The organism is Aquabacterium sp. (assembly GCF_049317225.1).
Classification (GTDB): Bacteria; Pseudomonadota; Gammaproteobacteria; order Burkholderiales; family Burkholderiaceae_C; genus Aquabacterium.
In genome coordinates, this window is sequence record NZ_JBMOIR010000020.1 from 1 (window position 1) to 50,843 (window position 50,843).

The following is a 50,843-nucleotide window of genomic DNA, read 5'->3' on the forward strand; positions in this document are numbered from 1 at the left end:
AACTGGAAGCTGCACGGTGGTCGTGCCTTCAATGCCGAACTGATCCAGGGTCTGTTGGCAGCCGATCTGGCTGCCACGGCGCCGCGTGCAGACGTGGCGGTGTGCCCTCCGTTTGTCTACCTGTCCGAAGTCGCGGCTGCCTTGCAGGGTAGTGCGATCGCGGTGGGCTCGCAGGATGTGTCGGTTCAGGCGCAAGGCGCGTTCACCGGCGAGGTGGCTGGTCCGATGATCCGTGAAGTTGGCGGCAAGTACGCCATCGTGGGTCACTCGGAGCGCCGCAGCTATCACGGCGAGTCGGACCAATTGGTCGCTGACAAGGCCAAGGCTGCATTGGCTCATGGTTTGGTCCCCATCGTGTGTGTGGGCGAAACCTTGGCTGAGCGCGAGGCGGGTCAAACCGAGGCTGTGGTCGGTCGCCAACTCCAGGCTGTCATTGACACTTTGGGTGAGCAGTTGCCTCAAATCGTCGTGGCGTATGAGCCCGTTTGGGCCATCGGTACTGGCAAGACCGCTTCACCCGAGCAGGCTCAGGCTGTGCATGCTTGCTTGCGCGCCCAACTCAAGGGTGCGCTGGCTGCTGCAGCCATGGTCCCGCTGCTCTATGGTGGGAGCGTCAAAGCTGACAACGCTGCGCAATTGTTTGCGCAAGCCGACATTGATGGCGGCTTGATTGGTGGCGCCGCATTGAAGGCTGCAGACTTTGCGGCCATTGCCCGCGCGGCTTGAGCCGTGGTCGCGGCATAGAGACTGATTCAGGAGTATTTTTCATGCAACAAGCATTGATGACCGTGGTGCTCTTGGCCCAGGTGTTGTCCGCCCTGGCCATGATCGGCCTGGTTCTGGTGCAGCACGGCAAGGGTGCCGACATGGGGGCCTCGTTTGGTAGCGGCGCTTCCGGTAGTTTGTTCGGCGCAACAGGGAGTGCGAACTTCCTGTCTCGCTCGACGGCCGTCGCCGCCACGATCTTCTTCGTGTCGACGCTGGCTTTGGCCTACTTCGGGACCAACCGCAACCGTGCGGTGGAGCAGTCCAGTGTGCTGGAGCAGGCAGCCAGTGCTACCGCTCCCGCCTCTGCACCGGCTTCCGGCGCTGCGCTGATCCCGACAAAATAAGCTCGCATGCGCTCAAACTTGGGCGCTCGGGTGTAAACCGCTGAAAATTCGGTTTAGAATCCAAGTCTTCGGTGAGCAAGCCTCAAGCAAGCCGAAGCAAACAAACGAGCGAACCCAAAAGGTTCACTTGCCGACGTGGTGAAATTGGTAGACACGCTATCTTGAGGGGGTAGTGGCGAAAGCTGTGCGAGTTCGAGTCTCGCCGTCGGCACCATAAGATTTCAAACGAGTCTTTGTGCAGCCAACATGATCAGCGCTGGTTTTTTCCTTCTTGCTGGTTGTGGCGGATGTGGGGCAAGCCTCTCGGGGGTGCGCCTTGCGGGGCAAAGTACTCAACAGAAGCGCGCTGTGGATGAGGAAGATCGGGCTTGTGCCTGATTCGACACACTCCAGGCGCGCTTTTTCGTTTCTCGTGTGGTCCAATCACGCAACGGTTCAATCTGAAAGTCACGCGACATGATGAACATTGAGCAATATCTCCCCGTCATCCTTTTCATTCTGGTTGGCGTGGGTGTGGGGGTCGCCCCTCAGGCGCTGGGCTTCCTGCTCGGCCCTCGTCGTCCTGACGAGGCAAAGAACTCTCCTTACGAGTGCGGTTTCGAGGCTTTCGAAGACGCGCGCATGAAATTCGACGTGCGCTACTACCTCGTCGCCATCCTTTTCATTCTGTTCGATCTGGAAATCGCCTTTTTGTTCCCTTGGGCTGTCGCGCTCAAGGAGGTCGGGATGGCGGGTTTCGTGGCCGTCATGCTGTTCCTGAGCATTCTGGTCGTGGGCTTTGTCTACGAATGGAAGAAGGGTGCACTGGACTGGGAGTGATCCCTTTCTCAGATAGGCCTGCTTCAGGAATCTTCAAGAGGTAATTCACATGGGTATCGAAGGCGTCTTCAAAGAGGGCTTCATCACCACCTCGGCCGATGCGCTGATCAACTGGTCCAAGACCGGTTCGCTGTGGCCGATGACGTTCGGTCTGGCATGTTGCGCGGTTGAGATGATGCACGCCGGTGCGGCGCGCTATGACATCGATCGCTTCGGCATGTTGTTCCGTCCCAGCCCCCGTCAGTCGGATCTGATGATCGTGGCCGGCACGCTGTGCAACAAGATGGCCCCTGCGCTGCGCAAGGTGTACGACCAGATGGCCGAGCCCCGTTGGGTGCTGTCCATGGGGTCCTGCGCCAATGGCGGTGGCTACTATCACTACAGCTATTCGGTGGTGCGCGGTTGTGACCGCATCGTCCCCGTGGACGTGTATGTGCCGGGCTGCCCTCCGACGGCTGAAGCGCTGCTGTACGGCATCCTTCAGTTGCAGGCGAAGATCCGCCGCGAAAACACGATCGCTCGTTGATCAGGAGCTGTTGCATGAGCCAAAAACTCGCCACCTTGCAAGCCGCCCTGGAAAGCATCCTGGGCGACAAGATCAAGCGTCTGGACAACGTCAAGGGTGAGCTCACCCTGACAGTGTCGGCTGCTGATTACCTCGATATCTGCCGCACCCTGCGCGACCACGCCGACCTGAAGTTCGAGCAACTGATGGACCTGTGTGGCATGGATTACTCCACCTACAAGGATGGCGCCCCGAGCATCTACGCAGAAGGCCCGCGTTTCTGCGTCATCAGCCACTTGCTGTCCGTCAGCAAGAACTGGCGCCTGCGCCTGAAGGTGTTTGCGCTGGACGACGATTTCCCCATCGTGGCTTCGGTCAACGACGTGTGGAACAGCGCCAACTGGTTCGAGCGCGAAGCGTTCGACCTGTACGGCATCATCTTTGATGGTCACAACGACCTGCGTCGCATCCTGACGGACTATGGCTTCATCGGCCACCCCTTCCGCAAGGATTTCCCGACCAATGGTTACGTGGAAATGCGCTACGACGAAGAGCAAAAGCGCGTCATCTATCAGCCTGTCACCGTCGAACTGCGCGAAATCACGCCGCGCATCATCCGCGAAGACAACTACGGTGGTCTCCACTGATGCAGGACGCCTGAACCATGTCTGAAATCAAGAACTACACCCTGAACTTCGGTCCGCAGCATCCTGCCGCGCACGGCGTGCTGCGTCTGATTCTGGAGCTGGATGGCGAAGTCATCCAACGTGCCGACCCCCACATCGGTCTGCTGCACCGCGCCACCGAAAAGCTGGCCGAATCCAAGACCTTCATCCAGTCGCTGCCCTACATGGACCGACTGGATTATGTGTCGATGATGTGCAACGAGCACGCTTACTGTCTGGCCATCGAAAAGATGCTGGGCATTGAAGTGCCGGTTCGTGCGCAATACATCCGCGTGATGTTTGCCGAAATCACCCGTGTGCTGAACCACCTGCTGTGGTTGGGCTGTCACGGGTTCGACTGCGGCGCGATGAACATCCTGATCTACTGCTTCCGTGAGCGCGAAGACCTCTTCGACATGTACGAAGCCGTGTCGGGGGCTCGCATGCACGCGGCTTACTTCCGTCCAGGTGGCGTGTACCGCGACCTGCCGGACACCATGCCGCAGTACAAGGTCAGCAAGATCAAGAACGCCAAGACGATCGCTCGCATGAACGAGAACCGTCAAGGCTCGCTGCTGGACTTCATCGACGATTTCACCCAGCGCTTCCCCAAGCTGGTCGACGAGTACGAAACGCTGTTGACCGAAAACCGCATCTGGAAGCAACGTACCGTGGGCATCGGTGTGGTGTCGCCTGAGCGCGCTCTGCAAATGGGCATGACCGGCGCCATGCTGCGTGGCTCCGGCATCGTGTGGGACCTGCGCAAGCACCAGCCCTACGACGTTTACGACAAGCTGGACTTCGACATTCCCGTCGGTACCAACGGCGACTGCTACGACCGTTACGTCGTGCGCGTGGAAGAGCTGCGTCAGTCCAACCGCATCATCAAGCAGTGCGTGGACTGGTTGCGTGCCAACACGGGTCCGGTCATCACCGACAACCACAAGGTGGCGCCGCCATCTCGTGTCGAGATGAAGACCTCCATGGAACAGTTGATCCACCACTTCAAGCTGTTCACCGAAGGTTTCCACGTTCCCGAAGGCGAAGCCTACGCTGCAGTCGAACACCCCAAGGGTGAGTTCGGCATCTACCTGGCTTCCGACGGTGCCAACAAGCCTTACCGCCTGAAGATCCGTGCCCCTGGTTTCGCCCATTTGGCCGCGCTGGACGAAATGTCCCGTGGCCACATGCTGGCTGACGCCGTGGCCATCATCGGCACGATGGACATCGTGTTCGGTGAAATCGACCGCTAAGTGACCGAGTAATCATGCTGAGCGAACAAACCAAAGCGCGCTTCGACCGCGAACTCGCCAAGTACCCGGCTGACCAGCGTCAGTCGGCGGTGATGGCCTGTCTGTCCATCATCCAGCAAGAGCAGGGCTGGGTCTCTCCCGAGGCCGAGCAAGCCATCGCCGATCACATCGGCATGCCTGCGATTGCGGTCCACGAGGTCACCTCGTTCTACAACATGTACAACCAGAAGCCGGTTGGCAAGTACAAGTTGAACGTGTGCACCAACCTGCCATGCCAGTTGCGTGACGGCCAGAAGGCCCTGCAGCACCTGTGCGACAAGCTGGGTGTGGAAGACGGTGGCACCACGGCCGATGGCCTATTCACCGTGCAGCACTGCGAGTGCCTGGGCGCTTGCGCCGATGCACCTGTGGCCCTGGTCAACGACCGCCAGATGGTCAGCTTTTTGAGCAACGACAAACTCGATGAGTTGGTCGATGCGCTCAAGGCTCAGGCCAAGTGAGGTAAGGACAAAGATGCTGGACCTTTCCAAATTCCAGGCGACGGGCAAGGAAACCGTTTTCCACGGTCGCCACATTTCTCCTCAAATCTACGCTGACCTCGACGGCACCAACTGGCGCCTGAAGGATTACGAAGCGCGTGGTGGCTATGCTGCGCTGCGCAAGATCCTGGGCAAGGATGGCGGCGAAGGCCTGACCCAAGATCAGGTGATCGCGGAAGTGAAGGCTTCGGGTCTGCGCGGTCGTGGTGGTGCGGGTTTCCCGACCGGCCTGAAGTGGAGCTTCATGCCCCGCACGTTCCCGGGTCAGAAGTACCTCGTGTGCAACTCCGACGAAGGCGAACCCGGTACGGCTAAGGACCGCGAGATCCTGCGCTACAACCCGCACATCGTCATCGAGGGCATGATCATTGCGGCCTACGCGATGGGCATCACCGTGGGTTACAACTACATCCACGGCGAAATCTTCGAAGCCTATGAGCGCTTTGAAGCGGCGCTGGAAGAAGCGCGTGCCGCGGGCTTCCTGGGTAACAACATCATGGGCAGCGACTTCAGCTTCCAGCTGCACGCGCACCATGGTTTTGGCGCTTACATCTGTGGTGAAGAAACCGCGCTGCTCGAATCGCTGGAAGGCAAGAAGGGCCAACCCCGCTTCAAGCCGCCGTTCCCTGCCAGCTTCGGTCTGTACGGCAAGCCCACCACCATCAACAACACCGAAACCTTTGCGGCCGTTCCCTGGATCATCCGCAACGGTGGCGAGGCCTTCCTGAACGTGGGCAAGCCCAACAACGGTGGCACCAAGCTGTTCACCATTTCGGGTGACGTTGAGCGTCCTGGCAACTACGAAATCCCCATGGGTACACCTTTCAGCAAGCTGCTGGAACTGGCCGGTGGCGTGCGTGGTGGCAAGAAGCTCAAGGCCGTGATCCCTGGCGGCTCGTCGTCGCCTGTGATCCCCGGTCACATCATGATGGAACTGACCATGGACTACGACTCGATCAGCAAGGCTGGTTCGATGTTGGGTTCCGGCGCGGTCATTGTCATGGACGAAACGCGTTGCATGGTCAAGAGCCTGCAGCGTCTGTCTTACTTCTACATGCACGAGTCTTGCGGCCAATGCACCCCTTGCCGCGAAGGCACGGGCTGGCTGTGGCGCCTGGTCGACCGCATTGAAAACGGCCAAGGCCGTCCGGAAGACATCGCGTTGCTGGACAACGTCGCCGAAAACATCCAGGGTCGCACGATTTGCGCTCTGGGCGACGCGGCTGCCATGCCGGTGCGCGCATTCATCAAGCACTACCGCGATGAATTCGTGCACCACATCGAAAACAAGACCTGCACGGTCCCGGCCTACATCTGAGCGGGAAGCCTCACATGGTTGAAATCGAAATCGACGGACGAAAAGTCCAGGCCCAGGAAGGCAGCATGCTCATCCGTGCTGCGGAAGAGAATGGGACCTTCATTCCGCACTTCTGTTATCACAAGAAGCTGTCGGTGGCTGCCAGCTGCCGCATGTGTCTCGTGGACATCGAGAAGGCGCCCAAACCCATGCCCGCTTGTGCCACGCCCGTGACGCAAGGCATGATCGTTCGCACCAAGAGCGACAAGGCCATCAAGGCGCAAAAGAGCGTGATGGAGTTCTTGCTGCTCAACCACCCGCTGGATTGCCCGATCTGCGACCAAGGCGGTGAGTGCCAGTTGCAAGACTTGGCCGTGGGTTACGGTGGCGACTCGTCGCGTTACACCGAAGAGAAGCGCGTGGTCCTCCCCAAGGATGTCGGTCCGCTGATCTCCATGGAAGAGATGAGCCGTTGCATCCAGTGCACCCGTTGTGTGCGTTTCGGTCAGGAAGTGGCCGGCGTCATGGAACTGGGCATGGTCAACCGCGGTGAGCACGCTCAGATCGAGACCTTTGTGGGTCAATCGGTGGACTCCGAGCTGTCGGGCAACATGATCGACTTGTGCCCGGTCGGTGCGCTGACCAGCAAACCCTTCCGCTACAACGCCCGTACGTGGGAACTGTCTCGTCGCAAGAGCGTCAGCCCCCATGACTCGACCGGTGCCAACCTGATTGTTCAGGTCAAGAACGGCAAGGTGCTGCGTGTGGTGCCGTTTGAAAACGAAGATGTCAACGAGTGCTGGATCGCCGACCGCGATCGTTTCAGCTACGAAGCGCTCAACGGCGATCAACGCGTGACCAAGCCCATGCTGAAGCAGGGCGGTGAGTGGCGCGAAGTCGACTGGACCACGGCCCTGGAATACGTGGCCAATGGTCTGAAGAACATCAAGTCTGAAAGCGGTGCTGCCGCCATCGGTGCACTGGCCACCGAGCACAGCACTGTCGAAGAGCTGTTCTTGCTGGCGCAACTGGTGCGTGGCCTGGGTGGCGACAACGTCGACACCCGTCTGCGTCAGGCTGATTTCAGTCAAGGTGCCGGTGCACGCTGGCTGGGCATGTCCATCGCCGAGCTGTCCAATGTGGACCGCGCGCTGGTGGTCGGCTCCTTCTTGCGCAAGGACCATCCGCTGTTCGCCTCGCGTCTGCGTCAGGCTGCCAAGCGTGGTGCGCAGATCTCCGCTGTGGGCGGCGTGAACGATGACTGGCTGATGTCTGTCGCCAACCGCGTGACCGTGGCGCCAAGTTCCTGGGTTCAAGCCCTGGCTGACATCGCAGCCGCCGTGGCTGCCGAAAAGGGCGTGAGCGCCCCCGCCGCTGGCAACGTGACCGATGCCGCCAAGGCCATTGCCGCTTCGCTGTTGTCGGGTCAAAACGGCGCCGTGTTCCTGGGCAACGCAGCCGTTCAACATCCTCAAGCCGCGTCGCTGCAAGCGCTGGGTCAATGGATTGCCGAGCAAACTGGCGCCAAGCTGGGTTTCTTCGGTGAGTCGGCCAACACGGTGGGTGCCCAACTGGTGGGCGCACAGCCGAAGCAAGGCGGTCTGAACGCAGGGCAAATGCTGGCTGGCAAGGGTCTCAAGGGCCTCGTGCTGCTGGGCGTCGAGCCTGAATTCGACGCGGCCAACCCGTCTGCGGCCATGGCTGCGGTGCTGGGGGCCGACATGGTCGTGTCCCTGTCGGCCTTCAAGACCTCAGCGAACGATTACGCCGACGTGATCTTGCCGATCGCTGCCTTCGCAGAGACCTCCGGTACGTTCGTGAATGCCGAAGGCCGTGTCCAGAGCTTCCACGGCTCGGTCAAGCCTCAAGGCGATGCCCGTCCTGCCTGGAAGGTGCTGCGCGTGCTTGGCACGATGCTGGGCCTGGATGGGTTCGGTTTTGAAACCTCGGAAGAGGTCAAGGCGGCCGCTCTGGGTGATCTGGCCGCACTGCCTGCCAAGTTGAACAACGCCATCAGCGCGTCGGTCAACGTTGTGGGTTCGACCGGTGGTCTGGAACGCCTGGCTGACGTGCCGATTTACAGTGCGGATGCCCTGGTGCGTCGTGCGCCCGCGCTGCAAGCCACGGCCGACGCCAAGGCGCCGGTGGCCTGCTTGCCGCAAGCCTTGTGGGCTGAGTTGGGTCTGAGCGCAGGTGCGCAAGTCAAGGTGTCGCAAGACGGCGCCGAGGCTGTGCTGCCTGCCGTACTGGACGCCAGCTTGCCTGCCAACGTCGTGCGCGTGCCGGCCGGTACCGCTGCCACCGCCACCCTGGGTGCTTCGTTCGGCGCAATCCGCGTCGAAAAGGCCTGAAGGGTAGGGGAGACAACAGATGATTGACACCCTGTACAACGCTGGTGCCGCCAACCTTGGCGCAGCATGGCCCGTGGTCTGGTCTCTGATCAAGATCGTGGCGCTGTTGCTGCCCCTGCTGGGTTGCGTGGCGTATCTGACCCTCTGGGAGCGCAAGGCCATTGGCTGGTCGCAGATCCGTCCAGGTCCTAACCGGACCGGTCCGGCCGGTTTGCTGCAGCCCATCGCTGACGCGGTCAAGCTGATCTTCAAAGAGATCATCATCCCGTCGGCCGCCAACAAGGGCCTGTTCTTCCTGGGCCCCATCATGACCATCATGCCGGCTCTGGCTGCATGGGCGGTGATTCCCTTCGGCCCCGAAGTGGCACTGGCCAATGTGAACGCAGGCTTGCTGTTCCTGATGGCCATCACGTCGCTGGAAGTCTATGGCGTGATCATCGCTGGCTGGGCATCCAACTCGAAGTACGCCTTCCTGGGTGCCATCCGCGCGTCGGCCCAGATGGTGTCCTACGAAATCGCGATGGGTTTCTGCTTCGTGATCGTGCTGATGACGGCTGGTTCCTTGAACATGACCGACATCGTCCTGAGCCAAGGCAAGGGTCAGTTCGCCGCGATGGGCCTGAACTTCCTGTCGTGGAACTGGTTGCCGCTGCTGCCGATCACCGTGGTGTACTTCATCTCCGGTCTGGCTGAAACCAACCGTCACCCCTTCGACGTGGTCGAAGGTGAGTCGGAAATCGTGGCCGGTCACATGATCGAGTACTCCGGTATGGCGTTTGCCATGTTCTTCCTGGCCGAATACGCCAACATGATTCTGGTGTCCACTCTGTGCGCCATCATGTTCTTTGGCGGCTGGCTGCCCCCGGTCGAAGCGCTGAGCTTCATCCCCGGCTGGATCTGGTTGGGCATCAAGGCATTCATCATCGTGACGCTGTTCCTGTGGGTGCGTGCATCGTTCCCCCGCTTCCGTTATGACCAGATCATGCGTCTGGGCTGGAAGATCTTCATCCCGCTGACGCTGGTCTGGCTGATTCTGGTCGGCTGCTGGATGATGTCCCCCTGGAACATCTGGAAATAAGAAGGGGCACCCCACATGACTACGTCCCTCAAGGAATTCATTTCGAGCTTCTTCATGGTGGAACTCTTCAAGGGGATGGCCCTGACAGGCCGTCACTTCTTGAAGCCGCACATCACTGTGCAGTTCCCTGAAGAAAAGACCCCGTTGTCTCCACGCTTCCGTGGTCTGCACGCCCAACGTCGTTATGAAAACGGCGAAGAGCGTTGCATCGCCTGTAAGCTGTGCGAAGCGGTTTGCCCCGCCATGGCGATCACGATTGAAGCCGGCATGCGTGAAGACGGTTCGCGTCGCACCACCCGCTACGACATCGATCTGACCAAGTGCATCTTCTGCGGCTTCTGCGAAGAAAGCTGCCCCGTGGACGCGATCGTGGAAACCCACATCTTCGAATACCACGGTGAGAAGCGCGGCGATCTGTACTTCACCAAGGACATGCTCCTGGCGGTGGGTGATCGCTACGAGAAGGAAATTGCAGCCAACAAGGAGGCGGACGCGAAATACCGCTGACCCGATATGGACACCTTAAGCCTACTTTTCTATACCTTCGCCTTTGTGCTGGTCTACGCGGGCTTCCGCGTGATCACCGCCAAGAGCCCGGTGACCGCTGCATTGCACCTGGTGCTGGCCTTCGCCAGCGCCTCCTGTGTGTGGATGCTGCTGCAAGCTGAGTTCCTCGCCATTTCCCTCGTGCTGGTGTACGTGGGGGCGGTGATGGTGCTCTTCCTGTTCGTGGTGATGATGCTTGACATCAACACCGACTCCCTGCGTCAGGGTTTCTGGAAGCATTTCCCGCTCGCTGGTCTGATCGGCGTCGTGATCGCTCTGGAAATGTCCTTCGTGCTGACCCGAGGCTTCAACCTGCCTGTGGCCAAGCCGATGGCGCCGGACCTGGCCAAGATGGCCAATGCCAAGGCGCTGGGCGTGGAGTTGTTCTCTCACTATCTGTTCCCGGTTCAGGTCGCTGCGGTGATCCTGCTGGTCGGTATGGTGGCCGCGATTGCGCTGACGATGCGCGAGCGCAAGGACTCCAAGCATCAGAAGCCCGCAGAACAGGTGCGCGTGAAGAAGGCTGACCGCCTGCGCGTGGTGAAGGTGGCAGCCCAAGTGGAAGCCCCCGTTGAAGTTGACGCCAACACCCAGGCTGGAGGCCAAGCATGATCTCGATCACACTCGGACATTACCTGTCGCTGGGCGCGATCTTGTTCGCCATGTCGGTCATCGGGATCTTCCTGAACCGCAAGAACCTGATCGTGCTGCTGATGGCCATCGAGCTGATGCTGCTGGCCGTGAACCTGAACTTCGTCGCGTTCTCCCACTACCTGGGTGACATGGACGGCCAGGTCTTCGTTTTCTTCATCCTGACCGTGGCTGCGGCTGAATCCGCGATCGGTCTGGCCATTTTGGTGACGCTGTTCCGCAATCGTCGTTCGATCAACGTCGATGAGCTGGATACGCTCAAGGGCTGATCGGGAGAGATACAAGAATGTCAGAACTTTCTCTCAACTCGCTGCTGGCGGTGCCTCTGGCCCCGCTGGTCGGCTCGATCTGCGCCGGCCTGTTCGGCAAGACGATCGGCCGTCGCGGCGCGCACATGATCACGATCCTGGGCGTGCTGGTGTCCTTCATCATCTCGGTGATGACCCTCAAGGCAGTGACCTTGGATGGCGCGACCTTCAATGCCACGGTTTATGAGTGGATGACGTTGGGTTCGCTGAAGATGGAAGTCGGTTTCATGATCGACGGTCTGTCGGCCATGATGATGTGCGTGGTGACCTTCGTGTCGCTGATGGTGCACATCTACACCATCGGCTACATGGAAGAAGATCCTGGCTACCAGCGCTTCTTCTCGTACATCTCGCTGTTTACCTTCTCGATGCTGATGCTCGTCATGAGCAACAACATGCTGCAGCTGTTTTTCGGCTGGGAAGCTGTGGGCCTGGTGTCGTATCTGCTGATCGGTTTCTGGTTCAAGAAGCCCACAGCCATTTTCGCCAACATGAAGGCCTTCTTGGTCAACCGTGTGGGTGACTTCGGCTTCATCCTGGGCATCGGTTTGCTGCTGGCTTACACCGGTACGCTGAACTACACCGAAGTGTTTGCCAAGCGCGAAGCCCTGGGCGCGATGCTGTTCCCGCAAACCGACTGGCTGCTGATCACCGTGATCTGCGTGTGCCTGTTCATCGGTGCGATGGGTAAGTCGGCTCAGTTCCCGCTGCACGTGTGGCTGCCTGATTCGATGGAAGGTCCGACCCCGATCTCGGCGCTGATTCACGCCGCGACCATGGTGACCGCCGGTATCTTCATGGTCACCCGCATGTCGCCGCTGTTTGAGCTGTCGGACGCTGCGCTGAACTTCATCGTGATCATTGGTTCGATCACGGCGCTGTTCATGGGTTTCCTGGGCATCATCCAGAACGACATCAAGCGCGTGGTGGCTTACTCCACGCTGTCGCAGCTGGGTTACATGACCGTGGCGTTGGGCGTCTCGGCCTACGGCGTCGGCATGTTCCACGTGATGACCCACGCTTTCTTCAAGGCCTTGCTGTTCTTGGGCGCAGGTTCCGTGATCATTGGCATGCACCACGATCAGGACATCCGCAACATGGGTGGTCTGTGGAAGCGCATGCCCATCACCTGGATCACCTTCCTGCTGGCCAACCTGGCCCTGATCGGGACACCGCTGTTCTCGGGCTTCTACTCGAAGGATTCGATCATCGAAGCCGTCGCAGCGAGCGAATTGCCGGCAGCCGGTTTTGCACACTTCGCCGTGCTGGCGGGTGTGTTCGTGACCGCCTTCTACAGTTTCCGCGTTTACTTCCTGGTCTTCCACGGCAAAGAACACTTCCACCACAAGCCGTTCCCGGGTGAACACGATCATCACGACGACGATCACGGTCATGCTCACGAGCCGCACGAGTCGCCTTGGGTGGTGACCCTGCCGCTGGTGCTGCTGGCGATCCCCTCTGTCGCCATTGGCTACTTCACCATCGAGCCGCTGTTGTTCGGCAACTTCCTGGAGTCGGCGGTGTTCATCGACGCAGCCAAGCATCCTGGCATGCATGAGCTGACGCATGAGTTCCATGGCGCATGGGCGATGGCGATGCACGCGTTCGGCACGCTGCCGTTCTGGCTTGCTCTGGGTGGTGTGGCCACGTCCTTCTTGTTCTACATTGTTGCGCCTCAGATCCCGGCCTTCTTTGCCAAGGTGCTGCGTCCGCTGATCGTGGTGGGCGAGAACAAGTACTTCCTCGACTGGATCAACGAGAACATCTTCGCCGCTGGTGCGCGCCTGTTGGGCCGCATCTTCTGGAAGGTGGGTGACGTTGCTCTGATCGATGGCTTGGCTGTGAACGGTTCGGCCAAACTGGTCGGCCTGATCGGCTCGCTGACCCGCCTGTTCCAAACGGGCTACCTCTATCACTACGCACTGGTCATGATCCTGGGGGTGTTCGCCCTCATGACCTGGTTCGTGTTCATGCAGCACTGAGCGCGAGGACCGGTCCATGCAAACAATGTCCAATATCCTCTCTCTGGCCATCTGGATTCCAGTGGCCGTCGGGATCCTGTTGCTGGCCATCGGCCGCCAGGAAAATGCCCGCGTCACCCGTTGGGTGGCCCTGATCGGTTCGATCATCGGCTTCGCGGTCACCATCCCCTTGATCACTGACTTCAATGCCAGTACGGCTGCGATGCAGTTTGTCGAACACGCCCCCTGGATTGAGCGCTTCAATGTGTTCTATCACTTGGGCGTGGACGGCATCTCGATGTGGTTCGTGCCCCTGACAGCCTTCATCACGGTGATCGTGGTGCTGGCAGGTTGGGAAGTCATCGAAGACCGTCCTCACCAGTACTACGGCGCCTTCCTGATCCTGTCGGGTCTGATGATCGGCGTGTTCGCAGCACTGGACGGCATGCTGTTCTACGTGTTCTTCGAAGCCACGCTGATCCCGATGTACATCATCATCGGTATCTGGGGTGGCCCACGTCGCGTGTATGCAGCGTTCAAGTTCTTCCTGTACACGCTGCTCGGCTCGCTGCTGATGCTGATCGCGCTGGTCTACCTGTACTACAAGTCGGGTGGTAGCTTCGACATCATGACCTGGCAAAAACTGCCGCTGCCAGCCACGCCTCAGGCGCTGCTGTTCGGTGCGTTTTTTGCTGCGTTTGCCGTCAAGGTGCCGATGTTCCCGGTGCACACCTGGTTGCCCGACGTGCACGTGGAAGCACCGACGGGTGGTTCTGCCGTGCTGGCCGCAATCATGCTGAAGCTGGGTTGCTATGGCTTCCTGCGTTTCATGCTGCCCATCGTGCCCGATGCGTCGCACGAATTTGCGCCGGTGGTGATCACCTTGTCGCTGATTGGTGTGATCTACATCGGTCTGGTGGCCATGGTTCAGAACGACATGAAGAAACTGGTGGCGTACTCGTCCATCGCGCACATGGGTTTCGTGACCCTGGGCTTCTTCATCTTCAATGAACTGGGTGTGGTCGGTGGTCTGGTTCAGATGATCTCCCACGGTTTCGTGTCGGGCGCCATGTTCCTGAGCATCGGCGTGCTGTACGACCGCGTTCACTCGCGTGAAATCTCGGCCTACGGCGGTGTGGTCAACACCATGCCCAAGTTTGCCGCCTTCGCCTTGCTGTTCTCGATGGCTAACTGCGGCCTGCCGGGTACCGCTGGTTTCGTGGGTGAGTGGATGGTGATCCTGGGCTCGGTGCAGTACAACTTCTGGATCGGTCTGCTGTCTGCAACCGCTCTGATCTTCGGTGCTGCGTACACCCTGTGGATGTACAAGCGCGTGTACTTCGGCGATGTCACCAACGATCACGTTCGTGAACTCACCGACATCAATGCGCGTGAATTCCTGATCCTGGCCGTGCTGGCGGCCGCCGTGCTGTGGATGGGTATCCAGCCCAAGCCTTTCACCGACGTGATGCACGTCTCGGTGACCGAGCTGCTCAAGCACGTGGCACAAAGCAAGTTGAACTGAGGGCCGACACAAGATGACTGATTTGAACTGGCTCGCGGTGACTCCCGAGATCGTCCTGCTGGGCATGGCCTGCGTGGTCGCGCTCGCGGATCTGTTCGTCACCTGTCCCCAACGCAAGCCCACATACTTCCTGGCGATGCTGTCGCTGGCGGCTGTGGCGGGTTTGCATTTCAACGCCTTGGGCGGCACGGAATCCGTGTACGCCATGCAGAAGATGGTCGTGGTCGATCCGCTGGGCCATCTGCTTTCCTTGTGCGCCACGCTGGCCGTGATGGCCACGCTGACGTACTCGCAGGTCTATGCGTCGCACCGTGAAATGCTCAAGGGTGAACTGTTCAGCCTGAGCATGTTCTCGCTGTTCGGTATCTCGGTGATGATCATCGGCAACAACTTCCTGTCCATTTACCTGGGTCTGGAAGCAATGTCGCTGTCGCTGTACGCGCTCGTGTCCCTGCGTCGTGACAACGTGCAAGCCACCGAAGCCGGCATGAAGTACTTCGTGCTGGGTGCTCTGGCTTCCGGTTTCTTGCTGTATGGCTTGTCCATGATGTACGGCGCCACCGGTTCTTTGGACCTGGGTGAGGTGTACAAGGCCACGCTGACCGGTCAGATCAACAAGCAAGTGCTGGCCTTCGGTCTGGTCTTCATCGTGGCGGGTTTGGCGTTCAAGCTGGGTGTGGTGCCGTTCCACATGTGGGTGCCGGACATCTATCAAGGTGCCCCCACCACGGCCACGCTGCTGGTGGCAGGCGCGCCCAAGCTGGCTGCGTTCGCCATCACCATCCGCCTGTTGGTGGAAGGCCTGATCAACACCGCCGTGGACTGGCAGCAAATGCTGCTGATTCTGGCTGTGGCGTCGATGGCGCTGGGTAACTTGGCTGCGATCGCACAGACCAACCTGAAGCGCATGCTGGCGTACTCCGGTATCGCTCAACTGGGTTTCATGCTGCTGGGTTTTGTGCCCACCGTCGTGGCCGGTAGCACAGTCACGGCTGGCAACGGTCTGGGCTCGGCCCTGTTCTACGTCATCACCTACGTGCTGACCACGCTGGGCACCTTCGGTCTGATCATGGTGCTGTCGCGCCCTGGCTTCGAGTCGGAACAGATTTCGGATCTGGCCGGTTTGAACAAGCGCAGCCCGATGCTGGCTGGTGTGATGGCCGTGTTCATGTTCTCGCTGGCCGGTATTCCGCCGACCGTGGGCTTCTACGCCAAGCTGGCCGTGCTGCAAGCGCTGATCACGACCAGCTCGGGTCTGCTGCTGCAGATCTCGATCGTGGCTGTGTTGCTGTCGCTGGTCGCTGCGTTCTACTACTTGCGCGTCATCAAGGTCATGTACTTTGACGAACCGGTGGAGGGCGCTGCACCGATCGAAAGCAGCGGTGCTCGCGTGCTGTTGTCGGTGAACGCACTGGTAGTGCTGGGTCTGGGTTTGCTGCCTGGCGGCCTGATGGCCCTGTGCGCCCGTGTGATCACGCAATCTCTGGCAGGTTGAAAACTATGCTGATGACCTTGGGTCGTCGGGTCGCCGTATGACGGGCCTTGTGCCCGTCTGGGCGATCTACACTGTGCTGTTGGCCGCGTTGATCGCGGCCAATTTGCCATTCATCAACGAGCGACTGTTCGTCGTGGGGCCGGTGCGTGCACCGAAGGCCGTGGCATGGCGCTTGTTGGAATTGCTGGTTTATGCATTGGGCGTGGCCGCAATGGGCTGGGGGCTGGAAACGCACCTGGGTCAGGCCAGCCCGCTGCGCTGGGAATTCGTGGCCGTGTGGTTGTGCGTGATGCTGACCCTGGCGTTCCCAGGTTTTGTGTGGCGCTATCTGCGTCGCCAGTGACCCCTTGCTGAGGCCACCATGTCTGATGCGCCCTTGAGCGACGATCACCTGCGTGAGGACACGCTGTCGTCGGAGCCTGTCTACCAGGGCAAATTTCTGCAGATGCGGTGCGACAGGGTCCGTTTGCCCGATGGCCGGGAGGCCTCGCGGGAATACGTGGTGCACCCCGGGGCAGTGATGGTTGTGGCCATCTTGCCCGATGGGCGTTTGGTGATGGAGCGGCAGTACCGTTACCCCGTGCGTCAAACCATGATCGAGTTTCCAGCAGGCAAGCTGGATCAGGGCGAGGGCGGTTTGGCCTGTGCGCAGCGTGAGTTGCTGGAGGAAACCGGTTACCGCGCCAAGCGTTGGGCCAAGGCGGGCATCATGCACCCGGTGATTGGCTATGCCACCGAGGTGATTGAAGTCTGGTTTGCCGACGACTTGACCTTGGGTGAGCGTCACCTGGACGAGGGTGAGTTTCTGGATGTGTTTGCTGCCACCCAGGATGAGCTGGAAGCCTGGATGCGTGATGGCCAGTTGACCGATGCCAAGACTGTGGTCGGCATGATGTGGCTGCTGCAATGGCGCGCCGGGCGTTGGCCCTTGGACTGGCAAGTCGTTTCCTGATCTGTTGGGTATGTTGGTTGTTGATCTGCATTGCGAACACGCGCATGTGTTCGAAGGCTGGTTTGCTTCGGCAGAAGACTTGGCCTCGCAGCAAGCACGTGGGTTGGTCAGTTGTCCTGTGTGTGGCAGCGTCAACGTCGTGCGCCGGCCTTCTGCGTCGCGCTTGAACGTGTCGGGGTTGAAGGACGAGTCAGAACCGCGTCGTGATGATGCACAAGCCAGTCGCCGTGCGTCGGCACCGATGACCGCACCCGCTTCACAGGTCGACCATGGCGAGCCGAAGTTGGCGTCCGGCGAAGCCACCGAGATGCTGGAGGCCGTGCAGGCGGTGTATCTGCAGGCTGTTCGGGAGGTCCTGGCGCAAACCGAAGATGTGGGCGCCCGCTTTGCGGACGAAGCCCGCAGCATTCACCACGGCGATGCGCCCGTGCGGCCGATTCGCGGGCAGACCACGCCAGAGGAGCGTGAAGCCTTGCAGGATGAAGGCATTGAGGTGCTCAGCCTGCCCGTGCCAGATGCGCTAAAGGGGCCGGTTCAATAATCATTGGATCGCACGTCCCAGCCATGGGGAACTGAGCTTATTGCGGCACGGTGCGACCGGGGTTCAGGATGCCATGAGGGTCCAGAGCCTGTTTGATCGAGCGCATCATGGCCAGTGCGGCAGCGGGTTTGCGTCGCGCCAGCTCTTCGCAGCGCAGCAGGCCGATGCCATGCTCGGCCGAGAGGGTGCCCTGGTAGGCGTCCACCATGTCAAAGACCACGGTGTTCACCTGACGTTCGAACGACAGCAGGGCCTTGCCTTGCGCGTGCGCGGCGGGTGGCTGGACGTTGTAGTGCAGGTTGCCGTCGGCCAGGTGCCCGAAACAGACAATGCGCGCCCCGGGCCACCGTTCGCGCAGCGCAGCCTCGGTGCACTCGACAAAGTCTGCGATGGACGAGGTGGGCACGCCGATGTCATGTTTGACCATCATGCCTTCGGCGCGTTCGGCCAATGGAATGCTTTCGCGTACCCGCCACATGGATTGCTGTTGCGAGCCGTTGGCTGCGATCACCGCGTCGACACATTCGGATTGTTCGTGCGCCTCGGCCAGCAGGCTTTCAAGGCGTGCGCGGGCGTGGTCTTCACTGTCGCTGCTACTGTGTTCGAGCAGCACCGTCCAGGGGGCGCTGGTGTCGCCCAGCATGCGTGCGGCCTCGGGCTCGTGGCGACGCAGCAGGGCCAATGGAAAAGCGGCCATGACCTCGAAAGCAGTGAGGCCGGCATCCAGGTGGCGACGACTGCGCTCCAGCAGGCGGGTGGCCGCCAGCAGGGACTGGCAGTAGATCAGTGCGGTGCAGGTGCCCCGGGGTTTGGGGTAAAGCCGCAAGGTCGCGGCAGTGATGATGCCGAGCGTGCCTTCGCTGCCGATGAGCAGGTCGCGCAGGGCGTAGCCGCTGTTGTCTTTGCGCAAGGCTTTGAGGCCATCCCAGATGTCGCCTTGAGCGGTGATCGCTTCCAGGCCCAGACACAGTTCGCGCGCGGTACCGTAACGCAGCACCTGCGTGCCGCCCGCATTGGTGGCCAGGTTGCCACCAATGGTGCACGTGCCTTCGGAGGCCAGTCGCAGCGGAAAGAGCAGGCCTTCGCGGTCTGCCGCCGCTTGCACGTCGGCCAGTAGGCATCCGGCTTCGACCGTCATGGACAGGTTGGCGGGGTCAACCTGCAGGACACGGTTCATGCGCGTGAGGCTCAGGACAATCTGTTGTCCGCTGTTATCGGGCACGGAGCCACCCACCAGGCTGGTGTTACCCCCTTGCGGCACGATGGTGAGGCCATGTTGCGCGCACAGTGTGACCACATTGGCCACTTCCTGGGCGTTCGCGGGTTTGACGATGGCGAGCGCTTGACCCCGGTAGCGCTTGCGCCAGTCGACCAGATGACGCTCGCAGTTGTTCGCATCGTCTGGGACGAGCACGTGGGGCGTACCCACAAGTTGCCGAAGCGAACTCAGGACGGATGCGTCAGGCACGGTGGTCATGCTGAGGTGTCGTCTGCGGTTTTCTTGGCCTTGGGTGGCAGCACACGCAGACGCAGGCGGATGTACACCGCGCAGGCCGTGAACAGGGCCACGCTCAAGGTGACTTCGATGCCGGCCAGCACCTGAGACAGTCCGGTGTCGCTGGTGGCGCGCACCACGCCCTCGGTGAAGTACAGCCAGACCAGTAGCGACACCCAGCGATAGGTGTAGAGCTTGTGCTTGAGAAAACCGGCGATGGCCAGCGTCAGGGGCAGGGCCTTGAAGGCGAGAGACCCGGTTCCGCCTGGAAGGGGGGCCAGCCACAATTCCCAAGCCACGCTCAGGCCAATCAGGCTGATCAGCAGGGCGATGTTGAGCAGGCGCATGCGCTCGATCAGGGCGCGGCGGGCAGGGGGATGGGGGGCAAACACAGCCTCCAGCGTGTCGGCGGCGGGCTGGGGCGTGGCGGGGGCGGAAGTGGTGGTCTCGTTCATGGCAAAAATCAGGCGACCGATGCCCGGCGTAGTGCCAGGGGACGGCGCATGACTGGCATCATAGCCAGCATGACGTCGAAATGGATTTTTTGGGCGAATGCCCGTCAACGATGGGTCTTGCTGGTGCACACGCTGCAGCAGTGGCCGTGGATGCGCACCTTTGAAACCTTGCGCCAGCGATTTCGGGAAGACAAGCTGGGGCTGACGGCCGGGAGCCTGACGTTCACGACCACGATTGCGCTGGTGCCCCTGTTCACGGTGATGCTGGCTTTGTTCAGTGCGTTTCCGGTGTTTGCGCGTTTCCGCAAGATTCTGGAGCAGCAGGTGATTCAGGGCATGGTGCCCGACATCATCGCCAAGCCGGTGCTGGTGTCCCTGACCAAATTTTCCGCCAAAGCCAGCCAGTTGGGTGGGATGGGGATGGTGGCGCTGGGCGTGACCGCGATGGCATTGATGCTGACCATTGACCACACGCTCAACGGGATCTGGCGAGTCAAGACCGCGCGACCGTTTGCGCAGCGCGTGCTGGTCTATTGGGCTGCGTTGACCCTGGGGCCCTTGTTGGTCGGCGCGAGTTTGTCCATGACCTCGTATGTGCTGTCGGCCTCTCGCGGACTGGTGGATGAGTTGCCAGGAGGCGTCAGTGTCTTGCTGGGCTTGATGGTCTTTTTCCTGCAGACGTTTGGCTTTGCGGCGCTTTACAAATTTGTGCCGAACACGTTTGTGCGCTGGGATCATGCTTGGGGCGGTGCACTGTTTGCTTCATTGGGCCTGGAGTTGGGGCAACGGGTGTTGGCCTTGTACCTGTCGAACGTGCCGGTCTACGCCACGATCTATGGCGCCTTTGCGGCGGTGCCGATCTGTCTGGTCTGGATCTACACGAGTTGGCTGATTGTGTTGATGGGCGCGGTGATCGTGGCTTACACGCCGAGTCTGCTGTCGCAGGTCAAGCGGTGGCCGGACACGCCGGGGCACCGGTTTTCTTTGGCGCTGGCTTTGCTCAAGGCGTTGCAAACGGTTCAACACGCACCAGAGCGTGGCCTGACCGCGGAAGCCTTGGCGCACCAACTGCGTACCGACCCTCTGCAGATTGAGCCTTTGCTGGAGGGCTTGGTCGAGTTGGACTGGATCGGGCAGTTGAACGACGAAGCGTCTCGACACGGTGGGCGGTTTGTATTGTTGTGCGATCCCTTGACGACGTCCGTGGCGCCTTTGGTGGGGAGCGTGCTGTTGAAGCCGGATGGATTCACCCAAGGGTTCTGGAGCCGCGCGGGGCTGGATGACATGACCTTGGCTCAGGCGTTGGCCTGAGTAGGCATAAAAAGCGGTGCGGGATCAGGGTCAATACCCTGTTCACAAGGACGTGTCTCTGTCGCAATGAAGGGGCAGCAGTCAACAAGGTGTCCTGATCTTGCGCAACGTGAGGCGCAGGACGTGGATTTGTCGGACGGATGGGGCTATATTGCGCCCGTAGGGCCTGTTGTCTACGCCCATTTTTCTAGGAGAGCGAGTCATGAAAGTCAGCGACATTCTGCGAGTGAAGGGCGGCACCCTGTTCACCGTTCAACCGGAACAGTCTCTGGCCGATGCGGCTTCCACCATGGCTGAGCATGACATTGGCTCTCTGGTGGTGATGGATCACGGTGACTTGGTTGGCATGCTGACCTTCCGTGAAGTCATCAAGGCCACGGTGCGCAACAGCGGGGTGTTTGGCAGCCTGACCGTGCGCACGGTGATGGACGACCACCCGCTGACTTGCACGCCTGACACCGAACTGGATGAGGTGCGTCGCATGATGCTGAGCCGTCACGCGCGCTACATGCCGGTCATGACGCAAAAGACCCTGATGGGCGTGATCTCGTTCTACGACGTGGCCAAGGCCGTGGTGGACGGACAGGATTTCGAGAACCGCATGCTCAAGGCTTACATCCGCGACTGGCCCGTCACCGAAGACGGGGCCGGCAAGGAGCCGCAGGCCCTGCTGTGATGCGGCTGGGTGACTGAGCGTCGCGTGAGCGCCCGGTGATGCCGGGCGTTTTCATTTCTGTTGCTGTGGTTCCCGGCCTGATGGGGGACAATAGCGGTTTTCCTGTTGCATAACTCGGTTGGCGCTCTATGGCTGGCAGCACCTTTGGTCTTTTGTTCACGGTCACAAACTTTGGCGAATCGCACGGTCCGGCGATTGGCTGCGTGATCGATGGTTGCCCTCCGGGCATGACCTTGTCCGAGGCGGACATTCAGCCCGATCTGGATCGCCGTCGTCCGGGTACTTCGCGTCATGTGACGCAGCGTAACGAGCCCGATGCCGTCGAGATCCTGAGCGGCGTGTATGAAGGCAAGACAACGGGTGCGCCGATTGCGCTGCTGATTCGCAATACCGATCAGCGCTCGAAGGACTACGGCAACATCCTGCAGACTTTCCGTCCCGGTCATGCCGACTACACCTACTGGCACAAGTACGGCATCCGCGACCCGCGTGGTGGTGGCCGTTCGTCAGCCCGTCTGACGGCTCCGATGGTGGCCGCCGGTGCCGTGGCCAAGAAGTGGCTGCGTGAGCAGTTCGGCACCGAGATTCGTGCCTGCATGACCCAGTTGGGTGAGGTGCCCATTGCCTTCGAAGGCTGGGACCATGTGCCCAACAACCCGTTCTTTGCGCCCAACGAAAGCCAGATCGAGCAGTTGGAGTCCTACATGGACGAGTTGCGCAAGGATGGCGATTCGTGTGGGGCCAAGCTGATCGTGGAAGCCAGCGGCATGCCAGTGGGTTTGGGCGAGCCGCTGTTTGACAAGCTGGATGCCGACATCGCGTACGCCATGATGGGCATCAACGCCGTCAAGGGTGTGGAGATTGGTGCCGGTTTCGAGAGCGTGAGCCAGCGCGGTACCGTGCATGGCGATGAGTTGTATCCAGATGGCTTTGCCTCGAACCATTCGGGGGGGGTGTTGGGTGGCATGTCGACCGGGCAAGACCTGCGCGTGGCCATTGCGATCAAGCCGACCAGCTCAATCCGTACGCCCCGTCAGTCGATTGACCTGCACGGTCAGCCAGCCACGGTCGAGACTTTTGGTCGCCACGACCCATGCGTGGGCATTCGCGCCACCCCGATCGCAGAGGCGATGCTGGCGCTGGTGCTGATTGACCACGCCTTGCGCCACCGCGCCCAGTGCGGGAACGTGGTGGTGGACACGCCAAAGATTGCGGCCCATCGGCCTTGAAACAAGAAAGGGACCTCACGGTCCCTTTTTCATTGGGTGGCTCAGGCTTGCAGTTCACTGGCGTGTTCGGGGCGTTCGATCAATTCGATCTTGTAGCCATCCGGATCGGTGATGAAGGCGATGACGGTGGTGCCGCCCTTGATGGGGCCGGCCTCGCGGCTGATGCTGCCGCCCAGGGTGGCCGTTTTGGCACGCACAGCTTCGCAGACCGCTGCCGCGTTGTCGACGCCCAAGGCGATGTGGCCGTAGGCCGTGCCCAGTTCGTAACGGTCGACGCCGTAGTTGTAGGTCAACTCGATTTCAGCGTGCTCTGGGTTGCGACCGTAGCCCAGGAAAGCCAGGGTGTATTGCTGCTCAGGCCGGTCGGTGGTGCGCAGCAGAGTCATGCCCAGAGCCTGGGTGTAGAAGTCGATGGAGCGCTGCAGGTTGCCAACGCGCAGCATGGTGTGCAGAAGACGCATGGTGTGAAGAGGTCAGGGGTGTGAAGGCTTGGCAGTCTGCCACCGAGCGGCATTTGACTGCAGGGCAGGGTTATCGAAGCGTGAGCGAGGCCAGGTCCACATCGAGCCAACCGCGCACACTGTTGAGCAAGGCCAGCCCTTCTGCGCGCGACAGGTCACTGAGGTACAGCACCCGCTCTTGCAGGACGCCTTCGTCCAGCAGGGTAGCGCGCATCACACCTGGCAGCAGGCCGCATGACACGGGCGGGGTGTACCAGATGCCGTCGAGCTTCAGGGCTATGTTGCCGATCGTGAACTCGGTGAGTTCGCGCTGAGCGTTGTACAAGAGGGTGTCAAAACAGCCCAGTGGCGGTTTGAATGCCGCATAGGCTTCGCGACGCGTGGTCTTGTGCCAGATGAAGGCATCTGCCGGGGGCATGGCTTGTGGTGCCAGCGCTACCCGGACAGGCTGTTGGGTGGTCGGTAACGGTGCGGCCTCGAGTTGGACATTCCGTTGGTCGTCCACCAACAGGCGCACCTTGTAGACGCCTGTGGCGTGGGCTCGAGCGGCGTCTTGCAAGGCCGCATGGATGCGTTGCACCAGATCCTGACACTGTGCCTCATCCGACGCGAAGTGGAAGTGGCGTGCGGCGTTCAGCACGCGGGCCAAGTGACGAGGTTGGCGCAGGATGACGCCGTCTTCCAAGCGCAGGGACTCGAGCAATTGGAACGGCTGGCTGGCGCGCACCAGAAAGGCCTTTTTGGCCTCCCACTCTCGGGCCTCACCCGGGCCGGTGGCGTCGAGGGTGATGCCACTGCCGATGCCGCAATGGGCGCGCCAGGGGGCGGGGGGCGGCAGGGTGTCGACCGTGATGGTCCGGATGGGGACGTTGAAGGTCACATGACCGCCTGGCTGCATGAGGCCCACGGCACCGCAATAGACGCCACGCGCGCTGCGTTCGAGTCGGGCGATGTGGTGCATGGCCTGGCGTTTGGGGGCGCCAGTGACCGAGCCACAGGGGAAGAGGGCGGCAAACAATTCGCTCAGTTGAACACCGGGACGGCTGTCTGCGGTGATGGTGGAGGTCATTTGCCAGACTGTGGGCAAGGCCATGAGCTCAAACAAGGCAGGGACCTTGACGCTGCCCGTGACCGCGACACGCGACAGGTCGTTGCGCAACAGGTCGACGATCATCAGGTTTTCTGCCCGTTCTTTGGCACTGCTGTGCAGGTGCTCGGCGGCGGTCTGGTCGCTGGTGGCATCATGGCCGCGTGGTGCGGTGCCTTTCATGGGGCTGGTCGTGATGTGTTGACCATCCCAATCGAAAAACAGTTCGGGTGACACGCTCAAGACGGTGCCGGGGGCGCGACTGGCAGCGCGGGCATCAAGCATGAGTGCGTAGCTTTGAGGCTGACTGCGGCGCAAGGCCATGAACCAAGGCCACAAAGCGGCTGGGGGGCCTTCGAAGGGGCTGCGTTGCTGCCCGGTCAGGTTGATTTGGTATACCTCGCCGGCACGGATCAACTCGCGGATTTGCTCCACCTTGTGCTCGATGGTGACCTGATCCAGATCGCCTTGCCAAGGCCCCACTTGCCAGGGGGCTGCAGGCAGGTCGTGGCTGATGGCTTGACCATCCCATGGCTCGGCATGGTCGAATACTGCCCACACGGCATAGGGCTGACCCGGCGGCAGCGCCTTGACGGGCAGGTGCGGGTTCAGGCCAGGGGCTGCCTCGTAGGCAACCCAACCCACACACCATTGCCCCTGTTGGGCCAGTTGGTGGGCGGCATCCAGCAAGCCCGCGACCTGACTGGGGTCGTGGGCGACCAGCCATCGTGCCGGGCGGTCGAATCGCCAGCGCCGGCGTGCCTCGCTTGGATGTCCAGGTGGCGCCGGAAAGTCCACCAGCGCCGTGGGCAGATGGGGATCCTGATCAAGCACGACGTTGAGGTGTCAAAGTGCTGAACACCAGGATGCCACCCGCCACGGCAAACAGGGCCAAGGACCAGAACTCGAACGGCACGCCCAGGATGCTCACCGCCGCATCGGCGCAACTGGCGCGGACCTCAAACCATTCGGGCCAACGGGTGTCGAGACCGAAGAACCCGATCACCTGGTCGGCAAAGGTCATGGCGCACGAATTGGTTTTGGCGGCCACGAAGTGCTGCCACAACGCGGCGCAAATTCCCCCAGCGCTGAGCACCGCACCGACCCCGGACAGGACCCGACGCGCCAAGTCCACGGGCAGGGCTGCACCGATCAAGGACAGGACCGTCAACAAAATGAAAATGATGCGCTGGAGGATGCACCACGGGCACGGCTCCATGCCGAACTTGTGTTGAGCCAAGAGCGCGAGGCCGACGGACGCCCCGCACACGAGGCCCAGTACCAGCAACAGGGTGCGGGGGGCAAGCTGGCGCATGGTGTCAGGCAACTTCAGCAATCAGCTCGATTTCCACGCATGCCCCCAGAGGGATCTGGGCGACGCCAAAGGCGCTGCGTGCATGCACGCCCTTTTCACCAAACACCTCGCCCAGCAACTCGGAGCATCCGTTGGTGACCAGGTGGTGCTCGGTGAATTCGGTGGTGCTGTTGACCAGGCTCATCACCTTGACGATGCGGACCACTTTGTCGAGGCCGCCAGCAGCCACTGCCAGGGTGCCCATCAGGTCGATGGCAACGGCGCGGGCGGCTTGCTTGCCCTCTTCTGTTGTCATGTTCTGTCCGAGCTTGCCAACCCACACAGCACCGTCTTTCTTGGCAATGTGACCAGACAGGAAGATGGTGTTGCCTGTTCGCGCAAACGGCACATAAGAGGCAGCAGGAACGGCAACGGGCGGCAGGGTGATGCCGAGGTCTTTCAGGCGTTGTTCGATGGACATGGCGATGTGGAAACCTCAAATCAGGGTAAGACCGGATCGTACACCGTGACCGGTAGCACGACTGTGTGAGCGGGCCTCTTCAGTTTTTCATCTCGGGTCCGAAAACACCGATATCGCTGAGGAATAAGTCATGAAAAAAACAGTGACGATCGCAAGTCGGTTGTGGATCCCGCCTGTCGTGATTGCGGCGACAACGGTGGTGGTTGGGGTGACGGCGGCAGCCGTCATGGATTCGGTCGACAAAGCCTCTGCGCAGGCCTTGTCGGCGCAGCAGCAGAAGCTGGAGTTGGCCTACACCTGGGCGGGGCTGACCGAGGCCAATGCCGTGCGCACGATGGCTGGGCTGCAGACGGTCGATGCCGATTTGGAAGCCAAGCTCAAGCCCGACCTGGAGAAGACGTCCGCGCGCATCTCGGAGTTGCAAAAGCAACTGGAAACGCAGTCGACGACACCGCCGGAAAAAGAGCTTCTGGACAAGGTGGCAACGGCCCGCAAGACCTATATTGGCTTGCGAAACGATGCCAAAAAGCTGAAGACCGATGGACAACTCGATGCGGCCCAACAGGCATTGACCACGCAGGTGGTGCCGGCCGTCAAGAGCTATCTGGATGCTCAGCGCGAGTTCGTTCAATTTCAGACGCATCACACAGAGGAAGTGCGTGACGGTGCGCTGAGTTCTGGCAAGCGCGTCGTGATGTGGCTGATTGGTGCCATGGCGACCCTGGGCGTGTTGTTGCTGATCAGTACCCGCGCACTGTCCCAGGCAGTTTTGAAGCCGCTGAAGGAATTGGGCATCGCCACGGAGCAAGTGGGCGCGGGCGATCTGACCGCCAACATTCATGTCGTCCATGGCGACGAAATTGGTGAAATGGCCAGTTCCTTGCAGCACATGCGTGATTCGCTGCACCAGATCGTGGGGCGTGTTCGCCAGACAGCAGACAGCATTGCAACCGCATCCAGCGAAATTGCCAGCGGGAATGCCGATCTGTCGCGTCGAACCGAGCAACAGGCCGCCGCATTGCAACAAACCGCCGCATCCATGCAGCAGATGACCGATGTGGTGCAGCAAAACGCCAGCAATGCCCAGCAGGCGACTCAGTTGGCCGGTCAGGCCGCACAGGTCGCCAACCAAGGTGGCGAGGTCGTTGGCCGTGTGATCACGACCATGGATGACATCACGGCCAGCAGCCGCAAGATTTCGGACATCATTGGCGTGATTGACGGCATCGCCTTCCAGACCAACATCCTTGCGCTCAATGCGGCGGTGGAGGCTGCACGTGCGGGTGAACAAGGTCGAGGCTTTGCTGTCGTGGCGGGCGAGGTGCGGTCGTTGGCGCAACGCAGTGCCAACTCCGCACGTGAGATCAAGAGCCTGATTGCAGATTCGGTCAGCAAGGTGGAGGCTGGTAGCCAACTGGTGAACGAGGCGGGCACAACCATGGCCGAGATCGTGCGTCAGGTGAACCACGTAACCCAATTGATTTCTGAGATCAACACCTCGACGGTCGAGCAGTCGGGCGGTATCCGTCAGGTGAACCAGGCCGTGACATCTCTGGATAACGGTACGCAGCAAAACGCAGCCTTGGTGGAAGAGTCTGCTGCAGCTGCCGAGAGTTTGCGCCTGCAGGCCAACGAATTGATGAAGATGGTGTCGGTCTTCAACTTGGGCGGCCCAGGTCATGCACAGCAGGTGCAGGACCGTGTGCAGAGTCTGGGGCAGACGCAGCAGCCGGCCTTGTCACACGCTGGCTCGTCCATCACCCCTCGGGGCGAAGGCAGATTGATGCTGCGCTGATGACAATGTGAGCCATTCAAGGCGCGACAGACGCCGGATGGCTGCCGAGCTGGTGAGGCTCGGCTTCCCGCGGGGAGGCGGGGCACATTGCAACGTGATGTTTTGTCGGGCTGGCCCGGATGGCTGGTGCTGTGTGTCGGCTGGTTGTTGGGCGTGAGCCTGCAACTGGCCGAATCTGTTTTGTGGGCACCCTCGGCCTACCTGGCAGGACTGGGTGGGGCGACCGTCCTGCAGGGCTGTGTGGGCTGGATGGCGTGGGCCGGGCGGCTGGCGGTGCCTTGGCGGGTGATGGGGTCGGCCTTGGCCCTGTGCCTGACGGGATGGGGCAGCACGGGTTATCGGGCGTGTCAGCAGCAGGCCATAACGTGGCACGGTGGGGTGCAAGACCTTGCGCTGACGGTGCGAACCGAAGGCCTGCCGCAGCCCATGGCCGGTGGCAATGTGCGCTTTGAAGCCCGGGTATTGGAAGCACGAGCGCTGGATACGCCGACCACGTTGCCATGGAGGTCGGGCGCACTTGTGAGCCTGATAGCCGATGCCGCTTCGGGCTTGGGCGAGGTGACCGCTGGGCAAACCTGGTCGCTGCACGCGCGCTTGCATGCCCCCGATGGCTTGGTGAACCCTGGTGGGCACCATGCCATGCGCTACCTGTTTGAGCAGGGCATTGGGGCGGTGGGCTCGGTTCGTGCCAAAGCGATGCGACCCGTGATGGTGTCGCCGGCATCCAGTGTGTGGCAGGGGGGCATCGACCGGTTTCGGCAGCGGGTGAGGGCGGCCCTGATGCAGGCCGTGCCGGATGCGCAAGCCGCCGGAGTGTTGGCTGGGCTGGCCGTGGGGGATCAGTCGGCCATGGATCGCGCTGACTGGGATGTGTTTCAGCGCACCGGTGTGTCACACGTCGTGAGCGTCAGCGGGACCCATGTGGTCATGTTGGGCTGGCTGGTGGCCGTTTGTGTGCGTCGCGTGTGGTCACGCAGCGCACGCCTGGTGCACCGGTGGCCCGCACCGCAGGTCGCGGCCTGGCTGTCGGTCGTGGTGTCGGCGCTGTATGCCCTCGTGGCGGGGTGGGGGGTACCCGCTCAGCGCACGGTGTGGATGATGGCTGCGACCGTTGCCCTGAAAACGTCGGGGCGAAGGTGGCCTTGGGGGCTGGTGCTGTGTGGGGCTGCCGTGCTGGTCACCGTGTGGGACCCGTGGGCGTTGTTGCAGCCGGGGTTCTGGCTGTCGTTTGTGGCTGTGGGTGTGCTGATGAGTGATGGCGCGCAAGCGCCGACGGATGGGCGTTGGCCGCAGCAGGTTTGGCAGGGCGCCCGCACGCAGTGGCGTGTCTCCCTGGCGCTGACCCCGCTGGCGCTGGTGTGTTTTCAGCAGGCGTCCATGGTGGGGCTGTTTGCCAATTTGGTGGCGATTCCGGTGTTCACCTCGGTGATCACGCCCTTGGCGCTGTTGGGCGTGGTGGCCCATGGCGTGTGGGGCTTGGGGGCGTGGATGACCCACCTAACGATGGTGACCTTGTCATGGATGGCTGCGGTGCCTGGGGCTGTGTGGTCTACCCCCGAATTGCCCTTTGCGTGCCAGGTCGCGGCTGTGTTGATGGGGGCGCTGCAGTTCACCGCCATGCCCTTGGTTTGGCGCTGCATGACTTGGTCTTGGTTCCTTCCGCTGCTGTACCTGCCGCGCGGGTGGTTGTTGGTGCCCCCGCCCGCGCTGGGACAGGTGTCGGTCGTGGCCGCCGACGTGGGGCAGGGCACGGCCGTGCTGGTGCGAACGGCGCGACACAGCCTGTTGTTCGATGCGGGTGGGCGCTTGCCTTCCGGCGTGGACATGGGACAGCGTGTGGTGGTGCCTTTGTTGCGGGCGCTGGATGTGACCCAGTTGGATGAATTGCTGATCAGCCACGAAGACACGGATCACGTGGGCGGGGCCCTGTCGGTGTTGCAAAGCGTGTCCATCGTGCGTCTGCGAAGTTCCTTGGCACCGGATCATGAGGTGCGGGCATGGCATGCCCCCAAGCGTCTGCCCAAACCGCACACCCGCTGCGAGGCCGGGCAGAGCTGGATCTGGGATGGTGTGCGCTTTGATGTGTTGCATCCGCATGCCGATGATTACGCCCGGCGCAGCCAACTGGCGCCGAATGCCTTGTCATGCGTGCTGCGCGTGTCCACGCTCGCAGCGCCGCAGCGCAGTTTGTTAATTGCGGGCGATGTGGAAGCCCGCCAGGAGGCCGCGCTGATTGACCGACAACGGGCGGGGACGCCGGCCACCAACCTGGCCAGCACGATTTTGGTGGCACCCCATCACGGCAGCGACACATCGTCGACGATGGCGTTTCTGCAGGCCGTGGCGCCCCAGCAGGTGGTGGTGCAAGCCGGTGCACGCAACCGTTACGGGCACCCGTCACCCGAGGTGGTCAAACGGTACCAGCAACTGGGGATGAGCTGGGTGGCCACCCCGCAATGTGGCGCCTGGGTGTGGCACAGCCAGATGCCGGGCGCAGGCGACTGCTGGCGACAGCACCATGCGCACTATTGGGTGACGCAGCCTTCCCAAGGTTCGCCCTAGCGGGCTGGGCGCCTCAGTCCGACGTGTTCAGGCGCGAAGCCAGCACCTTGTCGATGCGCTTGCCATCCATGTCCACCACTTCAAAGCGCCAACCTTCCCACTCGATGGCATCGGTGGTTTTGGGCAGGCGACCCAGCAGCAGCATCACCATGCCGGCCAGGGTGTTGTAGCGGCCACGGTCTTCGTCGGGCAGCACCTTCAATTCCAGCCGGTCTTTGAGTTCGTGTGTAGGGATCAGGCCGTCAATCAGCCACGAGCCGTCGTCGCGTTGAATGGTCCAGGCGTCGTCCGCTTCCAAAGGCGTGAACTCGCCGGTGATGGCTTCCAGCACGTCACGCAGGGTGATCACACCTTGGACTTCACCGTATTCATCGACCACGAACACCATCTGGGTGTCCGAGCCACGGAAGTGCTCCAGCAACTCCATGCCCGACAGGGTTTCGGGCACAAACACTGCAGGCAGCAAACCCTCGTTGAGGTCGCTGTTTTGGTTCTGCGTGAGTTGATGCAGCAAGTTCTGGGCCGTGGCCACACCGACCACGTCGTCCAGCCCGCCGCGGCAGACCGGGTAGCGGGAGTAGCCGTGCTCGGCAATGGTGGCGAGGTTTTCGCTCATCGGGACTTCGATGTCCAGCCAGGCGATGTCACTGCGCGGGATCATCATCGAGCCAATCTGCCGCTCATCCAGGCGGAACACGTTGCGCACCATCTGGTGCTCGTGTGCCTCGATCACGCCGGCGTCCAGACCTTCTTCCAGCTGGGCGGCGATTTCTTCTTCGGTCACGCTGCGGCCACCGTTGTCCCGGATGCCCAGCAGCTTGAGGATGGCCTCGGTGGACGCTGCCAGAAACGCGACGAAAGGGCGCGTCAGCGTGGACAGAAATCGCATGGGCTTGGCAACCATGCGCGCCACGGGTTCGGGGTACATCTGGCCCACACGCTTGGGCACCAGTTCACCAAAAATGATGGACACGAAGGTGATGATGACCACGACCAAGCCGGTGGCGGTGACTTCTGCCACCTTTTCCGTCAAGGGGAAGGTTTCGAGCAGCCAGGTCTCCAGCGGGGGCGAGAAGGCCGCCTCACCGACGATACCGTTGAGCAAACCGATCGACGTGATGCCGATTTGCACGGTCGAGAGAAATTGAGTCGGGTTGTCGTGCAGGTTCATGGCCGCCTGGGCCCCTGCGTCGCCGGTCTCGGCCATCACTTGGAGACGCGCTTTGCGGGTGGCCGCCAGCGCCATTTCGGACATGGCGAACAGGCCGTTGAGCAAAATCAGGAAAATCAGTAGAGCTAAGTCCATATCAGGCGCCGATCCGCGTCGGGCCAACAATCACGACGTGCGAAGCGTAGCAGAATCCATTCCATGATTTACCTTGTTGGAGATTTGCAGGGGTGTTGCCAGCCGTTGGAGCGCCTGCTGCAGACGATTGATTTTTCACCGTCACGCGACCAGCTGTATTTGCTGGGGGATTTGGTCAACCGTGGTCCGGATTCCTTGGGGGTGCTGCGGCGGTTGCGTGGCCTGGAAGGGGCCGCGACCTGCCTGCTGGGCAACCACGACCTGCACCTGCTGGCGGTGGCGCATGGCGTGCGCAAGCCGCACCGCAGCGACACGCTGGACGGCATCTTGCTGGCGGATGACCGCGATGACTGGTTGAACTGGCTTCGACAGCAGCGCTTGGCGGTGCATGCGCACGGTTGGCTGATGGTGCATGCCGGGGTGGTGCCCCAGTGGGATGCGGCTCAGACGGTGGCCCTGGCCGGTGAAGTGGAGACCATGTTGCGTGGCCCTGAGTTGGGGAGTTTTTTGCAAACCATGTACGGCAACGAGCCGGCACGCTGGCGGGACGATCTGCAGGGGGTGGATCGCTGGCGCTGTGTCGTCAACAGCCTGACCCGCCTGCGTTTTTGCTCAGAAGACGGGACGATGGACTTTCTGACCAAAGATGGCGCCGATGGTGCACCTTCGGGCTTCATGCCCTGGTTTGACGTGCCGGGACGCCGAACGGTGGGTACACCCATTGCGTTTGGCCACTGGTCAACCCTGGGTCTGATCAACCGCGATGACCTGCTGGCGCTGGACACAGGTTGCATCTGGGGCGGCAAATTGACGGCGGTGCGTGTCGATGGCGCCACGCGTGAGCTGATTCAACTGGATTGCCCTCAAGCGCAGAAGCCGGGACAGCATTGACTGGCACTACAATGCAAAGCTTCAGGGTGTGTGGCCGAGCGGTTTAAGGCACCGGTCTTGAAAACCGGCGAACGTTTGCGCGTTCCGTGAGTTCGAATCTCACCGCACCCGCCAATCTAAGTTGTTGATTTGTAAGTATTTCATTGCAAATCAACAACTTGCAAGCTTCAACTGTGACAGTTGGCTGTGACATTTTGGTATCTTCAGCACATGAAGGACAAGATGGCAAAGCCCATAGGATTGGCCCCCAGAGGGCAATCGAAACAGTTGCGTATTTGCATCCCCAAAGACCTTTGGGATGCCTACGGTGGTCGCAAAGACATCCGTATCAGCCTTGGCAAGCTCAGTGAACCGCCCCGGATTTCGAGGAGGCTCAACACTCTGAGAGGATTGAGCCATGAGCAAGTCGAACAAGTTTTCGCCCGAGGTGCGTGAGCGCGCGGTGAGGATGGTGCAGGAGCACCGAGGGGAGTACCCGTCGCTGTGGGCGGCCATCGAGTCCATTGCGCCCAAGATTGGCTGCGTGCCACAGACGTTGAACGAATGGGTCAAGCGCGCCGAGGTCGATGCCGGCGTGCGAGTCGGCGTGACGACCAGCGAGGCACAGCGTGTGAAGGAGCTTGAACGCGAGGTGCGTGAGCTGCGCAAGGCCAACGAGATTCTGAAGTTGGCCAGCGCGTTTTTCGCCCAGGCGGAGCTCGACCGCCGCATCAAGTCCTGAAGTGCTTCGTCGACCAGCATCGCCAACAGTTCGGGGTCGAGTCGATCTGTCGCGTCTTGCAGATCGCCCCGTCGGCGTACTGGCGCCATGCGGCTCGCCAGCGCAACCCGGCGCTGTGCTCGCGTCGCGCGCAGCGCGATGCGAATCTGGTGCCGCAGGTACAGCGTGTGTGGCAGGCCAACATGCAGGTCTACGGCGCTGACAAGGTCTGGCGCCAGCTCAACCGAGAAGGCATAGTGGTGGCGCGCTGCACCGTCGAGCGGTTGATGCGTCAGCAGCAACTGCAGGGCGTGCGCCGCGGCAAGGCGGTACGCACCACGGTTCCCGACCCCAAGGCCCCATGCCCACTGGACCGAGTCAATCGGCAATTCCGTGCCGAGCGGCCTAACCAACTCTGGGTCTCAGACTTCACCGATGTCTCGACCTGGCAGGGCTGGGTCTACGTGGCGTTCGTGGTCGACGTGTTCAGTCGGCGCATCGTGGGCTGGCGCCAGAGCAGCTCGATGCACACCGAGTTCGTGCTCGACGCGCTGGAGCAGGCGCTGTATGACCGCAAACCGTCCGACGATGGTAGCCTGACGCACCACTCCGACAGGGGGGGCGCAATACTTGTCCATTCGCTACAGCGAGCGCCTGGCCGAGGCCGGCATTGAGCCGTCAGTGGGCTCCAAGGGCGACAGCTACGACAACGCCTTGGCCGAGACCATCAACGGGCTCTACAAGGCCGAGGTCATTCACCGGCGCGGGCCGTGGAAGACCAAGCAGGCGGTGGAACTGGCGACGCTGGAATGGGTGGCTTGGTTCAACCACCATCGATTGATGGAGCCGCTGGGCTACGTCCCACCCGTCGAGTTCGAGGCCAATTACCATAGACAACGCGCTGGTCAGGCCGCGACCGTCTGACTTAAACCAACGGGCCTCCGCGATTGCCGGGGCGGTTCAGTTCGGTGTGTCCAGGCTGGATGACCTCAGCGACTGTCGGGCTGTGCTTGTGATTTGTGTGGCTGTTGTCAAACGCGCGGTACTTGTTTGAATTCTTGCTCTAGGTGAGCTCAATGTTTCGGTAAGGTGCTGCTAGTTTCTGCCGTTGTTAGTTTAGTTATATAATTTTATATTGGGTGGGCTCTTCTTTATGTGTGGGCCAAAATGGAGTTTGGTCTAATAATTTAATTGGGGTCGTCGTGAGGAATGTTGTAAAAGCGCCTGAAAACAGAATAACGCAGGGCACGGTTTTTTATGGTGCAAGATCGCCTTATGGCGATCAGGCTTGTTATGGTGTGGGTATTACGGCCCGTTGTGATACTGCCAGAGAATTCAAGGCGGCTACATTTACCTTTCTCCCGATTGTCAGCGTGAAAGACTGGTTGTTACACGAGGCTCTTCCCAAAGTCGCGGCCGATTTGTTGAGTTCCGTAAAGGGGGCTTTAAAAGCGAAGCTGATGGAGAAGGATGGTACTGATGTCGTTTTGACGGCATTTGGTGTTGAGGCGGCCTTTGAAAAACTTGGTGTTTCGGAAAAAGCTATTAAAAGTGCGCGACAGACCTACGATGATGCGATGGCTGCGATGGCTTTGAAATCCGATGATTTGACGGATCTGCCTAAAAGTGTAAAGAAGGCTCTGCATGCAGATTTTGTGAAGCTAACGAAGGGCACTTTGCAGGATTTCTTCTTTCTTGACCAAATTGAAGCGTTCCCCTTGGAGGGGCAAACTTTAGGCTATGTCGTACTTCTGCGAGACGTGAGGTCAATAGATCGAAAACTGGCGCTCACGATGCTTGGCGGCATGGATCGAAGTAAGCTGCTAGCTTGCGTTGGACAAGACGACTCAAGTGGGCACCTATTTGTGGGGGATGATGATTTGGCTCTTCCAGTTAGCGAGATAGTGTCTCCATATGTGGAGAAGTTGCTGCAAAATTTCTCAATGCTATTTGGGCGAATTGGGACTAAGGATGTTCCCGAGTCATGTTCGCAGGCTGTGTTTGATTTTCTGGAGGTTTGATGTCATATTTCTTGATTGATAAAGCGGCATGCGAGGCATTTGTTAGGGATCGTTTTTATCAGAATGTTGGCTTCGCTCCTGGACGTTCACTTGTGAATCTTTTCCGGGGTGCCTCAGTTGTGCTTCCTGATGTTTTGCAGGTTCGATGTAAAAGTGGTGTCATTTTGACTCCGACTGCATCTGTTGCGACCGCAGAGCAAGATGCGTTGGTCTTGGATATGCAGTCTTTGACGTTGGTTAACGATTGCGGTGACGCAGAACTTTTGTTGGCTCTGCAAAAGATTATGAGATTCTGCGTTAAGTACTGGGACGGTCTTGCGCTTAGTAGCGGCGAAAGGATTTTGAAAGGTTCTACTAAGGCGCTCGTCTTTCCATTTCCCTATGTGGCGAATAGGATGGGATATAGAGTTACTGTAGAGCGTGAGCCGAATGCCAAGAGGTTGTCTAAGAGAACTACTGCGAGATACCTTCTAGCATACAAGAGCGGCACGTCTGAAGGTGATGGTGCTAGCGAAGAGGCGGGTTTGACAGTGTTTAGGGCTGCGCATGATGAATATGTGGCCTATCTGCATTCGAGGAGGTCAAATAATTCTGTAGATACAGTTGCTCGCCCGAGCATATCCTCGTTGGGTGTTACCACACTGACAGCCGATATGGGGAGTTTGCCGCCGGAGCAGGGTTTTGATCGCTGGGCTAAGTTACTGACAGACGACCAGCGAAGGTTCGTCGAATCGGATTGGACTATTCCTCACCGGTTGCAGGGCCCTGCTGGAACTGGGAAGACTTTGTGTTTGGTTCTGAAAGCGATCGGCGTATTGAAGAAAGCGGAGCTCCTCGGGGTTTCCCATAGTGCAATATTCATTGCGCCTAGTGAAGAGGTGGCTGAGCTCATAAAGAATAGAATCTCAGGAAACGGCGGGTCTGACTATCTTGTTGAGTTATCTGAGGGTTATGTCGAAAAGAAGAATAAAATATCTGTGGTTACGCTGCAGAGGTTGTGTGCGGATTTGCTGAATTATGAGATCGACGAGTCTGAGTTCTTGGATAGGGATTCGGTTGAATCCAAGAATGTTCAGTTGTTGTATCTGGATCAGATAGCTGAGCAAATTAAGAGCAAGGAACTTGCCTCGGTGAGGTCATTTCTTACTCCTGAATTTTATTCGTTCCTTGATGCTGAGGATGGGTGGGTTTTGGCGCAGTTGTTTCAGCATGAGATTAGTTCGGTAATCAAGGGGCGTGCAAATGGCGGCCTTGAAGCTTACAAGGCTATTCCGCCCTCTTCATATGGATTGCCCGTCCGGGGAGAGAGGGATAAGGAGTATGTGTTTAGAAAATTTCAAGAGTATCAGGGGAAATTGGAGGCCGCTAACCAGTACGATGTGGATGACGTGGTGATATCGGCTATTGGGCAGTTGGATACACCTATTTGGCGTCGCAGGCGTCAACAGTTGGGTTACGACTCAATATACGTGGATGAGGTGCATTTGTTTAATTTAAATGAAATTTCGGTTTTGCACTATCTCACCAGAGGTGGGGGTGCCGTGCCAATTTCATATAGTATTGATCGTAGTCAGGCGGTAGGGGATATTGGTTGGGGGGATGGTGACTTACGTGCGGCTATCGGCGAGGATGGCGGGGTGGTTGAGAGTAACAAGGTCTCGGCTGTCTTTCGTAGTTCGCCTGATATCGTGGAGTTGGCCTTCTTTGTCACGGCGTCCGGTGCTAGCTTGTTTACTAGCTTCGAGAACCCAATTGAGTTCTCTGGCGAGACCTTCACGGCCGAAGACGAAAAGAAGTGTGCAAAGCCTTGTGTGAACTACGTCGAATCAGATGAGCTCCTGTCTGCAGTCATCTATCGCCGGGCGGATGAGGTTGCCAAGTCACTTAATGCATCGAGAGATAATGTGTTGGTGGTCATTTTTGATGACCAGTTGTTGGCTAACGTGCGGGAGGAATGGCGAGTTGCTAACAAAGTCTTCAAAGTCTTGACTCGACGCGGTGATTTTGCAACTATCAGTTCAGCAAATAAAGCGGGTTGTTTGGTGTTGAGTCCTCCTGATCTGGTTGGTGGGTTGGAGTTTCAGGCTGTTATTCTTGTTGGTTGTGATAAGGGGCGCTTGCCTCCTGCGGCGGGTCAATCTGATTATTCTCGTGCCTATCTTAATTATAGGGCTCACAATAATCTATATGTTGCCATTACTCGTGCCAAATATAGGTTGGAGTTTATTGTTAATAAAAATAGAGGTATTTCGGATATCCTTTCTGGCGCTGTAAGCCGGGGGTTGCTTGAGTCTTGTGACGCATAGCTAATGGTTTGTGAGGTTTCTTTGAGTAGATCTTTCTTTGGTTGTCGTCATTGCTAAGCGTAGTGTCGGCTGGTTGTTCTCTGGATAATCTGCAAGGGCACTGGTTTTGCACTTGGAGCCTCCTGTTGATAACCCTATGTCATTTTTGATGTGCTTAGTACTTGATTCCAATAGGGTGGTGAGCACATCAATTATGCAGGCAAGTGTATAGGCACCATCCCTGGCAGTGCCCTTGAGGGCGATCTCCTAACTCTGCAGTTGTTCCATCAAGTAAAACTCCACTCTGGTAAGTCGCGAACTAGATGCCTGAGCGCCCGCCGCCTGACGGTCGCAGTACTAGCTTGGGAGGGGTATGGGGGGGGCTGAGGTCGCCAGTCTGGTTTGAGGAGGGCACAGATTTTCCGCTAAATATTTTGTTCTTTGGAGGCTAACTCCTCTGGCTGTTTGTCATGTATCAGTCGAAGGCTTTGTGCACCCAATAGCCCAAGCTGCTTCCTCCGATCGCCTATTCACGGACTTGTTTGAGGCGTAAACCTGACTGCTACGACTCACTACAGTGTCTGCTCTTGGGGACGACTTCCGCGTGAGTGTGGTGAGCGGTTGTACCGATGACCATTCGTGTCCCTGCTAACTTCTGCAACACGGTGAAATCAATGCGGGCCGCATGATGGACGTTAGTGAACGACCTTTCAAGTCCGGCACCGAGGTCTTCTTGGATGCGAGAGCGTTGACGGCAGACGTAGCATTAAAATAGTCAACTTGGTTGTGACAGACAAGTGTGACAGTTGAAAGCGTTCTGTTGCTGTAAGTCATTGATTTGCAATGACTGTTTTGTCGTTTGTGGAGAGTTCGAATCTCACCGCACCCGCCAAACAAGAAGCCCAAGTGATTGATTCACTTGGGCTTTTTTGTTTTTGGCTTTCGTTGGTCTTGTTTGACGCTCAGATGAGAGCCTTGCGCAACGCTGGCGTAGAGACATCATCAATGTGCCGGAATGCGGGCGCAATCTTCTCGATTTCGGCTGCAGGGACGCCGAAGCTCTCGAAATACACCCGCCACTCGCGGACGATGCGCCAAATGTCGGCAATCAGCTCGCAGGCTTTGGCGCGCGACAGCGTGAACATCTCGTGTGCATCCAACGCATTGTCGAGCGTGGCCAGGCGGCCTTGCGGGCCGACGTCCAGATGCAAGTAGCGTTCTGTTGCCAAGCTGGGTCTTGGAAGCACGTCATAGAGCGGGCTCAACCGCCAGCCGACCAGGCGTGGTTCGTAGACGAAGCCGTGGTTGCGCAGATGGTCGTCATCGTTGGTGACCAGGATGTTGTAGATCATGCGTTTGAATAGCTCTGCGTTGTCCGCTCGGATGACGCTGGGATGGCAGTACCTGCGTATGGCTTGTGCGAGGTCGGTGTACGCCTTTGTTCGCGACTCGGTTTCATCGCACCCCACAAGGGTTAGGCCACTGACGAAACCGAGCCGGTGCTCTGCTTTGCCTCGACCCGGTTGCGTCGCCAGCAGGTTGATGGTTGCATCGAGTGTCGCACCTGGCTCAGCCCAGTACCTGTCGAAACGGCGGATGAGCATGACCTTGCGTTCATCCAGTGTGCGTACCTCCACCGGCGGCACGGTCAGTCCTGCTGCAGCGGCCAAACGCAGTGCCGCACACTCGATGGACGGGATGTCGAAGCCATCTTTCCGGCTTGAGAACTTGGCCAACCACAGCACGCCATGCTCGTCACGGACCGAAGCTTTGGGGCGTGCGCCGCCCAGCGCCGTGCCATCAATGAAGATGGCTTCAAGATGGGTCGGTATTGGCAGACCGTCTTCGATGCGCTCGGCCGCATCCATCAGGTATTCCAGCGAGTGGGGCGCACTTTGGCCGGGCGTTGGCCCATCTTGAATGGTCGGACGGATATCGAGTGCGCCGACGCGGTCACTGCCTGCGTGGAGCAGGTAGTGCGACTCGGGGAGGGAGTTGGCCGGAACTTTGAGCTTGGCCTCGATGACGCGTCGACCCCATGCGTCAGGCGCAGCATCTCGAATGCCGCCGAAAAGAGGCAGCCCATTGGCTGGCAGCAGCCGTTTGCCCAACACTTGGGCGCGGTCCTGCAGGCTCAGACTCACTGGGTCCACCTCCAGTGCATCCGGGCGGCGGGCATAGTTCAAGCCGTAAGCAAAGTTGGAGGCGAGGACGCTGGGGCCTTCTTCGGTCATCTGGAGCTGACCGCATGGCGCCCAGTCCTGCCCAAGGTGAGCGAAGACCATCAGCGTGGTTTCTGTTGCCATGCGTGTCCCCTCAGAAGTCCAGCGCTTTGAGCTCTGCTGATGTCAGGTCGCGTACACGCTGGGTTTGCTCTCGCGCGGCCAGCGCACGCAAGGCGGGGTCTTTCTCCAAGAGTAGGTCAAGCAGTGTGCTGCCCGGGGCAATCGCATCCAAGTAACGGAGGACCTGGCCGATGGCCAAGCCGGGGTCGCCTTTTTCCAAGCGATAAGCCGTGTTGCGGGACAGACCGGCTCGCAAGGCAGCGTCGGTTTGCTTGACTTTACGAGCAACGCGCAGGCGAGCCAGCAGCGCCCCGATGCGGGTGCACTCATCCAGTTGCTTGGCGGAGAGCGTGGCGGATTGACTGACTTTCATGCTCGTTAAATCATTGATTCAGGCCTCAAGGCTCGATTTAACGAACATCTTATATGAGTCGTCAGTTGAGGTGTGAGCTCGTTAAATCGAGCTTAGTCTATTTTGCGCTCGATTTAACGAGCCTTGTCTCTGGCGTGCTGGCATCCTTGCCATGGCGTCACAACAAGCAGTGCGGGCGTTCACGTTTGGCTCTTCTCACGATTGGCCACCCTATGGCTTATTTTTCGCCGATAGGCCAAGTTATGCCTTAGCAGCCACTCGCTGTTGGCTGGGGGGCGCCTAGTGTCGGCGGACAGCTTATGGCTTAACCGCCGGTCACGTTATCGGTAACGGCACAGCCGTTGTCGTTTCTTGCTCAGCGTGATGATGACCCGATCAGCTGTGCAACTCAAAGGTTGAGATGGCGGACAGCAGTTCGTCGGCTTGACCTTTCAGGCTGACCGAGGCGGCGGCCATCTCTTCCACCAGTGCGGCGTTTTGCTGGGTGCTGCGGTCCATGTCGGTGACCGTGGTGTTCACCAAGTTGACGCCCTGGGCCTGCTCACTGCTGGCCGAGCTGATTTCGCCGACGATTTGCGTGACGCGCTCGATGCTGTCCACCACGTTGTTCATGGTCTTGCCTGCTTGATCGACCAAGGCGCTGCCGGCTTCAACACGCTCGACGCTGTCGTTGATGAGCGTCTTCACGGCGCGGGCGGCTTCTGCAGCGCGGCCGGCCAGGCTGCGAACCTCACCTGCCACGACGGCAAAGCCGCGACCTTGTTCGCCTGCACGTGCCGCTTCGACCGCGGCGTTCAGGGCCAGGATGTTGGTCTGGAAGGCAATGCCGTCAATGGTGCCGATGATGTCGCCGATCCGGCGCGAGGCGTCGTGGATGTCGCGCATGGTGCTGACCACTTGAGACATCACATCGCCGCCTTGCTTGGCCACGCTGGAGGCGGTCATGGCCAACTGGTTGGCCTCACGAGCGCTGTCGGCGTTTTGTCGAACGGTCTGGCTCAACTCTTCCATGGACGATGCCGTTTGCTGCAAGGCGCTGGCCTGCTGTTCGGTGCGTGCGGACAGGTCCTGGTTGCCTTGGGCAATTTCCTTGCTGGCAATGGCCACGCCATCGGCGTTGCGGTGCACCTGTGCAAAGACCTCGCGCACCTTGTCCATGAACTGGTTGAAGCCCATGCCGATGAGGGACAACTCGTCGCTGCCATCGTCGCGCAATCGCACATTCAAGTTGGCATCTGCACCAGCCAGGTGCGACATGGTTTCGCTCAACGCTTTCAGCGGTTGCATCATGCGCCGCACCATGCCGACCATGATCAGTGCGGCAAAGGCACAAGCCACCACCGCTGCAATGCCTGCCACCCACATGGATTGATGCGCGGTGGCCAGGGCCGCCGAGACTGGGTAGGACACGCGAATGCTCCAGGGGGCGACCCCGGCAGAAACGACCACCGGCTGGAACTGATGGATCCAGCCGTCGCCGTCTTCATAGCGGTAGGGCTCACCCTTGGCGATGTGGACCAGTGCCTCCGGTGTCAGGTCATCTGCCTTTTTGGCAAGGCGCTGTGACTCGTGCACGGCCACGTAAAGCCCGCCGTTGGACAACAACGCGACGCGGCTACCTGGCAAGGGCTCCATGCGGCCTACGCGCTCCGAAAGCGACTGCAAGGGCAGATCAGACCCGGCCATGCCAACAAATTTGCCATCCACCATGATGGGTGACGAAATGGTGGCCATCAGAACATCCTTGCCGGCCACGGGATAGATATAGGGCTCGATCAGTGCGTCCTTCTGGGTCTTGCGCGGGATATCGTACCAATCGTTGGCGCCGGCTTTCTCGTAGTCGATCAAGGGCTCGACTGCGATCTGGCCGCTGCCCCGGTTCCAGTACGCGATGTAGCGCCCGGTGTCGTCATAGGCCGGTGTCTTCTTGACGTAGTCGGCATCTTTGCCGTCCAACGCATTGGGCTCCCAAATGGAGTAGGTGCCAATGAACTCAGGGTGCAAGGTCAGAACCTGGCGTGCCATGGCGTCCAACTGATCACGGGTTGGGGGAACGCCCGAGGCCTTCATACCACGCATGGTGTCAGACAAAGTCTTGACCGCACTGAAGCTGCGCCCCATCTCGGTGGCGACGTCGCCCGCAGCATCTCGCGCAGCCAACTCGGCGCTCTGCTCAGCCTGCTCCGCAGCCGATGCGGCTGTGCGCCAGCCGAGTACGGCGCTGGTCGCAACCACGCACAGCACGCACAAGGATGTCGCCGCGATACTGAGCTTGGCTGTGAGAGACAAGCCCCCCAACACGCCACGTGAGTCGGCGCTGTGCGAGCGCAGCGGTTGCTGGTGCAACGGGGGCGGGGTGAGCGTGGGGCGCTTGGGTTCAGGCGTGTATTGCGTGGGCGCAAGCTGCGCCGTTGGCCGACGGACGGCAACGGGCTGAGAGGTGCGCGATGGCAAGGCTGGCAGATGGTTCATGCCGTGGCTCCAACTTAACAATTGCTTGTCAGGAAAGCATGCCTCATGCCTGTATGGCGTCGCCTTACGCGTGCCGGCTGGGCAAAATGCACGCTTTGTGCTTACTCGTGTCGAGCGGGCTTCACGCTCTTGACTTGCCAGTCGTCTGGTTCGTGCCGCCCACGCGTGTACAGCCATCCGTCAATTTTGGATGTGCCCAGTTGAGTGCCACTCCACACGATGGAGGAGGCAGGACGTCGGATGTCGAACGGGCCTTTCCAAGTCGACACGCATTCTCGATTGGGAACGACGAAACCCGTTTGCATGACGATCTGTCCCGCGGCCGGATGCCCCGACGGGGGGGCGCCCGATGAGCCGCTTGGCAACATGTGCGAGGGCAGTTGCACGCCGATTTCGTTGCGAAGCTGGACGTCCCGGCTTTCACCTGGCTGCAGGCTGATCTTCTCGACGGTGAGTGTTTGCTTGGCGTTCTCTTTGCGGGGGCGTATGTCGCATTCCAGATCGAACGTCACGGTCGCACCGCTGTGGTTGACGATGTGGATGCCTTGGTTCTTGCCCGCGCTGTCTATCCACTTCGTGATGCTGAGGTTTTGTACCCGCTTGAAGCTGGCCCTGGACTGAAGGGCGGCAATGGCCACGGTCGCAATGACCACGATGGCGATCCCTGCTTTTTGGATGGACATGGTGTGCGAGACTCAGTCAGTTGGATTGCGCTCAAACCGGACTCTGCAGTGCCTTCAGGCACTCATCCGCATGGCTGGCCACCAAACCGTGGCTGGCCCCTTCAATCTCCCACATGCGGTTGTGCGGCAGCAGGCGATGGAGGTGGTTCAGGATGGCGTGGGCCACCTGATTGGAGCGTGTGCCGCACACCAACCGCGTGGGGACTTGCAGCGACCGCAAATCGGCCTCGGTGTATTGCGGTGCGGTGCAGGTATCCCAATGGCGCAAGTTGTTCTTCACCATGGTGCCCATCAGCGTTTGGATGTGACTGGGCAGGCTGGCGAAGTCATTGGCGCCGCCCCAAAAGTCGATGACCTGGCCGCACACGTCTGGCACACCCAAGGCAGCGTCGTGGCGATAGCGCCTGACAAACGCATCAACCTCGGCTTGCATGGGTGGGTCGTTCACGACATCCAGTACCCAGGTGGCCACGGGTTCAAATAGCGTGAGCTCGGAAAGGGGCAAGTTGCCTCGGAGTGCTTGTGCCAACGCCACCACTCCGCCGTACGAATGGCCCACCAGATGAATGGGCTCATCGCCAACCAACTCGCGCACCACCGCCTCAATCAAGTTCAACTCTGGTGCGAGGGAGGGCGCATCAAAATCGTCCGGGTCGGGCATGCCACCGTGGCCAGGCAACTTGAGAGCGATGCAGCGGTGCGTGGCGGCCAGGCGCTCCATCATCTTTTTCCATGTGGACGTGGTGGCAAATGAGCCGTGCACAAACACGATGGGGCTGCCGGAGCCTTGCTCAACAACGTAGGGGCGGATGTCCATGGGGGGCTGATTCAGTTGGGGCACACCGTTTCACCGGTGGATTGGCGGGTGAAGCAGAGGTCCTTCTTGGCGGGCTGGTCTGTCCGCTTTTTGAAGTCCACGTCAGCAGACTTTTTGCGGCGCTCTTTCTCAAATGCCTCCATGGTCTGCTTTTGCTTTTCGCGGCACTCAGCCTGTGCGCTGGGCGTAGGGAACTTGCTGCAGCTTTGTTCGTTGTGATAAAGAGGGGGAACTGCCAGAGCGCTGCCGCTGGCAAGGGCCGCTAACAACCAAGCAGATGGACGCATGCGCATGTGTGTGGACCTCAATTCAGATACTGCGGCTCTTGCGGGCCGATGTTTTCCCAAGTGGTCTGTGGGCGAGATTTTTCAAACTCGTTCAAGCCGGTCGTGATCTTGCGCTTGCCCGTCAGGTAATTCGTGCTGGTGATGCTTTTTTCACCACTGTTGCGCATGAACGATGACTCATCTTCCCCAATCAATCGCAGGCCCGAGCCGTCAAAGCGGTAGGTGTAGGACGTGGTGGTCACGCTCCAGCCACCACAACTCAGCCACTCGGTGAGCTGCAATCTCAGCGTGCCCTTGTTGATGGTCAGGTCGCTCAACGGGTCAGCCAGGCAGGGGGAGACCTCGGTGTTTTCGGGGGGCACGAGCGAATCGCTCTCGGCCACTCGCTTGAACAGACCTTGCTCACCCAACAGCACGATCAGCTTGCGCGGGTTGGTGTTCAGCTGCTCGCTGCCCATGCGGTCGTTTTTCTTGATGTTGGCGGGGTCGGTGTCTTCAAAGATCACGGCGGCGTCTTTGATGCCGTCGCCGTTCAAGTCGCCCGAGGCCTGTTTGATGAGGCGCCAGCCTTTGGGGGCCCACGCCTTCAGGGGGCGCAGATCGTCATCGGCCCAAGCGTTGACGCAGGCGAGGGTGCACAGCAAGGTGACAAGCCATGGCTTCATTGAAGCAATCTCCGTTCGGTCATTTCGCGCCATCGTACCAATCGGCGAAGGGGCGCTCCCATGCGGTCAAATCGTACTTCTGCCCGTCGTAGTGAAGGGTGCGCGTAAACGAGCGTGTGGTGCGAGGCAGGATGTATGGGGTCATGTCCTCGCCCTTGGCCGGGTTGATCAGGGCCAGGATCAAGCGCTTGGCTGGGGCATGCGTGTCAGCAGCCACATGCGGCTTCGCGGCCCGTCAGCTGCGCGGCTTTGCGAAGGAACTTGCCTTCACCGGCTTGAGACGACAGGTACAGCCGCTCGTCGAAACCACAGTTGTCGTCCGGGATGCTGAGCAGCAGGTCGGCTTTGCCATCGCCATCCAGATCGCCCACCCAGTGGATGATGGGCGTGGTGTCGCCGCCGTAATGGCTTTCCAGTTCGGTGCTGAACAGGAATTGCTTGGTTTGCCCGTCGCTGACGTGATACCGCTTCCAGCCATCCGGGGTTTGAACCCACGAGAGGGTCAAGGGCTGAGCGCCCCACGGCATCGCCCACTTGCCAAGCTTTTTGAGCTTTTGCCACTGAAGCGCTTCGCTGGGGTTGGCTTTGGCCTGATACCAGGTGAGCACCTTGCCGGCCTTCAGCGAAGTGTTGGGCAAGAGCGCCAAGGGGGCATCGTTGATGGTGAGGACGTCCAGTTCTTCGTCTTCATCCAAGACATTCTTGGCGCTGGACGATGTGATGTGGACGAGCGCAGGCTTGAGTTCGCAGGCCTGGTCATCGCAATACAGGCCCAACCAGTTGGCATGGCGCGGGAAGGTGCCTTGCCCGTATTGGCGGGACTGTTCAATCACCATCCGGGGGAGGGCGCTGCCAGCGGTCTGTGCCCACAGCGGTGTCGACAACACCGTCAATGCCAGTCCGAGCAGGGGAAGAAGAGGGCGACACATATGAGGAGCCAGGGAGTTGCTGCCTGCCAGCTAGCTTAACCGGTGGTGACGCGCTCAGTCGCTATTTGGCCCAAGGACTGGTACACCACTGCTGCTCACAGGGGGTACCATCTTGATCGCCATCCATCTCTGTGCCGGGGCAATGGTTGATGAACCACTTGGCTTCGGCGCAAGAGGTCATTTGCGAGCAAAGGCGGCGACCGTCGCAACGGCGACCCGTCAACCCATCTGACGTAACGTCGGCTTTGCTCAAAGGATGCGCAGCTTGATGCGCCAATTCATTGCGACGCTGACGGTCTTGCCAAGACTTGAAGGTGAAGCCAACCAAGCCAAGTGCCAACACGATTACCAAGATGGTGCCCATCCACGAATGGTTTGATCGGGCCTTGTTGATCTGAGGGCGTTGGGGCGGTGCATTGCCAATCGCCCTGCGGGTGATGTTGATGGCCTGTGGCCGTCCGTCCTTGCCTTGCCCCAATTCATAGGAGAGGCTTTCGCCCACCGTGGGACGAGATCCATCGCGCGCAAAAGCGCTGATGTGGACAAAGAGTTCGCGCCCACCGTCGCGCGGGGCAATGAACCCAAAGCCCTTGTCGTCGTTCCAGGAACGCAGAATTCCCTCAAAGCGCATGGCCGTGCCTGATTTGATTTGTCATGGATGGATGCTGCTGCCGCTGTGCATCAAACGTTCAACTTGAAGCCCAAGTCCATCTCTGAGGCGGGTATGCCGCCACGGAAGCCCCAGTTATCCAGCGGTGGTTCATGCAAGACGATGAACACCTCGTCGCGCGGGATGCCCAAGGGCTCCAGGCGATCGACGATGGCCTGGTAGAGCGCACGTTTGGCATCCAGTGACCGACCGGGGAACATGCAGATTTCGACCACGGTGTAGTTGTCTGACTTGCCGGGCGGTGCCGCGAAATGCTCAGGCTTGTGCTCGATGTAGCGGATTTGGCGATCGTGTTCGGGAACTTTGAGCGCCTCACGCTGGGCCAAGTAGATCGCGTCGATGATGGCTTGGACTTGCTCGGGCGGCCGACTTTTGCGAACCTCGATTTTGGCCAATGGCATGACCTCTCCCTATTGTGTGTTCCAGCGGGACTATTTAGCTATCCAAAGTATGAATTAAGCTCGTTAGGCTAGCTAGTCTGCTGGGGCGTATTCTGGCTATTTTGGTATCCACTTGCGCCTCCTCTTGTTGAATTCCACGGGGGTAAATGGTGAAAAGTTTCTTGATAACCGATCAAAAGCTCTAGCTCATCGAACCCTAGGCTGAATCCGCTTTTTATAAGATCCATCTTGCAGTCAGCAATGGAAAACCCTGACTCAAGAATCGAGGTGGTCAAACATCCTCCTATAGGGTGCTCATGTGCACAGTCATTCTGTGCGTGGTTGTTTTGCATGTAAAACTGCTCAGATTTCCTTGCGCTTCTGATGGCTTTGTTAAATCTCCCGGTCGGCCTTCCAGATTCGTGGCCGCCTATATATAAAATCCCCAGTTGATCCATTTGATTGGGTATGTTTAAAAGCGAGGCGCACTTCGAGGCGTTGTGATGCACTCTTAATACATAAATGCAGTTTTCCCATTCCGGTATCGGTAACGCTGTGTTGGTTCCAATCACAAGGGATTTGCATTCAAGTAAGCCATTTTGGTATTTTCCGAAGATATCTAATGAATGTGCTCGATGGAATTCGTCTCTCATGGGTGACTTCACTGGCACTGGATAGCGTGCCACGTTAACGGGAGTTGGGGTGCTAAGTGCGGAGGGTGCCAGCATTGGCGTAGAAATGCCTAAAGCATGGCCTATGTTGGTGCCCGCTTGGCTGATGGGATGGACTCCCCCGTGTTTTTCGGCATCAATGTGCCAGCCGGCTTTCATTTGGTGTGGGAGACGGCGCTCAACCCGAAGGAGTCCGAAATGAATGCTACAGCGCGCATCCAGAAGATTCAATCGTGCACTGGCGTGGTCGTCGGTGTTGACATCGCAGAGTCGGTGTTTCAGTTGTGCGAGGCGGACACGAACTGGCGCAGGCGCGGCAGCCACCGACTCAGTCGCACGCAGTTTGAGCGGTGGTTTGACAACCGAGACGTGGCGCAGGTGATCATGGAGGCGTGCGGTACGGCGCACCACTGGGCACGCTGGCTGCAGCGGCGTGGCATTGACGTGGAGTTGCTGCCGCCGCACTACGTGCGCGCCTATGTCAAGCGCAACAAGACGGATGCGGCCGATGCGGCAGCGCTGCTGGAGGCGGCGCGGTGTGCCGACATCCAGGCGGTGCGCATCAAGACGGTGGAGCAGCAGGCGCTGCAGGCCTTGCACCGCACGCGCTCGATGTGGATGGGGTGGCGCACGGCGACGATCAACGCGATGCGAGGCGCGTGCCGAGAGGCGGGCTTGCAGGTCTCTAAGGGTGCCAAGGCTGGGCTGAGCCAGATGGGCAAGCTGATCGCTGACGACCAAAGCGCGATACCGGCGCTGCTGAGGAACACGATGAAGGCGATGCTCGAAGAGGTGCGTCAACTGGAGGTTCGCATCGATGGCATCGAAAAGGAGCTCAAGGCGCTGGTGCGACACAGCGAGCCGTGCCAACTGCTGCAAAGCGTACCGGGAGTGGGGCTGCTGACGACCACGGCGATGGCGGCGGCCACTGGGGGCGATGTCACGCACTTCAAAGACAGCCGAGGCTTTGCGTGCTGGTTTGGCATCACGCCCAAAGAGCACTCCTCGGGGCAGAGGAGAAAGCTCGGGCGCATCAGCAAGCAAGGTGACACGTACCTGCGCATGCTGCTGGTACACGGGGCGCGCAGCGTGCTCAAGGCGGCAGCGGCGGCGCAGGCGCAAGGCAAACCGCTGGATGCGCTCAAGCGCTGGGCACTGCAAGTGCAGGCCCGCACGTGCCACAACAAAGCCGCCTGCGCGCTGGCCAACAAGCTGGCGCGCATTTGCTACGCGTGCCTGAGAGACAAGAAGCCCTACCAGGCCAAGCTGGCGTGACGCCGCCAGCCCGAACCCCGTCTTGAACGAAGAAACCCCTATTCCCTTCCCAGCGTTGCGACGAGATTGATCTCCCATCATGGCAGCACGGGTTACACCCACACAGCACGAAGCCGGTAACTGGCGTGGCAGCTTGCCTGCCGCTTGCACCGATTGGCTCCGCTGTGACGCAGATTCCATGTCGGCACGGGCCACTTCACATGGGCCCAATACAGATGCCGGATATACGACTGCAGGCGCACCCCTCACGGCCAACAACCCGATCAGTCTCTTGCGTTTGCGGGGGAGTCCATATACGCCAGTTAGGCGACACATGGGTACGGTCCGGGTGGGCGAGGTCTCCCAACGTTTGAATTGGGCGGCTAGACTGCACCAATGCCGAACGGTGTAGACCAACTACGGCCATTTCTTCTTCCGCAGGACATAGCTTCTATCGTCGGAAAGCCACTCGAAGAACTCCTGCATCTGAGGAAACGGCGGCACTGAAACACCCATCGTGTACGACTTATGACTCAGGTCTGATAGCAAATCACGCAGTGGGCACAAAAACTTCACTATGTATAGCACCGCATGCCTCGCCGCTTGTTCATGCAAACCCGGCAAAACAAGTGCATGAGCCGTTGAAAGATCTTGCCTGTCTAGCCCTTGCATGACAGTGACAGTGCTGTTTGATATAGCACTGGCTATCGCGACCCCACGTTTCACAATCGCCGCTTTACTTTTAGTCGGCACGTCGTCCTTCAAAATGGCTAGCAGGATGTCGTTCCAATGTGCAAGTGGATCCCTGCTGGAGTTCGGTGCACTAAGTGCGTCTAGGTTGTGATACCTCGTGGTTTGAGCAAAGTCGTTCAACAAGATGAAGATCTCTCGCGCCGTCTCGCTCATTTGATCAACGGGTGTTACTTGCTGTGATTCGGATTTGGATATCTCTACGCACGAAGCATGTAGCTGGAGTAGGTCATGTCCATAGGCCTTGAGCTGCTTTCTCGTTGGGACAGAAAGGCTGTTTCTCACCATGTAGTCGATGATCACGGCAGCCTTCATGAGGCGCTCGGTACCTGTAGCTAGGTTTAGTAGGGCTGAATAGAACGCACCTTTGTTGTGTACATGCGCTGCTCGAAGCTCTGTCAAGCCGGTTGTCAAACAAGAGCGAATGAGGTGACCCTCTTGCTGGAGAAGCATGAACGATGCTGGGAATCGAGAGGTGACTGCCATTGGATGAGGCCTAACGAATAGCTATGCCGGTTGTTTGGTGTGGCCTAACGAATGAAAGGGACTTCCCCGTCCCGAACTAGCCAAGGGTGAGCTTGGCAACGGGTCTGAAATGACCAAGATGGGAAGTGCGAATAACTCATCTGTCTTTCATCCGGAAGGGGAAGTCCATGGCCATTATTGCGATTGGGATCGATCTCGCCAAGAACGTGTTTGCGGTGCACGGAGTGGATGCGTCGGGCAAAGCGGTGCTGGTGCGGCCTGCGGTGCGGCGAGACGCGCTGCTGGAGTTGATTGCCAAACTGCCACCGTGTTTGATCGGCATGGAGGCGTGCTCTGGGGCGCACCACTGGGCGCGGCAGTTTCAGCAGTTTGGGCACGAGGTGCGCATCATGGCGGCCAAGTTCGTGGCGCCATACCGCCTCAGCGGCAAGCGAGGCAAGAACGACGCGGCCGATGCGCAGGCGATCTGCGAAG

General features: G+C 59.7%; 48 protein-coding genes, 2 tRNA genes, 1 pseudogene and 1 other annotated feature. Of the genes and pseudogenes, 32 read left to right on the plus strand and 19 right to left on the minus strand.

Translation table 11 applies throughout. The features are described from left to right. The 20 genes from tpiA to ACOYNB_RS11895 all read left to right on the plus strand — a co-directional run. On the plus strand, positions 1-726 hold a 726-nt coding region (gene tpiA / locus ACOYNB_RS11800; RefSeq protein ID WP_422839255.1), incomplete at its 5' end, for a triose-phosphate isomerase. 41 nt (positions 727-767) lie between these two features. Next, positions 768-1,112 carry a preprotein translocase subunit SecG gene (secG, locus tag ACOYNB_RS11805; protein ID WP_422839256.1) on the plus strand — a complete coding sequence of 115 codons (345 nt, stop codon included), beginning with the start codon at positions 768-770 and terminating at the stop codon, positions 1,110-1,112. 129 nt (positions 1,113-1,241) lie between these two features. Continuing rightward, a tRNA-Leu gene (locus ACOYNB_RS11810) sits at positions 1,242-1,326 on the plus strand. A 245-nt stretch (positions 1,327-1,571) separates the two neighbouring features. Then, positions 1,572-1,931, plus strand: a complete 360-nt coding sequence (locus ACOYNB_RS11815; protein ID WP_374255603.1) for an NADH-quinone oxidoreductase subunit A — start codon at positions 1,572-1,574, stop codon at positions 1,929-1,931. Between the two features lie 49 nt (positions 1,932-1,980). After that, on the plus strand, positions 1,981-2,457 hold the full coding sequence (locus tag ACOYNB_RS11820; RefSeq protein WP_374255571.1) for a NuoB/complex I 20 kDa subunit family protein: 477 nt from the start codon (positions 1,981-1,983) through the stop codon (positions 2,455-2,457). A 14-nt stretch (positions 2,458-2,471) separates the two neighbouring features. Beyond that, positions 2,472-3,083: an NADH-quinone oxidoreductase subunit C gene (locus ACOYNB_RS11825; protein WP_374255569.1), complete on the plus strand. Its 612-nt coding sequence runs from the start codon at positions 2,472-2,474 to the stop codon at positions 3,081-3,083. A 17-nt stretch (positions 3,084-3,100) separates the two neighbouring features. Continuing rightward, complete coding sequence (locus ACOYNB_RS11830) at positions 3,101-4,354, plus strand: NADH-quinone oxidoreductase subunit D (RefSeq protein ID WP_422839257.1); 1,254 nt, start codon at positions 3,101-3,103, stop codon at positions 4,352-4,354. 14 nt (positions 4,355-4,368) lie between these two features. Further along, a complete protein-coding gene (gene nuoE, locus ACOYNB_RS11835; protein WP_374255566.1) occupies positions 4,369-4,854 on the plus strand; it encodes an NADH-quinone oxidoreductase subunit NuoE in 486 nt (161 codons plus the stop codon). Between the two features lie 13 nt (positions 4,855-4,867). Then, positions 4,868-6,211 carry an NADH-quinone oxidoreductase subunit NuoF gene (gene nuoF / locus ACOYNB_RS11840; RefSeq protein WP_422839258.1) on the plus strand — a complete coding sequence of 448 codons (1,344 nt, stop codon included), beginning with the start codon at positions 4,868-4,870 and terminating at the stop codon, positions 6,209-6,211. Between the two features lie 14 nt (positions 6,212-6,225). Next, the gene (nuoG, locus tag ACOYNB_RS11845; protein WP_422839259.1) at positions 6,226-8,541 is read left to right on the plus strand and encodes an NADH-quinone oxidoreductase subunit NuoG; all 2,316 of its coding nucleotides are present in this window, start codon (positions 6,226-6,228) and stop codon (positions 8,539-8,541) included. Between the two features lie 19 nt (positions 8,542-8,560). Continuing rightward, positions 8,561-9,619 carry an NADH-quinone oxidoreductase subunit NuoH gene (nuoH, locus tag ACOYNB_RS11850; RefSeq protein WP_422839260.1) on the plus strand — a complete coding sequence of 353 codons (1,059 nt, stop codon included), beginning with the start codon at positions 8,561-8,563 and terminating at the stop codon, positions 9,617-9,619. A 15-nt stretch (positions 9,620-9,634) separates the two neighbouring features. Further along, a complete protein-coding gene (gene nuoI, locus ACOYNB_RS11855; protein WP_374255560.1) occupies positions 9,635-10,126 on the plus strand; it encodes an NADH-quinone oxidoreductase subunit NuoI in 492 nt (163 codons plus the stop codon). Between the two features lie 6 nt (positions 10,127-10,132). After that, positions 10,133-10,777, plus strand: a complete 645-nt coding sequence (locus tag ACOYNB_RS11860; RefSeq protein WP_374255559.1) for an NADH-quinone oxidoreductase subunit J — start codon at positions 10,133-10,135, stop codon at positions 10,775-10,777. Continuing rightward, positions 10,777-11,085: an NADH-quinone oxidoreductase subunit NuoK gene (gene nuoK, locus ACOYNB_RS11865; protein WP_422839294.1), complete on the plus strand. Its 309-nt coding sequence runs from the start codon at positions 10,777-10,779 to the stop codon at positions 11,083-11,085. The genes ACOYNB_RS11860 and nuoK overlap by 1 nt, the downstream gene beginning before the upstream one ends. Before the next feature lie 17 nt (positions 11,086-11,102). Further along, a complete protein-coding gene (gene nuoL / locus ACOYNB_RS11870; protein ID WP_422839261.1) occupies positions 11,103-13,106 on the plus strand; it encodes an NADH-quinone oxidoreductase subunit L in 2,004 nt (667 codons plus the stop codon). A gap of 25 nt (positions 13,107-13,131) precedes the next feature. Continuing rightward, positions 13,132-14,610, plus strand: a complete 1,479-nt coding sequence (locus ACOYNB_RS11875; RefSeq protein WP_422839295.1) for an NADH-quinone oxidoreductase subunit M — start codon at positions 13,132-13,134, stop codon at positions 14,608-14,610. A gap of 13 nt (positions 14,611-14,623) precedes the next feature. Continuing rightward, the gene (nuoN, locus tag ACOYNB_RS11880; protein WP_422839262.1) at positions 14,624-16,105 is read left to right on the plus strand and encodes an NADH-quinone oxidoreductase subunit NuoN; all 1,482 of its coding nucleotides are present in this window, start codon (positions 14,624-14,626) and stop codon (positions 16,103-16,105) included. 37 nt (positions 16,106-16,142) lie between these two features. Then, positions 16,143-16,448, plus strand: a complete 306-nt coding sequence (locus ACOYNB_RS11885) for a DUF2818 family protein (protein ID WP_422839263.1) — start codon at positions 16,143-16,145, stop codon at positions 16,446-16,448. Positions 16,449-16,466: 18 nt separating this feature from the next. Further along, on the plus strand, positions 16,467-17,057 hold the full coding sequence (locus ACOYNB_RS11890) for an NUDIX domain-containing protein (protein WP_422839264.1): 591 nt from the start codon (positions 16,467-16,469) through the stop codon (positions 17,055-17,057). 10 nt (positions 17,058-17,067) lie between these two features. Then, a complete protein-coding gene (locus ACOYNB_RS11895; protein WP_422839265.1) occupies positions 17,068-17,598 on the plus strand; it encodes a DUF1178 family protein in 531 nt (176 codons plus the stop codon). Positions 17,599-17,635: 37 nt separating this feature from the next. Here ACOYNB_RS11895 and ACOYNB_RS11900 read toward each other — a convergent pair whose 3' ends face one another. Next, positions 17,636-19,075, minus strand: a complete 1,440-nt coding sequence (locus ACOYNB_RS11900) for an FAD-binding oxidoreductase (protein WP_422839266.1) — start codon at positions 19,073-19,075, stop codon at positions 17,636-17,638. Further along, complete coding sequence (locus ACOYNB_RS11905; protein WP_422839267.1) at positions 19,072-19,548, minus strand: DUF2069 domain-containing protein; 477 nt, start codon at positions 19,546-19,548, stop codon at positions 19,072-19,074. The genes ACOYNB_RS11900 and ACOYNB_RS11905 overlap by 4 nt, the downstream gene beginning before the upstream one ends. 48 nt (positions 19,549-19,596) lie before the next feature. Between ACOYNB_RS11905 and ACOYNB_RS11910 the strand changes: the two genes are divergently transcribed. From ACOYNB_RS11910 to aroC, 3 genes are all read left to right on the plus strand, one after another. Beyond that, positions 19,597-20,859 (plus strand): YihY family inner membrane protein, encoded by a 1,263-nt coding sequence (locus ACOYNB_RS11910; RefSeq protein WP_422839268.1) that lies wholly within the window; start codon positions 19,597-19,599, stop codon positions 20,857-20,859. Between the two features lie 202 nt (positions 20,860-21,061). Then, the gene (locus ACOYNB_RS11915) at positions 21,062-21,535 is read left to right on the plus strand and encodes a CBS domain-containing protein (RefSeq protein ID WP_422839269.1); all 474 of its coding nucleotides are present in this window, start codon (positions 21,062-21,064) and stop codon (positions 21,533-21,535) included. A gap of 128 nt (positions 21,536-21,663) precedes the next feature. Beyond that, the gene (aroC, locus tag ACOYNB_RS11920) at positions 21,664-22,764 is read left to right on the plus strand and encodes a chorismate synthase (protein WP_422839270.1); all 1,101 of its coding nucleotides are present in this window, start codon (positions 21,664-21,666) and stop codon (positions 22,762-22,764) included. A 41-nt stretch (positions 22,765-22,805) separates the two neighbouring features. On the opposite strand, the gene gloA is transcribed toward aroC, so the two are convergent. The 4 genes from gloA to ACOYNB_RS11940 all read right to left on the minus strand — a co-directional run bounded on the left by gloA (position 22,806) and on the right by ACOYNB_RS11940 (position 26,087). Next, on the minus strand, positions 22,806-23,225 hold the full coding sequence (gloA, locus tag ACOYNB_RS11925) for a lactoylglutathione lyase (RefSeq protein ID WP_422839271.1): 420 nt from the start codon (positions 23,223-23,225) through the stop codon (positions 22,806-22,808). A 70-nt stretch (positions 23,226-23,295) separates the two neighbouring features. After that, on the minus strand, positions 23,296-25,146 hold the full coding sequence (locus ACOYNB_RS11930) for a chorismate-binding protein (RefSeq protein ID WP_422839272.1): 1,851 nt from the start codon (positions 25,144-25,146) through the stop codon (positions 23,296-23,298). Then, the gene (locus tag ACOYNB_RS11935) at positions 25,139-25,627 is read right to left on the minus strand and encodes a disulfide bond formation protein B (protein ID WP_422839273.1); all 489 of its coding nucleotides are present in this window, start codon (positions 25,625-25,627) and stop codon (positions 25,139-25,141) included. The genes ACOYNB_RS11930 and ACOYNB_RS11935 overlap by 8 nt, the downstream gene beginning before the upstream one ends. 4 nt (positions 25,628-25,631) lie before the next feature. Next, a complete protein-coding gene (locus ACOYNB_RS11940) occupies positions 25,632-26,087 on the minus strand; it encodes a RidA family protein (protein WP_374255540.1) in 456 nt (151 codons plus the stop codon). 130 nt (positions 26,088-26,217) lie between these two features. Between ACOYNB_RS11940 and ACOYNB_RS11945 the strand changes: the two genes are divergently transcribed. Together ACOYNB_RS11945 and ACOYNB_RS11950 are read left to right on the plus strand one after the other, a co-directional pair. Then, positions 26,218-27,882 carry a methyl-accepting chemotaxis protein gene (locus tag ACOYNB_RS11945; RefSeq protein ID WP_422839274.1) on the plus strand — a complete coding sequence of 555 codons (1,665 nt, stop codon included), beginning with the start codon at positions 26,218-26,220 and terminating at the stop codon, positions 27,880-27,882. 87 nt (positions 27,883-27,969) lie between these two features. Continuing rightward, positions 27,970-30,444 carry a DNA internalization-related competence protein ComEC/Rec2 gene (locus tag ACOYNB_RS11950; protein ID WP_422839275.1) on the plus strand — a complete coding sequence of 825 codons (2,475 nt, stop codon included), beginning with the start codon at positions 27,970-27,972 and terminating at the stop codon, positions 30,442-30,444. Positions 30,445-30,457: 13 nt separating this feature from the next. Here the strand turns inward: ACOYNB_RS11950 and ACOYNB_RS11955 are convergent, their stop codons facing one another. Beyond that, complete coding sequence (locus ACOYNB_RS11955) at positions 30,458-31,750, minus strand: hemolysin family protein (RefSeq protein ID WP_422839276.1); 1,293 nt, start codon at positions 31,748-31,750, stop codon at positions 30,458-30,460. Positions 31,751-31,813: 63 nt separating this feature from the next. On the opposite strand from ACOYNB_RS11955, the gene ACOYNB_RS11960 reads away from it, so the two are divergent. The 5 genes and pseudogenes from ACOYNB_RS11960 to ACOYNB_RS11980 all read left to right on the plus strand — a co-directional run bounded on the left by ACOYNB_RS11960 (position 31,814) and on the right by ACOYNB_RS11980 (position 37,668). Continuing rightward, positions 31,814-32,641, plus strand: coding sequence for a symmetrical bis(5'-nucleosyl)-tetraphosphatase (locus ACOYNB_RS11960; protein WP_422839277.1), 828 nt, complete (start codon positions 31,814-31,816; stop codon positions 32,639-32,641). Positions 32,642-32,665: 24 nt separating this feature from the next. Further along, positions 32,666-32,755 (plus strand) — tRNA-Ser (locus ACOYNB_RS11965). 283 nt (positions 32,756-33,038) lie between these two features. After that, positions 33,039-34,265: pseudogene (locus ACOYNB_RS11970) on the plus strand (IS3 family transposase). Then, positions 33,317-33,433: a sequence feature (AL1L pseudoknot), on the plus strand. (Overlaps the previous pseudogene by 117 nt.) A gap of 278 nt (positions 34,266-34,543) precedes the next feature. Beyond that, positions 34,544-35,362, plus strand: coding sequence for a hypothetical protein (locus ACOYNB_RS11975; protein ID WP_422839278.1), 819 nt, complete (start codon positions 34,544-34,546; stop codon positions 35,360-35,362). Then, a complete protein-coding gene (locus ACOYNB_RS11980; protein WP_422839279.1) occupies positions 35,362-37,668 on the plus strand; it encodes a UvrD-helicase domain-containing protein in 2,307 nt (768 codons plus the stop codon). Before ACOYNB_RS11975 ends, ACOYNB_RS11980 begins: the two co-directional genes overlap by 1 nt. 941 nt (positions 37,669-38,609) lie before the next feature. Here the strand turns inward: ACOYNB_RS11980 and ACOYNB_RS11985 are convergent. The 11 genes from ACOYNB_RS11985 to ACOYNB_RS12035 form a co-directional block, all read right to left on the minus strand. Beyond that, a complete protein-coding gene (locus tag ACOYNB_RS11985; protein ID WP_422839280.1) occupies positions 38,610-39,953 on the minus strand; it encodes a type II toxin-antitoxin system HipA family toxin in 1,344 nt (447 codons plus the stop codon). A gap of 10 nt (positions 39,954-39,963) precedes the next feature. After that, entirely contained in the window at positions 39,964-40,305 is a 342-nt protein-coding gene (locus ACOYNB_RS11990) for a helix-turn-helix domain-containing protein (protein ID WP_422839281.1), read from the minus strand. A 375-nt stretch (positions 40,306-40,680) separates the two neighbouring features. After that, entirely contained in the window at positions 40,681-42,777 is a 2,097-nt protein-coding gene (locus tag ACOYNB_RS11995; RefSeq protein WP_422839282.1) for a methyl-accepting chemotaxis protein, read from the minus strand. Positions 42,778-42,878: 101 nt separating this feature from the next. Then, a complete protein-coding gene (locus ACOYNB_RS12000; RefSeq protein WP_422839283.1) occupies positions 42,879-43,460 on the minus strand; it encodes a hypothetical protein in 582 nt (193 codons plus the stop codon). Positions 43,461-43,491: 31 nt separating this feature from the next. Then, complete coding sequence (locus ACOYNB_RS12005; protein ID WP_422839284.1) at positions 43,492-44,277, minus strand: alpha/beta fold hydrolase; 786 nt, start codon at positions 44,275-44,277, stop codon at positions 43,492-43,494. A gap of 11 nt (positions 44,278-44,288) precedes the next feature. Then, positions 44,289-44,570 (minus strand): hypothetical protein, encoded by a 282-nt coding sequence (locus tag ACOYNB_RS12010; protein ID WP_422839285.1) that lies wholly within the window; start codon positions 44,568-44,570, stop codon positions 44,289-44,291. A gap of 11 nt (positions 44,571-44,581) precedes the next feature. Beyond that, positions 44,582-45,229, minus strand: coding sequence for a hypothetical protein (locus ACOYNB_RS12015; protein ID WP_422839286.1), 648 nt, complete (start codon positions 45,227-45,229; stop codon positions 44,582-44,584). 19 nt (positions 45,230-45,248) lie between these two features. Then, a complete protein-coding gene (locus ACOYNB_RS12020; protein ID WP_422839287.1) occupies positions 45,249-45,446 on the minus strand; it encodes a hypothetical protein in 198 nt (65 codons plus the stop codon). Next, positions 45,436-46,158, minus strand: a complete 723-nt coding sequence (locus tag ACOYNB_RS12025; RefSeq protein WP_422839288.1) for an FG-GAP repeat protein — start codon at positions 46,156-46,158, stop codon at positions 45,436-45,438. The genes ACOYNB_RS12020 and ACOYNB_RS12025 overlap by 11 nt, the downstream gene beginning before the upstream one ends. A 61-nt stretch (positions 46,159-46,219) precedes the next feature. Further along, positions 46,220-46,789: a cold shock domain-containing protein gene (locus ACOYNB_RS12030; RefSeq protein ID WP_422839289.1), complete on the minus strand. Its 570-nt coding sequence runs from the start codon at positions 46,787-46,789 to the stop codon at positions 46,220-46,222. Positions 46,790-46,839: 50 nt separating this feature from the next. Further along, positions 46,840-47,229 (minus strand): tautomerase family protein, encoded by a 390-nt coding sequence (locus tag ACOYNB_RS12035; RefSeq protein WP_422839290.1) that lies wholly within the window; start codon positions 47,227-47,229, stop codon positions 46,840-46,842. A gap of 728 nt (positions 47,230-47,957) precedes the next feature. Here ACOYNB_RS12035 and ACOYNB_RS12040 point away from each other — a divergent pair. Then, entirely contained in the window at positions 47,958-49,154 is a 1,197-nt protein-coding gene (locus tag ACOYNB_RS12040) for an IS110 family transposase (protein WP_422839291.1), read from the plus strand. Between the two features lie 396 nt (positions 49,155-49,550). On the opposite strand, the gene ACOYNB_RS12045 is transcribed toward ACOYNB_RS12040, so the two are convergent. Next, the gene (locus tag ACOYNB_RS12045; RefSeq protein WP_422839292.1) at positions 49,551-50,198 is read right to left on the minus strand and encodes a hypothetical protein; all 648 of its coding nucleotides are present in this window, start codon (positions 50,196-50,198) and stop codon (positions 49,551-49,553) included. A 338-nt stretch (positions 50,199-50,536) separates the two neighbouring features. Between ACOYNB_RS12045 and ACOYNB_RS12050 the strand changes: the two genes are divergently transcribed. Then, positions 50,537-50,843, plus strand: a 307-nt coding sequence (locus ACOYNB_RS12050; protein WP_422839293.1) for an IS110 family transposase, incomplete at its 3' end; no start/stop codon positions are given.

Bases quoted from the DNA above. Each gene is read 5' to 3' on its own strand.
- secG (WP_422839256.1), top strand. From the start codon at position 768: ATGCAACAAGCATTGATGACCGTGGTGCTCTTGGCCCAGGTGTTGTCC.
- ACOYNB_RS11815 (WP_374255603.1), top strand. From the start codon at position 1,572: ATGAACATTGAGCAATATCTCCCCGTCATCCTTTTCATTCTGGTTGGC.
- ACOYNB_RS11820 (WP_374255571.1), top strand. From the start codon at position 1,981: ATGGGTATCGAAGGCGTCTTCAAAGAGGGCTTCATCACCACCTCGGCC.
- ACOYNB_RS11825 (WP_374255569.1), top strand. From the start codon at position 2,472: ATGAGCCAAAAACTCGCCACCTTGCAAGCCGCCCTGGAAAGCATCCTG.
- ACOYNB_RS11830 (WP_422839257.1), top strand. From the start codon at position 3,101: ATGTCTGAAATCAAGAACTACACCCTGAACTTCGGTCCGCAGCATCCT.
- nuoE (WP_374255566.1), top strand. From the start codon at position 4,369: ATGCTGAGCGAACAAACCAAAGCGCGCTTCGACCGCGAACTCGCCAAG.
- nuoF (WP_422839258.1), top strand. From the start codon at position 4,868: ATGCTGGACCTTTCCAAATTCCAGGCGACGGGCAAGGAAACCGTTTTC.
- nuoG (WP_422839259.1), top strand. From the start codon at position 6,226: ATGGTTGAAATCGAAATCGACGGACGAAAAGTCCAGGCCCAGGAAGGC.
- nuoH (WP_422839260.1), top strand. From the start codon at position 8,561: ATGATTGACACCCTGTACAACGCTGGTGCCGCCAACCTTGGCGCAGCA.
- nuoI (WP_374255560.1), top strand. From the start codon at position 9,635: ATGACTACGTCCCTCAAGGAATTCATTTCGAGCTTCTTCATGGTGGAA.
- ACOYNB_RS11860 (WP_374255559.1), top strand. From the start codon at position 10,133: ATGGACACCTTAAGCCTACTTTTCTATACCTTCGCCTTTGTGCTGGTC.
- nuoL (WP_422839261.1), top strand. From the start codon at position 11,103: ATGTCAGAACTTTCTCTCAACTCGCTGCTGGCGGTGCCTCTGGCCCCG.
- ACOYNB_RS11875 (WP_422839295.1), top strand. From the start codon at position 13,132: ATGTCCAATATCCTCTCTCTGGCCATCTGGATTCCAGTGGCCGTCGGG.
- nuoN (WP_422839262.1), top strand. From the start codon at position 14,624: ATGACTGATTTGAACTGGCTCGCGGTGACTCCCGAGATCGTCCTGCTG.
- ACOYNB_RS11885 (WP_422839263.1), top strand. From the start codon at position 16,143: ATGACGGGCCTTGTGCCCGTCTGGGCGATCTACACTGTGCTGTTGGCC.
- ACOYNB_RS11890 (WP_422839264.1), top strand. From the start codon at position 16,467: ATGTCTGATGCGCCCTTGAGCGACGATCACCTGCGTGAGGACACGCTG.
- ACOYNB_RS11895 (WP_422839265.1), top strand. From the start codon at position 17,068: ATGTTGGTTGTTGATCTGCATTGCGAACACGCGCATGTGTTCGAAGGC.
- ACOYNB_RS11900 (WP_422839266.1), bottom strand. From the start codon at position 19,075: ATGACCACCGTGCCTGACGCATCCGTCCTGAGTTCGCTTCGGCAACTT.
- ACOYNB_RS11905 (WP_422839267.1), bottom strand. From the start codon at position 19,548: ATGAACGAGACCACCACTTCCGCCCCCGCCACGCCCCAGCCCGCCGCC.
- ACOYNB_RS11910 (WP_422839268.1), top strand. From the start codon at position 19,597: ATGACTGGCATCATAGCCAGCATGACGTCGAAATGGATTTTTTGGGCG.
- ACOYNB_RS11915 (WP_422839269.1), top strand. From the start codon at position 21,062: ATGAAAGTCAGCGACATTCTGCGAGTGAAGGGCGGCACCCTGTTCACC.
- aroC (WP_422839270.1), top strand. From the start codon at position 21,664: ATGGCTGGCAGCACCTTTGGTCTTTTGTTCACGGTCACAAACTTTGGC.
- gloA (WP_422839271.1), bottom strand. From the start codon at position 23,225: ATGCGTCTTCTGCACACCATGCTGCGCGTTGGCAACCTGCAGCGCTCC.
- ACOYNB_RS11935 (WP_422839273.1), bottom strand. From the start codon at position 25,627: ATGCGCCAGCTTGCCCCCCGCACCCTGTTGCTGGTACTGGGCCTCGTG.
- ACOYNB_RS11940 (WP_374255540.1), bottom strand. From the start codon at position 26,087: ATGTCCATCGAACAACGCCTGAAAGACCTCGGCATCACCCTGCCGCCC.
- ACOYNB_RS11945 (WP_422839274.1), top strand. From the start codon at position 26,218: ATGAAAAAAACAGTGACGATCGCAAGTCGGTTGTGGATCCCGCCTGTC.
- ACOYNB_RS11955 (WP_422839276.1), bottom strand. From the start codon at position 31,750: ATGGACTTAGCTCTACTGATTTTCCTGATTTTGCTCAACGGCCTGTTC.
- ACOYNB_RS11960 (WP_422839277.1), top strand. From the start codon at position 31,814: ATGATTTACCTTGTTGGAGATTTGCAGGGGTGTTGCCAGCCGTTGGAG.
- ACOYNB_RS11980 (WP_422839279.1), top strand. From the start codon at position 35,362: ATGTCATATTTCTTGATTGATAAAGCGGCATGCGAGGCATTTGTTAGG.
- ACOYNB_RS11985 (WP_422839280.1), bottom strand. From the start codon at position 39,953: ATGGCAACAGAAACCACGCTGATGGTCTTCGCTCACCTTGGGCAGGAC.
- ACOYNB_RS11990 (WP_422839281.1), bottom strand. From the start codon at position 40,305: ATGAAAGTCAGTCAATCCGCCACGCTCTCCGCCAAGCAACTGGATGAG.
- ACOYNB_RS11995 (WP_422839282.1), bottom strand. From the start codon at position 42,777: ATGAACCATCTGCCAGCCTTGCCATCGCGCACCTCTCAGCCCGTTGCC.
- ACOYNB_RS12000 (WP_422839283.1), bottom strand. From the start codon at position 43,460: ATGTCCATCCAAAAAGCAGGGATCGCCATCGTGGTCATTGCGACCGTG.
- ACOYNB_RS12005 (WP_422839284.1), bottom strand. From the start codon at position 44,277: ATGGACATCCGCCCCTACGTTGTTGAGCAAGGCTCCGGCAGCCCCATC.
- ACOYNB_RS12010 (WP_422839285.1), bottom strand. From the start codon at position 44,570: ATGCGCATGCGTCCATCTGCTTGGTTGTTAGCGGCCCTTGCCAGCGGC.
- ACOYNB_RS12015 (WP_422839286.1), bottom strand. From the start codon at position 45,229: ATGAAGCCATGGCTTGTCACCTTGCTGTGCACCCTCGCCTGCGTCAAC.
- ACOYNB_RS12025 (WP_422839288.1), bottom strand. From the start codon at position 46,158: ATGTGTCGCCCTCTTCTTCCCCTGCTCGGACTGGCATTGACGGTGTTG.
- ACOYNB_RS12030 (WP_422839289.1), bottom strand. From the start codon at position 46,789: ATGCGCTTTGAGGGAATTCTGCGTTCCTGGAACGACGACAAGGGCTTT.
- ACOYNB_RS12035 (WP_422839290.1), bottom strand. From the start codon at position 47,229: ATGCCATTGGCCAAAATCGAGGTTCGCAAAAGTCGGCCGCCCGAGCAA.
- ACOYNB_RS12040 (WP_422839291.1), top strand. From the start codon at position 47,958: ATGGCCTATGTTGGTGCCCGCTTGGCTGATGGGATGGACTCCCCCGTG.
- ACOYNB_RS12045 (WP_422839292.1), bottom strand. From the start codon at position 50,198: ATGAAGGCTGCCGTGATCATCGACTACATGGTGAGAAACAGCCTTTCT.